This is a genomic window from Burkholderia sp. BCC1993 (assembly GCF_905339865.1).
Classification (GTDB): Bacteria; Pseudomonadota; Gammaproteobacteria; order Burkholderiales; family Burkholderiaceae; genus Burkholderia.
In genome coordinates this window covers 108592-165393 of the sequence record NZ_CAJPGZ010000020.1, presented here as the reverse complement: position 1 = coordinate 165393, position 56802 = coordinate 108592, and the positions used below count along the sequence as shown (strand labels likewise).

Genomic DNA, 56802 nt, shown 5'->3' with positions numbered 1-56802 from the left:
CACCTCGATCCAGTCGTCGCCCATCGATACGTTCGCGCCCATCTGCATCAGCGCATTCGCGAAGCCGACGTCGCCCTGGATGCTCGCGCGCCCCACGCCCTCGACGCGCAGCGGGCCGCCGCCGAGCGCGCCGGCCGCGAGGAAGTACGAGGCCGACGACGCATCGCCCTCGACCATGATGCGCCCCGGCGCACGGTAGCGGACGCCGGCCGGCACGACGAAGCGCTGCCAGCCGTCGCGCTCGATGGTCACGCCGAAGCGCTCCATCAGCCGGATCGTGATGTCGATGTACGGCTTCGAGATCAGTTCGCCGTCGACTTCGACGACGATCCTGCCGTCCTTCGCCTTCACGAGCGGAAGCGTCATCAGCAGCGCCGTGAGGAACTGGCTCGACACGTCGCCGCGCACGCGGATCGGCGCGTCGACCGCGATCGCCGCAGGCTTGATCCGCAGCGGCGGAAAACCGTCGTTCTGCTCGTAGTCGATCTGCGCGCCGATCTGTCGCAGGCCGTCGACGAGGTCGCCGATCGGCCGCTCGTGCATGCGCGGCACGCCATGCACGCGATAGTCGCCGCCATTGACCGCGAGCGCCGCCGTCAACGGTCGCACCGCGGTGCCCGCGTTGCCGAGGAACAGGTCGGCGGTCTTCGCGGTGAACGCGCCGCGCGTGCCGGTGACGACACAGGTGTCGCCCTCGCGCGCGAGCTTCACGCCGAGCTTGCCGAGCGCATCGAGCATCACGCGCGTGTCGTCGGAATCCAGCAGGTTGGTGATCGTCGTATCGCCTTCGGCAAGCGCCGCAAGCAGCAGCACGCGGTTCGAGATGCTCTTCGAGCCGGGCAGGCGCACGGTGCCCGACGCGCTGGAATACGGGCCGAGATCGAGATAGTCCATGGGAATCGTCCTGTTTCCTGTTATTTCTTGACCGGTTCGGCAGCGGGCTGCGCGCCGCGCTCCTGCCATGCCTTGCGGGCCGCGCGCGAGCGCGTGAACACGGCTTCGAGCGCCGCGCCGTCGCCGGCGTCGATCGCCGCGCGCAGCCGGGCGAGCACGCGCGTGTAGCCGTCGAGCTCGTCGAGCAGCGCCGCGCGATTCGCGACACACACGTCGCGCCACATTTCCGGGCTCGACGCCGCGATCCGCGTGAAGTCGCGGAAGCCGCCCGCCGCATACGAGAATTTCAGTTCGGCATCCGTCTCGCCGAGGATCTGCTCGACGAGCGCGAACGACAGCACGTGCGGCAGATGGCTGATCGACGCGAACACGCGATCGTGCTGCGCCGTGCTCATCGTGCGCACGTCGGCGCCGGTCGCCCGCCACATCGCGTCGATCCGCGCGACCGCGTCGGGTGCGTTCTCCGGCAGCGGGCACAGCACGACGTTGCGGCCGACGTACAGATCCGGCAGCGCGGCCTCGACGCCGCTCGACTCGCGCCCGGCGATCGGGTGGCCCGGCACGAATTGCGCGATCCGCGCACCGAGCACGTCGCGTGCCGCCGCGACGACATCGGACTTGGTGCTGCCCGCGTCGGTGACGAGCGTCGCGGCGTCGAGCCACGGGGCAATGCGCGCGAGCAACGGGCCCGTTTGCGCGACGGGCGCGGCCAGCAGCACGAGATCGGCGCCGGCAAGCGCGTCGCGCACTTGCGCATCGTCGTCGAGCGCCGCCGCGCGATCGATCACGCCGAGCGCGAGCGCGCGCTCGACCGACGCACGGGAACGGCCGACGCCGACGACTTCGCCCGCGCCGCCCGGTGCGCGCTCGCGCAGCGCGCGCGCCAGCGATCCGCCGATCAGGCCGACGCCGAAGATGACCAGTTTGTTGAATGCAAAGCCTGACACGACAAGAGCCAAGTGACGCGCGCGGAACGACGCCCCGCGCGCGGAAGTCCAGATTCCGGGCAACGGGCCCGCACCCGGCGCGACCTGCGCCGGATACCGCCCGAGCCCGCCTTGGGCAGCGCCGCCCGGCCTGCCCTGCCCGCTTCGCCGCGCCGCCTGCGCGGTGCAGGCGACGGGCCGCTGCGCGTCAGCGCGCGCGCGGATACGAACCGAGTACCTTCAGGAACGCGGCCTTCTGGCCGAGCTCCGCGAGCGCGGCGGCCACGGCTGGCTCGTCCCGGTGCCCTTCGATGTCGATGTAGAAGTAATACTCCCACGTGCCGACGCGCGCCGGGCGCGACTCGAAGCGGGTCATCGACACCCCGTGCCGCGCGAGCGGTTCGAGCAGCTTGAACACCGCGCCCGGCTCGTTCTTCACCGACACGATCAGCGAGGTCTGGTCGTGACCGCTCGGTCCAGCCGGCTGCTTGCCGATGATCACGAAGCGCGTGCGGTTGTGCGGATCGTCCTGAATCAGCGAAAACGCGATCTGCAGCCCGTAGTGCGCGGCCGCGCGGTCGCCCGCGATCGCCGCGACGCTCGGGTCGGCCGCCGCGAGACGCGCGGCCTCCGCGTTGCTCGACACCGCTTGCCGCTCGAGCTGCGGTGCGTTCGCAGCGAGCCACTGCTGGCATTGCGCGAGTGCCTGCGCATGCGCGCAGACGCGCTTCACGCCGTCGAGCGTGCCGTTCTGCGTGAGCAGGTTGTGATGGATCGGCAGCGCGAGTTCGCCGCTGATCAGCAACTGCGTCTGCAGCAGCAGGTCGAGCGTGCGCGACACCGCGCCTTCGGTCGAATTCTCGACCGGCGCGACGCCGAATGCGGACGCGCCCGCCTCGACCGAGCGGAACACCTCGTCGACCGACGGGCATGGCAGCCCTTCGATCGACTGGCCGAAATACTCGAACATCGCCTGTTCGGTGTACGTGCCGACCGGCCCGAGGAACGCGACGTGGATCGTCTGCTCGAGCGCGCGGCTCGCGGCCATGATCTCGCGCCAGATGGCGCTGATATGCTCGCTCGCGAGCGGCCCCGCGCTCATGTCCTGCAGGCGCGCGATCACCTGCAGCTCGCGTTCCGGCCGGAACACCGGCGCATTGAAGTGCTTCTTGACCTCGCCTACCTCGAGCGCCACCGCGGCGCGCTGGTTGAGGAGCGAGATCAGCTGCGCGTCGATCGCATCGATGCGGTCGCGCAGCGGTTTCAGGCGGGAATTCAGTTCGTCGTCCATGCGTTTTGCCGTACTGTTTGAACAGCGCCGCCGTCAGGCGCCGCGCCGTTCGAAGTCCTTCATGTACTCGACGAGCGCTTTCACGCCCTCGAGCGGCACCGCGTTGTAGATCGACGCCCGCATGCCGCCGACGGACTTGTGGCCCTTCAGCTGCAGCAACCCGCGCGCCTTTGCGCCGGCAAGGAAGTCTTCATTGCGCGTTTCGTCGGCCAGGAAAAAGGGCACGTTCATCCGCGAACGCACCGCCGGCTCGACCTTGTTCAGATAGAAGCTGCTCGCATCGATCGTGTCGTAGAGCAGCTTCGCCTTCTCGATATTGCGGGCCTCGATCGCCTCGAGGCCGCCCTGCCGCTTCAGCCACTGGAACACGAGGCCCGCGACGTAGATCGCATAGGTGGGCGGCGTGTTGTACAGCGAGTTGTTCTCGGCGACGGTTTTCCATTCGAATGCGGACGGGCAGATCGACAGCGCGCGATCGAGCAGATCCTCACGCACGATCACGACCGTCACGCCGGCCATCCCGATGTTCTTCTGCGCGCCGCCGAACAGCACGCCGTACTTCGCGACGTCCATCGGGCGCGACAGGATGTGCGACGAGACATCGGCGACGAGCGGCACGTCGCCGAGGTCGGGAATCTCGAACGTCTCGACGCCGTCGATCGTCTCGTTCGTGCACAGATGCACGTAGGCCGGATCGTCCGACAGCTGCCATTCGGCACGGGCAGGCGCGCGCGTGAAACCGTCGGCCGTCTTGCCGGAGGCGGCCAGATGCGGCGTGCCGTATTTCTTCGCTTCGTTGAACGACTTCTGCGACCACGAGCCCGTCACGACGAAGTCGGCGGTCTTGCGCGAGCCGAGCAGGTTCATCGGCACGACCGCGTTCTCGGCGATGCCGCCGCCCTGCAGGAACAGGATCCGGTGGCTGGCCGGCACGTCGAGCAGCTCGCGCAGGTCGGTCAGCGCCGCCTCGTGGATCGACATGAACTCTTTGCCGCGATGGCTCATCTCCATCACGCTCATGCCGCTGCCGTGCCAGTCGAGCATTTCGTCGGCGGCCTGCCGCAGCACTTCCTCGGGGAGCGCCGCAGGGCCGGCGGAGAAATTAAAGACGCGCATCGTGAAAACCTCGGGAGGGACGCGACCGGCTTGCGACCGACTTGCCGCCGGCAGAAAGAACCGCGCCAGAAAAGAAATGGCCGCTTGCGCTCGCGCGCAAACGGCCATTATCGCACTGTCATCAGGCTCCCGCCAAACCCGGCCGAACGGCCGGGCGGCGTGCCCGGACGGCTTACTTGCCCGGCTTGACTGCCGCGACTTCCTTGTCAGCCTGCGCGCGCGTCGCCTGGATCGCTTGCGGCATGTACTTCTGCATCAGGCCGTTGACCACGTCGCGGCCAACCTGATCCTGAACCTGGATGAACTTGCGGCCCGTCGGGCTCTTGTAGAACGTCGTCAGATCCTTGATCTCCGACGTGCTGTAGTACTTCGCATAGGCGTCGTACTGAGCCGACATCGCGTCGTTCTGGAACTGCTGCGAGCCGAACACCTTGCCCGCGCCGTCAACCAGCTTCGGCACTGCGTTCTTCTGCAGCGTCGGCACGGCGGCCTGCTTCTGCTTGTCGTTCAGCGACTTGTTTTCCGACAGCGCGTCCGACAGGATCGCCGGCACGAGCTGCTTTGCCTGCATCTCGGCGCTGTTGCCGATAGCCGACACGAGCTTCGGCGCGTCGATCGCGTCGAGCAGATCCTTGATCGCCGCCTTCTTGTCGGCGTCGATCGGCGCAGCTGCCGCGGTCGCAGCCGGTGCGGAATTCGACAGCGCTTGCGCCATCGCGAACGTCGGCACCAGTGCAGCCAGCAGAACCAGTTGCTTGAATTGCTTTTGCATCATCACTCCCTTTTGGAAATATGAATGGTTGCTCGCCGACCGCGGCGCTTTTCGCCCGCGGCGGCTCGAGTCTCATCCGTTCTTCAGGCTTCGCCGTCCGACGCCTCGTCGGCCTCGCCATCGCCCTCTTCGGCTTCCGCGATCTGCTGCAGGCCGGAGAGCTTGGTACCCTCATCGAGACTGATGAGTGTAACACCTTGCGTGGCGCGCCCCATTTCGCGAATCTCGGACACACGCGTACGGATCAACACGCCGGCGGTCGTGATCAGCATGATCTGATCCTCGGCGTCGACGAGCGTCGCGGCGACGACCTTGCCGTTGCGCTCGGACGTCTGGATCGCGATCATCCCCTTCGTGCCGCGGCCGTGACGCGTGTACTCGGTGATCGGCGTGCGCTTGCCGTAGCCGTTTTCGGTCGCGGTGAGCACGGTCTGCTCCTCGCTGCCGGCAACCAGCAGCGCGATGACCTGCTGCCCGTCCTCGAGCTGCATGCCCCGCACGCCGCGCGCTTCCCGGCCCATCGGGCGCACGTCGTTCTCGTCGAAGCGCACGGCCTTGCCGGCGTCGGAGAACAGCATCACGTCGTGCGCGCCGTCGGTGATCGACGCGCCGATCAGGTAATCGCCCTCGTCGAGGCCGACCGCGATGATGCCCTTCTTCATCGGGCGACTGAATGCCTCGAGCGGCGTCTTCTTCACGGTGCCGAGCGACGTCGCCATGAACACGAACTTGTCGGCCGAGAATTCCTTGACCGGCAGCACGACGTTGATCTTCTCGCCTTCCTGCAGCGGGAACATGTTGACGATCGGACGGCCGCGCGAGTTGCGCGAGCCCTGCGGCACTTCGTAGACCTTGACCCAGTACACGCGGCCGCGGTTCGAGAAGCACAGGATGTAGTCGTGCGTGTTCGCGATGAACAGCGTCTCGATCCAGTCGTCTTCCTTCATCTGCGTCGCCTGCTTGCCGCGACCGCCGCGCTTCTGCGCGCGATACTCGGACAGCGGCTGCGACTTCACGTAGCCCGCGTGCGACATCGTGACGACCATGTCCTGCGGCGTGATCAGGTCTTCGGTATTCAGCTCGGTCGCGTTCAGCTCGATCTTCGAGCGGCGCGCATCGCCGAATTCGGCCTTCACCGTCGCCAGCTCTTCGCCGATCATCGTCGTGATCCGCTCGGGGCGCGCGAGGATGTCCAGCAGGTCGGCGATCTGCGCCATCACTTCGCGGTACTCGCCGATGATCTTGTCCTGCTCGAGACCGGTCAGGCGCTGCAGACGCATCTGCAGGATTTCCTGGGCCTGCGTGTCAGACAGGCGGTACAGCCCGTCGACCTGCATGCCGAACGCCGGGTTCAGGCCTTCCGGGCGATACGCGGAACGGCCGCCGGCCGCCGCGTTCTCGCTTTCGGCGCGCGTCAGCATCTCGCGCACGAGCGACGAATCCCACGGCTTCGCCATCAACTCCTGCTTCGCGATCGGCGGCGTCGGCGCTGCCTTGATGATCGCGATGAATTCGTCGATGTTCGCGAGCGCGACGGCAAGACCTTCGAGCACGTGGCCGCGCTCGCGGGCCTTGCGCAGTTCGTAGATCGTGCGGCGCGTCAGCACTTCACGTCGATGCGACAGGAAGCACTGCAGGATTTCCTTCAGGTTCAGCAGCTTCGGCTGACCGTCGACCAGCGCGACCATGTTCATGCCGAACGTGTCCTGCAGCTGCGTCGCCTTGTACAGGTTGTTCAGCACCACTTCGGGCACTTCGCCGCGCTTCAGCTCGATCACGACGCGCATGCCGCTCTTGTCGGACTCGTCGCGGATGTCGGAAATGCCCTCGAGCTTCTTCTCGTTGACGAGCTCGGCAATGCGCTCGAGCAGCGAGCGCTTGTTCACCTGGTACGGCAGCTCGTCGACGATGATCGCCATCCGCTGGCCGCGGTCGATCTCCTCGAAGTGCGTGGCCGCGCGCATCACGACGCGGCCGCGCCCGGTGCGGTAGCCGTCGCGTACGCCGGCGACGCCGTAGATGATGCCGGCCGTCGGGAAGTCCGGCGCCGGGATGATCTCGATCAGCTCGTCGATCGTCGCTCCCGGGTTGCCCAGCAGGTGCTGGCACGCGTCGACGACTTCGTTCAGGTTGTGCGGCGGGATGTTGGTCGCCATGCCGACCGCGATGCCCGACGAGCCGTTGATCAGCAGGTTCGGGATGCGCGACGGCAGGACCGACGGCTGCATCTCGTTGCCGTCGTAGTTCGGCTCGAAGTCGACCGTTTCCTTGTCGATGTCGGCGAGCAGCTCGTGACCGATCTTCGCCATGCGAATTTCGGTGTAACGCATCGCCGCGGCGTTGTCGCCGTCGATCGAGCCGAAGTTGCCCTGTCCGTCGATCAGCATGTAGCGCAGCGAGAAGTCCTGCGCCATCCGCACGATCGTGTCGTACACCGCGGTATCGCCGTGAGGGTGATACTTACCGATCACGTCACCGACGATACGCGCCGATTTCTTGTACGCGCGGTTCCAGTCGTTGTTCAGTTCGTGCATCGCGAACAATACGCGCCGGTGCACGGGTTTCAGGCCATCGCGGACATCCGGAAGGGCACGTCCGACGATCACGCTCATCGCGTAATCGAGATACGAACGGCGCATTTCCTCCTCTAGGGAGGTGGGCAGGGTCTCTTTGGCGAATTGATCCATGTATCCGTATCGTTTCGGAGCGAAGACGGCGAACGCCTTTCGCGTGGGCGCTGCATGCGCAACGCAACGCGAGATTCTAACATGCGCCCATCAGCCGCCGATTCGCCACCCCCTCTATATGTAAACAGCAAAAATCGCGACCACGGCAGCGGCACCGCGAACCGGCCGCGATCGCGCCCCTTCAGGTGGCTCGGGGACCGCGCGGGTCCGAGTCACGCACGCGAGTAAACATTTGCGGCCTTTCACGCAATTTCTCGGACCCGCTCTTGACAATCTCTAAAAGTTGCGGCAGGCCGGTGTTGCGCATGCACCACAAAGTTGGAGCGATCTTAGGGTGGGGAGGATTTTTTTTCGTAGGAAGGGAACGATATGGCAAAATGCCAACGCACTGAAAGTTAGACGCTGCTCGAAGTCTACACAGAGCGGTGCCGCGTTTTTTGTGCCGCACCAATGTTATACTTCGAGCAATGTATGACTTGTCACCGTCAACAGGCTCGCAGTAAACCTGCGGTAATCTCAATTTCGAGAGGAGAAATATGAATAAACTTTCAAAGCTCGCGTTCATTGCAGCTACCGCAGTTATGGCTGCATCCGCTTCGGCACAGTCGGTGCCGGCGTCGCGTCAAGCCGTCAACGACAACTGGGTGAACGGCACGGGCGAATGGGTGTGGATGAACGGCACGAACGAGCTCTGCTGGCGTGACGCGTTCTGGACGCCGGCCACCGCCAACGCGAAGTGCGATGGCGCACTGGTCGCCCAGGCACCGGCACCGGCTCCGGTCGCACCGGTTGCTCCGGCAATCACGAGCCAGAAGATCACGTATCAAGCCGACGCACTGTTCGACTTCGACAAGGCAACGCTCAAGCCGCTGGGCAAGCAAAAGCTGGACGAACTGGCTTCGAAGATCCAAGGCATGAACACGGAAGTGGTCGTCGCTACGGGCTACACGGACCGCATCGGTTCGGACAAGTACAACGACCGTCTGTCGCTGCGCCGTGCGCAAGCAGTCAAGTCGTACCTGGTCAGCAAGGGTGTCCCGGCCAACAAGATCTACACGGAAGGCAAGGGCAAGCGCAACCCGGTCACGACCGGCTGCAACCAGAAGAACCGCAAGCAACTGATCGCCTGCCTCGCACCGGACCGCCGCGTGGAAGTCGAAGTGGTCGGTACGCAAGAAGTCCAGAAGACGACCGTTCCGGCACAGTAAGCCGCGGTTTTCGACTGCTTCAAAGCCCCGCTCCGGCGGGGCTTTTTCTTTGACGCCCGCCCAGGCGCTCGCTGGCCTCGTTGTGCGCCCCCTTATATACTCGGGGCTGACGTACCGACGCATCGCCCTCCTTCCGTAGCCCGTTTGCCGACATGACCAACGCCGATCCGCACGAACTCCAGAAATTCAGCGACCTCGCCCATCGGTGGTGGGATCCGAATGCCGAATTCAAGCCCCTGCACGACCTGAACCCGGTCCGGCTCGGCTGGATCGATGCGCATGCGCACCTCGCCGGCAAGCGCGCGCTCGATATCGGCTGCGGCGGCGGCATCCTGTCCGAATCGATGGCCGGACTCGGCGCGCAGGTGAAAGGCATCGACCTGTCGACCGAAGCGCTCGGCGTCGCCGACCTGCACAGCCTCGAAAGCGGCATCACGGTCGATTACGAGGCGATCGCCGCCGAAGCGATTGCCGAACGCGAGCCGGGCACCTATGACGTCGTCACGTGCATGGAAATGCTCGAGCACGTCCCGTCGCCGGCCGGCGTCGTCGCCGCGTGCGCGACGCTCGTGAAGCCGGGCGGCTGGGTGTTCTTCTCCACGCTGAACCGCAACCTGAAGTCCTACCTGTTCGCAGTGATCGGTGCGGAGTACATCGCGCAGATGCTGCCGAAGGGCACCCACGACTACGCGCGCTTCATCCGCCCGTCGGAACTGGCGAGCTTCGTGCGCGGGACCGATCTGCATATCGTGGAGATCAAGGGCATCACCTATCACCCGATCGGCAAGCGATTCGCGCTGTCGAACGACACCGACATCAACTATCTCGTCGCGTGCCGCCGCGGCGCGTGACCTTCCGACCGGCATGACGACTCCCCTTTCGACCGGGCGGCCCGCACTCGACGAGCCGCGCCTGCTGCACTGCGATGCCGTGCTGTTCGACCTCGACGGCACGCTCGCCGACACGGCGCCCGATCTCGCCGCCGCCGTCAACAAGATGCAGCGCGTGCGCGGCCTGCCCGAAACGTCGCTCGACGTGCTGCGGCCGCTGGCATCGGCCGGTGCGCGCGGCCTGCTCGGCGGTGCATTCGGCATCGACACGCAATCGGCCGGCTACGAAGCGATGCGCGACGAGTTCCTGACCAATTACGCGACGGACATCTGCGTGCACACCGTGCTGTTCCCCGGCATCGGCGACGTGCTCGACGAACTCGATGCGCGCGGCGTGCGCTGGGGCATCGTCACGAACAAGGCGATGCGCCTCACCGCGCCGCTCGCCGACCTGCTCGGCCTTGCGCCGCGCGCGGCCTGCATCGTCGGGGGCGACACAACGCCGCACTCGAAACCGCATCCGGCCCCGCTGCTGCACGCGGCCGGACAGATGACGCTCGCGCCCGAGCGCATCGTCTATGTCGGCGACGATCTTCGCGACATCCAGGCCGGCAGCGCGGCAGGGATGGCAACCGTCGCGGCTGCCTATGGCTACTGCGGCGACGGCGCCGCGCCGGCCGACTGGCAGGCGCAGCATCTCGTCGGCTCGACGCAGGAACTGCGCGAACTGCTGCGCGATGTTGGGCTATAATGATTGATCTTATCCGCGGGGGCGACCTGGTTTCGACAGGGGTTGTGAAGCGGCTAGGGCATGTCGAGGACCCGTCACCTCGTTAATCAATGGGAAAATCGTAACTGCAAACGACGATACGTTCGCACTGGCAGCCTAACGGCCGCCGTCCTCTGCCTAGTTCACTGACGGGCTAGTGTCGCAAGACCGGTAGCAATACCGCCAGAGGTCATTTACGTCAGTTAAGCCCTGTCGGCGTCGCGACGCCAGGGTCGAAAACCTAGCGAATCGCCGTAGTGCAGCGTGTTCGTCCGCGTCGCTGCGGTTAAATCAAATGACTGAACTAAACATGTAGAACTAGTCGTGGAGCGCTTCTGGACGCGGGTTCGATTCCCGCCGCCTCCACCAAATTCCGCGCTTGACGCACGAACCCCGCACGACGCAAGTCTGCGGGGTTTTTTGTTGCCGGTGCGCCCGCCTCCCGCGCCTTCCGAAAAAGCGCCCGGCCCCGGGCGGGCCAGGCGGAATGCCGCCGGTACGCCGGCGACAGGAGGTGACGGAGGTTCAGCGCCGTCCGCGCGGCGCTTGAGCGCAGCGGACGGCACCCTGCCCGGCACCGCGACCGGGACGCGACGCCTCGTCGCACCCGCCGCGCGGCCCCGCCGGGCAATGCGCAGCTTAGCTGCCGCGATACAGCGACTTCATTTCTTCCGCGCTGGCCGGACGCACGCCGATCGCACGCGAGCCCGCTGCCGATGCGCCCTGCACCTGCGCGCCGTAGCCGCTGGCGTCGGCGCCTTGCGCCTGGGCCAACGCGCTGCGCTGCTGCTCTGCAACACGCGCCGTGGCGGCCTGGATCGCTTCCGGATAGTGCGGATCTTCGCCGCGGGCGGTGTTGTAACCGGCCTGCTGGAGCTGAACCAGTTCGGCGCGAACCTGTGCGCGCGTGAGTGCCGAGCCGGACTGCGCGAACGAAACGACCGGAGCAACGAGAGCGGCAGCAACGACAACGGCTTGAACGAGCGACTTCATGATGACCTACCTCCAGATTTGTCTGATTTCGCGGTGAACACCCGTTCATCGCTGACAAACCGAAGTTTATGTAGGCGGATGCTTAAGAATAAGGCAGGTTTCAGGAAGACATCCTTCCTGAATTACGGGTTAACCCTAGATCAATAGACGCCCGATCCGGCATCGCGCGATCGCACTGGACCACGACCGGCCATAAAGCAACGAGCCCCGCAAGGCAGCACGCCCTGCGGGGCTCGAAAAGAACCGCGCGGCATCGGCGCAGCGCGGCCGGACAAACGCGTCGACGACGGCCCGGCGCGCCTGCGTTTGTTTATTGAGTGTCCAGCGGGCACTTCAGGTTGCAGCCGTTCGGATCCCCCATATCGCCCTTGCGGCGCAATGCCGACTTCTTGCCGTTCTGGTATTTCTGCGATGGCGTCGACGCCGCGAACGGCATCTGCGGATGCTCGTTCAGGCGGAACTGTTCGCTCAGGATGCCGCCGGGCACGCCCGGGGAATTCTGAGCAAGCGCGAACGGCGAAACAGCGACAAGAAGCCCTGCGGTCAACGCTGCCGCGGAGAAGGGAACGGAAAGTTTCATGGCGGGATGACGCCTGAACGGCGTGCTTGTTGGAACGTTGATCAAGCGGCAAGCGTAGCGCAAATCCCTCACTGCTGCAGCGCGGCTCGCGTGCATTCCCGTTACCGTGCATTGCCGTCCGGCGCACCGGCCGCGGCCGTACCGGCGAAGCCCTCCGCGATACCGGCCAGCGTCCCGCACGCCGCCGGATCGTAGCCGTCGAGATGCGCGACGCGCTCGACGAAACGTGCATCGCGCAGCAAGGCGAGCACGCCGGCGAGCGGCCGCGAGTCGAGCTGCGCGCGTTCGCACGCGAAGTAGTAGTCCTCGTCGACGACCGGGATGAAATCGAGCCCGAAATGACGGGCGGCCGGCTCGACGCCGAAGCCGAGATCGGCCATCCCGCTCGCGACGAACGCGGCGATCGCCGAGTGCGTGAGTTCGGCCGACGCATAGCCGTCGATACGCTCGGGATCGATGCCGATCGCGCGCAACGCGAGATCGAGCAGCATGCGCGTGCCCGACCCCGGCTGCCGATTGACGAAGCGGATGTCGTGGCGGGCGAGATCGGCCAGCCCGCCGACCTGCTTCGGGTTGCCGCGCGGCACGAACAGCCCCTGCTGGCGACGCGTCAGATGAATCAGCACGTGACGCGTGTCGTCGAGCCACGGCCGGTAGATCTGCGCGCACTGCTCGCGGAACGCGCCGCGCGGCAGATGGAAGCCGGCCAGCTCGCATTCGCCGCGCGCGAGCGCCTGCACGGCCTCGACGCTCTCGCGATACTTGATGTCGACGGCTGCCTGCGCATCGACGAGCGCGGAAACGAGCGCCGCAACCGCATAGCCATGCGACGCATGGATGCGCACGGCGCCGTCGCGCTGCGCGAGCCGCCGGTTCAGGTCGCTCGCCACCTCGGCCGCCAGCGCGCGCAGGTTCCCGTCGAGACGGCTGCGCGCGAGCCGCTGAGCGTCGACGACCGCCTGCCCCAGCTCCGACAGCCTCGATCCCTTGCCGCGCGCGGTCTCGATCAACTCGCCGCCGACGCACGCCTCCAGCGCCCGCAGCATGCCCCACGCGTGCCGATACGACAGCCCTTTCGCCTGCGCGGCCTGTGCAATGCTGCCCGTATCGGCCACGAGCTCCAGCAACGGGGCGACATCCGACAGGCTCGCCGTGCGGCCCTCCGTGTCGCGTACGGTCAGATACGCGTCGCATTCGATTCGAATCAATTATGTACTCCGATTTCCTATTGCGACTGCGAAATCTTCCGCTTATCGTTGCTCAAAATCAATCAGGACGAAGTCCCGGCGTGCACTATATGAATCATGGGCACATATGAGACTTTGGAGGAGCACAACCGATGTCCCCGAATTCCCCTGCGCCCGACGCGCTCGTCGAGCGTCATGCGCGCGCCGGCCGCTCGCTCGTCGCGATCCTGCATGCGATCCAGGACGAGGCCGGCTACGTGCCGGCAGGCTGCGTCGCGCCGCTCGCGAAGGCGCTGAACCTGTCGCGCGCCGAAGTGCACGGCGTGCTCACCTACTATCACCACTTCCGCACCGCGCCGCCCGCGCGCGTGACGATCCAGATGTGCCGCGCCGAGGCGTGCCGCAGCATGGGCTGCGAAGCGCTGGCCGCGCACGCGGAAGCGCGCACGGGTTGCCGGTTCGACGCGGCGCACGGCGATGGTGCCGACGCACACGCGCCGGGCGACGTCGTGCTCGAGTCGGTCTACTGCCTCGGGCTGTGCGCACAATCGCCGTCGATGACGGTCAACGGCGTGCTGCACGCAAAGGTCACGCCGGAGAAGTTCGACGCCCTGCTCGCCGACGCGGCCGCCCACACCCCGGAGGCCGCATGACGACCCGCATCTACGTTCCGCGCGATTCGTCCGCGCTGGCGCTCGGCGCCGACGCCCTCGCCGCCGCGATCGTCGCGGAAGCCGAGCGGCGCGGCGTCGCGATCGAACTGATCCGCAACGGTTCACGCGGGCTGCTGTGGCTCGAGCCGCTCGTCGAGGTCGGCACGGCCGCCGGGCGCGTCGGCTACGCGAATCTGTCGGCGGCCGACGTGCCTGCCCTGTTCGACGCAAACTGGCTCGACGGCGGCACGCACCCGAGCGGCGTCGGCCTCGTCGACGCCCTGCCCTATCTCGCGCGCCAGCAGCGCCTCACGTTCGCGCGCATCGGCCTGACCGATCCGCTGTCGATCGACGACTACCTGAAGCATGACGGCCTCGCCGGCCTGAAGAATGCGCTCGCATTCGACGGCGACGCCGCGTGCGAGCAGCTGATCGAATCGGGGCTGCGCGGCCGCGGCGGCGCGGCCTTCCCGGCCGGCATCAAGTGGCGCACGGTCCGACAGGCGCGCGCCGCGCAAAAGTACATCGTCTGCAACGCGGACGAAGGCGATTCGGGCACGTTCTCCGACCGCCTGATCATGGAATGCGACCCGTACTGCCTGATCGAAGGGATGATCATCGCGGGCATCGCGACGGGCGCGACGCTCGGCTACATCTACGTGCGCAGCGAATACCCGCATGCGATCGCGGCACTCGAAACGGCGATTGAGCGTGCCCGCGAAGCCGGCTGGCTCGGCGAACGCGTGCTCGGCTCCGCGCATGCGTTCGACCTGCACGTCGCGAAGGGCGCCGGTTCGTACGTGTGCGGCGAGGAAACGGCGCTGCTCGAATCGCTCGAAGGCAAGCGCGGCGTCGTGCGCGCGAAACCGCCGCTGCCGGCGCTCGCCGGCCTGTTCGGCCAGCCGACCGTGATCAACAACGTGATCACGCTCGCGACCGCGCCGGTGATCTTCGCGCGCGGCGCCGCGTTCTATCGCGACTACGGGATGGGCCGCTCGCGCGGCACACTGCCGTTCCAGCTCGCGGGCAACATCCGACACGGCGGCCTCGTCGAGCTCGCGTTCGGCGTCACGCTGCGCGAGCTGCTGTTCGACTACGGCGGCGGCACGGCCAGCGGCCGGCCCGCACGCGCGGCCCAGGTCGGCGGCCCGCTCGGCACCTACCTGCCCGAACACCAGTGGGACGTGCCGCTCGACTACGAGGCGTACACGGCGATCGGCGCGGTCGTCGGTCACGGCGGCATCGTGCTGCACGACGACACGTCGAATCTCGCCGAACTCGCCGAATACGCGATGAAGTTCTGCGCGATCGAATCGTGCGGCAAATGCACGCCGTGCCGGATCGGCTCGACGCGCGGCGTCGAGACGATCGCGCGGATTCGCGAAGGCGACACGTCGGAGCGTCAGGTCACGCTGCTGCGCGACCTGTGCGACACGATGCTCGCCGGCTCGCTGTGCGCGATGGGCGGGATGACGCCGTATCCGGTGCTGTCCGCGCTCGACCATTTCCCCGAAGATTTCGGGCTCGCCGCCGGCAAGCAAGCCGCGTCGGGTCCGGTCAAGGCTGCGGCCTGACCCAGAAGGAGCCCTGCATGTCCCTCGACACGAACAACGTCCGCCAAGGCGGCTGCGGCTCGGGCCAATGCGCGTGCAAGAGCGCCGCTCAGGCGCGCGCGCGCGATCCGTTCGACGAAACCGACTACGGCACGCCGCAACGGCATGCCGATACCGACGTCACGCTCGAAATCGACGGCCAGCCGGTCACGGTGCCGGCCGGCACGTCGGTGATGCGCGCGGCGATCGAAGCCGGCGTCAACGTGCCCAAGCTCTGCGCGACCGATTCGCTCGAACCGTTCGGCTCGTGCCGTCTGTGCCTGGTCGAAATCGAAGGCCGGCGCGGCTATCCGGCATCGTGCACGACGCCCGCCGAAGCCGGGATGAAGGTGCGTACGCAGTCGGACCGGCTGCAGTCGCTGCGCCGCAACGTGATGGAGCTGTACATCTCCGACCATCCGCTCGACTGCCTCACCTGCCCCGCCAACGGCGACTGCGAGCTGCAGGACATGGCGGGCGTGGTGGGCTTGCGCGAAGTGCGCTACGGCTTCGACGGCGCCAATCACCTGCGCGATCAGAAGGACGAATCGAATCCGTACTTCACGTACGATCCGTCGAAGTGCATCGTCTGCAACCGCTGCGTGCGCGCATGCGAGGAAACGCAGGGCACGTTCGCGCTGACGATCGCCGCGCGCGGTTTCGAATCGCGCGTCGCCGCCGGCGAAAGCGAATCGTTCATGGCATCGGAATGCGTATCGTGCGGCGCCTGCGTCGCCGCGTGCCCGACCGCCACGCTGCAGGAAAAATCCGTCGTCCAGCTCGGCCAGGCCGAGCACTCGGTCGTCACGACCTGCGCGTACTGCGGCGTCGGCTGCTCGTTCAAGGCCGAGATGAAGGGCACGCAGGTCGTGCGCATGACGCCGCACAAGAACGGCCTCGCAAACGAAGGCCACGCGTGCGTGAAGGGCCGCTTCGCGTGGGGCTACGCAACGCACAAGGACCGCATCACGAAGCCGATGATCCGCGAGAAGATCACCGACCCGTGGCGCGAAGTCAGCTGGGAAGAGGCGCTCACCTACGCGGCAACGCAATTCCGCAAGCTGCAGCAGAAGTACGGCCGCGATTCGATCGGCGGCATCACGTCGTCGCGTTGCACGAACGAGGAAACCTACCTCGTGCAGAAGCTCGTGCGCGCCGCGTTCGGCAACAACAACGTCGACACCTGCGCACGCGTGTGCCACTCGCCGACCGGCTATGGCCTCAAGACGACGCTCGGCGAATCGGCCGGCACGCAGACCTTTGCGTCGGTCAGCCAGTCCGACGTGATCGTCGTGATGGGCGCGAACCCGACCGACGGGCACCCGGTGTTCGGCTCGCGCATGAAGCGGCGCATCCGCGAAGGCGCGAAGCTGATCGTGATCGACCCGCGCCGCATCGACGTGGTCGACGGCCCGCACGTGAAGGCCACGCACCACCTGCAGCTGCGCCCCGGCACCAACGTCGCGATGGTCAACGCGCTCGCGCACGTGATCGTCACCGAAGGGCTCGTCGCCGACGCATTCGTCGCCGAGCGCTGCGACACGCGCGCGTTCGAGCAATGGCGCGACTTCGTATCGCGCGCCGAGAACTCGCCCGAAGCGACCGCCGACGTAACGGGCGTGCCGGCCCAGCAGGTGCGCGAAGCCGCGCGCCTCTATGCGACGGGCGGCAACGCCGCGATCTACTACGGCCTCGGCGTGACCGAACACGCGCAAGGCTCGACGACGGTGATGGGCATCGCGAACCTCGCGATGGCGACCGGCAACATCGGCCGCGAAGGCGTCGGCGTCAATCCGCTGCGCGGCCAGAACAACGTGCAGGGTTCGTGCGACATGGGCTCGTTCCCGCATGAACTGCCCGGCTACCGGCACATCAGCGACGAAGTCGTACGCACACGGTTCGAACAGGCATGGTCGGCCACGCTGCAGCCGGAACCGGGGCTGCGCATCCCGAACATGTTCGACGCGGCGCTCGACGGCAGCTTCAAGGGGCTCTACTGCCAGGGCGAGGACATCGTCCAGTCGGACCCGAACACGCAGCATGTCGCGGCCGCGCTGTCGTCGATGGAATGCATCGTCGTGCAGGACATCTTCCTGAACGAAACCGCGAAATACGCGCACGTGCTGCTGCCGGGCTCGACGTTCCTCGAGAAGGACGGCACGTTCACGAACGCGGAGCGCCGCATCTCGCGTGTGCGCAAGGTGATGCCGCCGCTCGCGGGCTACGCGGACTGGGAAGTGACGCTGCTGCTGTCGCAGGCGCTCGGCTACGACATGCACTACACGCATCCGTCGGAAATCATGGACGAGATCGCGCGGCTCACACCGACCTTCTCGGGTGTGTCGTACGAAAAGCTCGATGCGCTCGGCAGCATCCAGTGGCCGTGCAACGAACAGGCGCCGGACGGCACGCCGACGATGCACATCGACGCGTTCGTGCGCGGCAAGGGCCGGTTCGTGATCACGCAGTTCATTCCGACGCCGGAAAAGGTCACGCAGCGCTATCCGCTGATCCTGACCACGGGCCGCATCCTGTCGCAATACAACGTCGGCGCGCAGACGCGCCGGACCGAGAACGTGCAGTGGCACGAAGAGGACCGTCTCGAGATCCATCCGCACGACGCGGAGGATCGCGGAATCCGGACCGGCGACTGGGTCGGCATCGAATCGCGGGCGGGCCAGACCGTGTTGCGCGCGCTCGTGTCCGACCGCATGCAGCCGGGTGTCGTGTACACGACGTTCCACTTCCCCGAATCGGGCGCGAACGTGATCACGACGGACAGTTCCGACTGGGCGACGAACTGCCCGGAATACAAGGTGACGGCCGTGCAGGTGATGCCGGTTGCGCAGCCGTCGGACTGGCAGCGCGCGTATGCGCGCTTCAACTCGGAGCAGCTCGACCTGCTCGAGCGCCGCGCCGCCACGCCGGCCGCCGTGACGACGGGCAAGTGAGGACGCGATGGACAACGGACACCTGATCGACATGGCCAACCAAATCGGCGCATTCTTCGAATCGATGCCCGATCGCGAAGAAGCGCTGACTGGGATCGCCGAGCATATCCGGCGCTTCTGGGAACCGCGGATGCGTCGTGCATTGCTCGCCGCGCTCGACGATCCGTCGAGCGAGGCCGGACAACGCGCGGCGCCGATCGTGCGCGACGCGATCGCCGCGCACCGCGCATCGCTCGTGCCGGCCGCGGCCTGCGCCTGAGCACCCCGCTACGCGGGCACCGACATGCCCGCGAACCAGCTTTCGCAGTGGCGCAGCAGCGCGTTCGCGTCGGTGGCGGTACGGCCGCGCACCGCGATGTAGCCATCGGGCCGCAGCAGGTAGAACGACGGCCTCGAGCGGCCGTATACCTGCGCAAGCCCGTCCGCGCCGTCGCTTTCGGCATCGGCGACGCGCCACGTTCGCACGGCGCCCGGCATGATCCGCTCCAGCCCCAGCGCAAGCGCCTGCGCATCCTCGGGTATCGGCGGCACGGCGCCCGTATCGCCAGCGTCGGCACCTGCCGGTTCCTCGAGCAGCAGCAGCGTAAAGCTCGCCGGGTCGTGCAGGTCGTATAGCCGCGCGGTTCCGGGCGCCCGCCCGAGCGGCCCGTCGACCACGTGCACAAGCGCATCGGGCGCGCGCTCGCCTGCGCGCGGCCCGCCGTCGAGCACGCGTTCGAGCGTGAGCGGGCTTTTCCGGTATTGCACGCCGAGCTCGCTGACGGTGCGGCGCACCGCGTCGCGCACCGGCCCGAACGACGCCAGCAGCGGCACGACGTGATCGCGCAGCAGCTTCATCGCGCCGTGGTCGGCTTCGACGATCTGCGTGACGAGGCCGGTCTGCCGCAATACGTCACGCTCGATCGGGTGGCGCTCGGCGTGATACGTGTCGAGCAGGCGCTCCGGCGTGCCCGCGCCGAGCACGCGCGCGAGCTTCCAGCCGAGATTGAACGCTTCCTGGATGCCCGTGTTCATGCCCTGCGCGCCCGCCGGGCTGTGAACGTGCGCGGCGTCGCCTGCGAAGAACACACGCCCGTGACGCAGTCGCTCGACCATCCGGCTATGCAGGCGGAAATACGCCGACCACGCGAGATCGCTCAGCGCAATCGACGCACCGACGCGCGCGCGCACGATCGCCTCGCATTCGTCGAGCGACGGGGTCGAGGGCGTGAGTCCGTCGGGCGATGCGTCGCTGCCGGGCGGCCGGTCGGCAACGAGCCGGTAGCGGCCGCCGCCCATCGGAAACAGCCCCGCGATGCCGTCGGGCGTCGTGAACAGATGGATCTCCTCGTCCGGCCAGTCGGGTATCGCCGCGAAATCGGCGAGCAGGAAAGTCTGCTCGAACGCATGCCCGGCGAAGCCCAGGCCAAGCAGGTGGCGCACCGTGCTGTGCGCGCCGTCGGCGGCGATCAGGTACGAGGGCGCGAACGCCTGTTCACGACCGTCGGCATCGCGGATCGTCACGTCGAGCGACGGTCCGCCCGCATCGCATGCGGTGAGCGTGACGCCGCGTTCGACGGTCACGCCGAACCCGGCCAGGTGCTCGGCGAGCAGCCGCTCGGTGATGCTCTGGTCGAGAAACAGCAGATACGGATAGCGCGTTTGAAGCGGATCGAAATCGAGCCGCGCGATCACCCGGCCGTCCGCATGCAGCGCGGCCGCATGGGCGCGATGACCCAGCGCGAGAAACGGTTCGACCGCGCGATGCTGCTCCAGCAGTTCGAGCGTGCGTGCCTGGATGCCGATCGCGCGCGAATACGGCGCGGGCACGGCGAGCCGGTCGATGATGCGCACCGGCACGCGGGCACGCGCGAGACTCATCGCTGCGGCAAGGCCGGTGGGGCCGGCGCCGACGATCAGCACGGGCGGGATATCGAGCAGTGTGTCAGCCATGAGAACCTCGATGACACGCGATTGTGCAAGTCTACGCCGCTCCGCGTGACGGGGCCATATGCCAACCGGCCGATCTGGGGCGAGCGCGCGCAGTGTGGGAAAATACGCGCTTTCCGTCAGTTTTCGCGTCATGGAATCCGCATTCGACCGAGCGTATGCCGCGCACCGCGCGGGCCGCCTCGCCGAGGCCGAGCACGGCTATCGCGCCGCACTCGCCACCCATCCCGCCGACGCCGACGCGCTGCATCTGTTCGGCGTGCTGCGGCATCAGCAGGGCCAGCATGCCGAAGCGGCCGATCTCGTCGGGCGTGCGGTCGAGTTGCGCCCGAACGACGCCGCGCTGCAGCTCAATCTCGGCAACGCGCTGAAGGCGCTCGGCCGGCTCGACGAAGCGATCGACCGCTTTCGCAACGCGCTGACGCTCGCGCCCGAATTTCCGCTCGCGCACTACAACCTCGGCAACGCCTATGCGGCACTGCAGCGCCACGAAGATGCCGTCGACGCGTTTGCCCGCGCCCTCCGGCTCACACCGGACGACGCATCGATCCACAACAACCTCGGCAACGCGCTGAATGCGCTCGGCCGTCACGACGATGCGCTCGCCGCGTTCCATCGCGCGCTCGAGCTGCGGCCCGGGCATGCCGGCGCGCACAACAATCTCGCGATGGCGCTGAACGCGATGGGCCGGGCCGACGACGCGATCGCACACTTCCAGGCAGCGATCGCCGCGCAGCCACGCTTCGTCGCCGCGCATTTCAATCTCGGCAACACGTTCGAGGCGCTCGGCCGTCATGGCGAAGCCGCCGCCGCATTCGAAGCCGCGCTCGCGCTGCACCCGCCGTTTCCGCTCGCCCTCTTCGGGCTCGCGAACGCGCTGTGCGCGCAGGCACGCCAGCGCGAAGCGCTGCCCTACTACGAACGCGCGGTCGGTCTCGATCCGTCGTTCAGTCTCGCGTGGTTGAACCTCGGCAACGCGCATCACGCACTCGGCGCACACGAGATGGCGCTGCGCGCGTTCGACCAGGCGCTGCGCGTCGCCCCCGACCTGAAACTCGCGCAGCTGCACCGAGCCGTCACGCTGCTGACGCTGGGCGACTTCGCCCGCGGCCTGCCCGCGTACGAAACGCGCCACGACACGCCGGGCGCGACGCCGCTCGGCACGCTGTCGCGCTGGCAAGGCGAGCCGATCGCGGCGCGCACGCTGCTGATCCGCGCGGAACAGGGCTTCGGCGACACGCTGCAGTTCGTCCGCTTCGTGCCGCTCGCCCGTGCACGCTGCGCGCGCGTCGTGCTCGAAGTGCAGCCGGAACTCGTCGCGCTGCTCACACCGGCCGCGGCACGCTGGCGCGTGACGCTCGTCGCGCAGGGCACCACGAAGCCGCCGGCGGAGGACCTCGCGTGCACGCTGATGAGCCTGCCGTTCCTGCTCGGCCTGCAGCCGGCCGACATCGTCGCGGGCACACGCTACCTCGACGTGCCGGACAGCACGCAGCGGCGCTTTCGCGGCTCGCTGGGCGGCCAGTCGAAGCGCAAGTTCGGCCTTGCCTGGACAGGACGCCGGCAGGCACAGGAAAACCGCTCGATGCCGTTCGACGCGCTCGCGCCGCTGCTCGCGCTGCCGGACATCGACTGGATCGTGTTGCAGCCGGCACTCGACGACGACGAACGGGCACGCGTCGACGCGCATCCCCGCATGCATCGCCTCGACGGGCGGCTGAACGACTTCGCCGACACCGCAGCGCTGATCGAACGGCTCGACGGCGTCGTCACGATCGATACGGCGGTCGCGCACCTCGCGGGCGCGCTCGGCAAGCCGCTGTGGATCATGTTGCCGTTCGCACCCGACTGGCGCTGGTTCACCGGCGACGACTGTCCGTGGTATCCGCGAGCGAGGCTCGCCCGCCAGTCCGCACCGGGACAATGGCTCGACGTGGCGGCGGCGATCGCCGCCGCGCTGCGCGACGCCTGAATGCCCGAGCGCAGACAAAAAAAGGGAGCGCTGCGCGTTCCCTTTTCTCAGTCGACGTGATGCGACGCAGGCGGCGTCAGGCCGCCTTGTACTGGTTGCGCGCTTCGGGCGTGCGATACAACACGAGCGTCGCGATCAATCCGCAGATCGCGGCGACACTCAGCCACAGCCCCGGTGCCGCCTTGTTGCCGGTCTGGTGGATCAGCAACGTCGCGATCGCCGGCGTGAACCCGCCGATCGTCGTCGCGAGGCTGTACGCGAGCGAGAAGCCGGCCGTGCGCACATCGGCCGGCATCACTTCGGTCAGCGCGACGACCATCGCGCCGTTGTACGAGCCGTACAGGAACGACAGCCACAGCTCGACCGCGAGCAGCCGCAGGAACGACGGATCCGCCACGAGCCACAGCACGGCCGGATAGGCCGACAGCAGCGTGAGCACCGTGAACGCGATCAGCACCGGGCGGCGGCCGATGCGATCCGACAGCGCGCCGGACAGCGGCAGCCAGATGAGATTGGACAGGCCGACGCAGACGGTCACGACGAGTGCGTCGAGCGACGACAGGTGCAGCACTTCCTTGCCGAACGTCGGCGTGTATGCGGTGATCATGTAGAACGACACCGTCGTCATGATCACCATCCCCATGCCGGCGATCACGACGCCCCAGTTTTCGAGCATCGAACGCATGATCTCGCCCATCGTCGGACGGTGACGCTTCGCGAGGAATTCGTCGGTTTCCTTCAGCGAACGACGGATCAGGAACAGGAACGGAACGATCAGGCAGCCGATCAGGAACGGAATGCGCCAGCCCCACGCGGTCATGTCCTCGGCCGGCAACGCGCGGTTCAGCAGCACGCCGACGAACGCGGCGAACACGACCGCCACCTGCTGGCTGCCGGATTGCCACGACGTATAGAACCCCTTGTGGCCCTTCGTCGCGATCTCCGACAGGTAGACGGACACGCCGCCGAGCTCGACGCCCGCGGAAAAGCCCTGCAGCAGCCGGCCGAGCAGCACGAGCACCGGCGCGAGCACGCCGATCGTCGCGTAACCCGGTATCGCGGCCACCGTGAGCGTGCCGAGCGCCATCAGCCCGAGGGTCAGGATCAGCCCTTTGCGGCGGCCGTGATGGTCGATGTACGCGCCGAGCACGATCGCGCCGACCGGGCGCATCAGGAAGCCCGCGCCGAACACCGACAGCGACAGCATCAGCGACGCGAACGCGTTGCCGCTCGGAAAGTACGTTTTCGCGATGGCCGACGCGTAATACCCGTAGACCATGAAGTCGTACATTTCCAGGAAATTGCCGCTGACGACCCGGAACACGGTACGGAATTTTGATTCCTGCGCGACGGCGTGTATGGCTGTGGACATGTCGTTCTCTCGGCTCGGAAGGCGCGACCCGCGCGCCGTGGGGATCCAACGATGCGTGTCTCGCCCGGGCCGGCGTGCACTGGCATCGCTGCCAGCTGGCGGCGCCGCGCGCAACGATGCGCATGCCGGCATGGTTCGCGGATGATGCCACGCGAAGCCGACAATTGCCTTGTACCGGGCCGGCGTTGCGGACGCCGCGTCCGGCTCGTACGAATCGCGTCGAAAGGCGCATCAAAATCAGATTGATCCGATCGACCGATCGCGATCGCCTGACCACAATGTCACGATTTGCGACGCACTCCGCGCCGCGGCCGGCCACGCGGCCCGCGTCGCACCGCGTACCGCCCTCATGATTCCATCGCCCCTCGTTTCCGTCGAAGGCTCAATCGCCCGCCCTCGCGTCGCGCCGCTCGACGGCGTGCCGCCGTTCGGCCGCGAATGGCGGTTCGGCGCCGCGTCCGGCAGCCGCTCCGACATGCGCTGCGTGGCAACGTTGACGACTTCATGCATCGACGTCGACGCGCCACATCGCACCTGCCGCTGGCAGCCGCTGGCCGCCGTACAGCCGTCGTCAGCGGGCGTATCAGCCGTTGCGGCCGGCGCCACCGGTCAGCATCAGCACATCGCACGTGCCGTCGGTCGAGCACACGACCGGCGGGCACGGCATGCCGCCTGCTGGAGCATCGGCGCACTCGCGATCATCGGCGGGCTGATCGTCGTCCACGAACCGTTCCCGAATGTCGCTCGTTCGCCGGTGATTCGAAATGCCGGCGCCGTGCCGGAGCACGCGACGGAATTCACGGGTCGAGTGCGGATCGCCGGGGCCGAGCCCGCCACGCCGGCCATCACGCCGGCACCGCACCGCGCGGCGCGGGCCGTTGCCAATACACCTATCACATCGTCGCAGCCCGCACGCGACGCTGCGCTCGAGCCCTCGCCGCGACTCGCCGACGCAGCGCCGGACGTACGACGCGCCGCCACCGCGGCGGCACCGTCGCCGAATCGACCGAACGGCACGCACACGGCAGCCCCGCAAGTCCACCCGCCTTCCGCGCCGCGGTTCGCCGGCCGCCCGTCGATCACGCACGTCGCATCGCGCATGCCAACACCCGGTCGCGCCGGTTCACTGCCGGTTCCGGACACCCGGCACGACCAGCACGCATCGCTCGACGATCCGCTCACACTGATCGCGATGGCGAACGCGCTGCACGCCGATCGCCCGGCATGGGCGGCCGACGCGCCCGCCGCAGACTTCGACTGGACGACGCACCTGTCCCACCATCGCCTGACCGACGCACCGACCACGCTCACCCGCTGACGCGCGGGCAATAAAAAACCCGGCGAAGCAAGCCGCGCCGGGGTTTCGTTCGTCGACCGATCCGTCGGGCCGGCCGCTCGTCACTTGCGCGCGGGCAACCCCGTTTCGGTCTGCCGCTCGAGTTGCCGTACCTGCTCCTGCAGTTCGCGCAACTGCAGCTGCGCCGCCCGCTTCTCGACCTGCAGCGCCTGCGTCTGCTCCTGCGCCGATTTCTGCCGCTGCACGACCTCGGCCTGCTGGCTCCGCGCGACGCTCAGGTCTGCTTGCAATTGCTGGGCACGATTCGCCTGCAGCGCGATCACGCGTTCGAGGAACGCCTTCTGCGCCTGCAGTTCGGTGCGCCGGATTTCGACGTCCGCGAGTTGCGTCGTCTGCTGGACGAAGTTCGCGTACACCATTTCCGCGCGGGTCTTCTCCTGCGACTTGACCACGCGCCACAGATGCTTGTCCTGGAACAGCGCGACGTAATACGTCATCTCGCGCGGATCGAACATCAGGCTCGCGCCGTAGCTGCCGTTATAGGTGGTGCGCATCTCGACGATTCGCCCGTCGTGCAGCATCTGCGTGAGCTCGGCGACGTTGCCTTGCGCGGTGGCGTCCGTGGCGGATGCCGACGCCGCAGTCGCCGCATCGCCGCGCAGGCTCGTCACCGCGGGGCGCGAGCCCGCGACCGGCGCAGTCGCGTCGACGGACCACGCCGCGCCCGCGTGCACGCAGGCGGCCAGCGCAACGATCCACGTTGCGCATCGTGCAGGGGAAAAATCTCGGAAGGCCAACGTCAGACTCCGGCGAACGAATCGGGAGTCGCGATTATCGTTCAAAACGAAACGGCCGCATCTCGAATTTAACGGGATGCGGCCGGCCTTCCAGGGAGGCAATGCAAACGCCGGCTACAAGCGGGTTTCGCGTGCCGCGCGCAGGAATGCATCGAGCAGCGGCGTGCAGTCGAGCAGTTCGGCGCCGCCCGCGCGATGAAACTCCGGGTGCCATTGCACGCCGACGACGAACGGCGCGCGCCGGTAGCGAATGCCTTCGATGATCCCGTCGCCGGCCGACACGGCCTCGATGTTCAGATCGCGGCCGAGATCGCGGATCGCCTGATGGTGGATCGAATTGACGATCGCTTCGCTGCGTCCGGGAAACATGCTCGCGAGCGTCGACGAGTCGGGGAAGCGGATTGCGTGGCGATGCTGGTCGTAATGCTCGCTCACGTGTGCATTCGCGGTCGGTACGTCGGTCGCGATGTCCTGGTACAGCGAGCCGCCGAACGCGACGTTGATCAACTGGCAGCCGCGGCACACGCCGAGCACCGGCTTGCCGGACTCGACGAACTCGTGAAACAGCTCGAGCTCGTACATGTCGCGCACGCGGTCGCCCGGCCATTCGGGACGCGCGTCCGACGCCGCGTAAGTTTGCGGCGACACGTCGGCGCCGCCTTGCAGCAGCAGGCCGTCGAGATGCTTCGCGTAGTCGCGCAGGCGGATGTTGCTCGGGTGCAGCATGCCCTGGTGACCGACGGTCGGGATCATGAACACGAGCACGTCGCGCGACATCACCCAGTGCGCGATCGATTCCTCGAGGTACTGCAGCGTCTTGCCGCGCAGCCCCTTCGCGCCCGGCTCCGGATGGAAGATCCGCGCCGACACGCCGATGCGCAGCGTGCGCTGCGTGATCCGCTGGCCGGCGCGATCGAACATCCGGCGGGCGCGCGCCGCGATGATGCGGCCGAATACCGACCACGGCGTATCGCTTTGCTTCAGGTAAGCCGGCGGCACGTTCTGCGCGCTCGCGGGCGGCGGACGCGGCGTGTCGAAATCGGGCTGCGCGCCGAAACCGGGCGGCGCTGCACCGGGTTTCGGCGGCGCTGCACTGCCTTCGGCAGCGGCACCCGTCGTGCCCGCGGCGCCCGGCTCGGACGCCGCCGTGACCGGCGCTGCGCCATTCGCCGCGACGACCTGCGCAGCGGCAGCCTGCGTGGCAGGCGCCTGCGGCGTGGGCGCCGGACCGGAACGGGGGGAATCGGTGGAAGCGGAAGAAGTGCCGGGCAGACCGGCCGGGGAAGGCGTGTTTTCGCTCATGACGATGGTCTGGTACGTCGCTCGCGCGTATTGGATTGACGAGGATTCATTATGCTTCAGTGCACGATCGCGCGGTAAACCTGCAACATCCTGTCGAAATTGTTGCAAGTCGTCGCATCCCCGGCCGGACGTGCCACCGGACTCCATTCGGCGGTATCGAAGGTCGTCCGGGCGAACTGGACAGCTGTGATATATCACAATAATATTCACGGATCGTCCACGTTACCCGATCGCCCGCGCCATGACCGCGCCCTGTCCTGCCACCGCGCCCCCGCCTGCATGAACGCCCTGACCGACGCCCTCCACGACCGGCCCGCCGCATCGGCGGTCAGCCTCGCCGACCGCGCGTACGCGCTGATCCAGCGCGACATCATCACGATGCGCCTGAAGCCGGGCGCCGCGATCAACGAAGCCGACCTCGTGGCCCGCACCGGCATCGGCCGCACACCCGTCCATCAGGCCGTCCACCGGCTGGTGCTCGAAGGGCTGCTGTCCGTGATGCCGCGCAAGGGGCTGATGGTGCAACCGCTGTCGCTCGACGACATCGTCGCGGTGATCGACGTGCGCCGCATCAACGAAGCGCATTGCGTCGAACTCGCCGCCCGCCACGCAACGCCCGACGATCTCGCGCGCATGGCCGCGCTGCTCGACGACGGCCAGGCCTGCGTCGACTCGCACGACGTCGAGGGCATGATGGAGCTCGACCGCGCGTTTCATCAGGCGATCGCCGCGGCGGCACGCAACACGGTGCTCGCGGAAATCCTGCGCGCGCTGCACGAACGCTCGCTGCGCTTCTGGTTCGTCACGCTGTCCGAGCCGCATCACCTGTCCGACGTCCAGCACGAACACCGCGAACTGTTCGAGCGGCTGTCCGCGCGCGACGCCGCCGGCGCGCGCACGGCCGTCGAACGCCATATCGATTCGTTTCGCGCCACCCTTGTCCAACACCTTCGCCCCTGAGCCGCCCATGACCACCTTCACGCCCTTCCCTCCGCTCGCCCAGCTCGCCGCCGACCTCGCCGCCGGCCGGACCACGAGCCGCGCGCTCGTCGACGTCGCGCTCGACCGGATCGCCGATCCGGCCGGCCAGGGTGCCGCCGTCTTCACCGAAGTCGACGCCGACAACGCGCGCGCGGCTGCCGACGCGCACGACCGCCTGCGTGCCGCGGGCACCGTGCTGTCGCCGCTCGCGGGCATCCCCGTATCGGTGAAGGATCTGTTCGACGTCGCGGGCCAGGTGACGCGCGCCGGTTCGCGCGTGCTCGACGGGGCGCCGCCCGCCAAGGCCGACGCGGTCGCCGTCGCGCGGCTCAAGCGCGCGGGCGCGGTGCTGGTCGGCCGCACCAACATGAGCGAGTTCGCGTTCTCGGGGCTCGGGCTGAATCCGCACTTCGGCAATCCGCGCTCGCCGTACCACCGCGACGTCCCGGGCGATGCACGGATCTCCGGCGGCTCGTCGTCGGGCGCGGCCGCGTCCGTCGCCGACGGGATGGCCGCCGTCGCGCTCGGCACCGACACCGGCGGCTCGATCCGCATTCCGGCCGCCCTGTGCGGGCTGACGGGCTTCAAGCCGACCGCGAGCCGGATCCCGACGCAAGGCGGCGTGCCGCTGTCGACCACGCTCGACTCGTTCGGCCCGATCGGCCTGACGGTTGCCTGCTGCGCACTCGTCGACCGGATGCTCGCGGGCCTCGAACCGCACGTGCCGGCCGCGCGGCCGCTCGAAGGCGTGCGGCTCGGCGTGCTGACCAATTATGTGACCGACGGCGTCGACGCCGACGTGGCCGCCGCGCTCGACGCATCGCTGAAGCACCTCGAAGCCGCGGGCGCGATCGTCACGGAAGTGCGCTTTGCCGCGCTCGACCGGCTGCCGGACATCAACCGCTTCGGCTTCTCGCCGATCGAGGCGTACGCGTGGCATCGCCCGCTGCTCGCGCAGCACCGCGACCACTACGACCCGCGCGTGCTGTCGCGCATCCTGAAGGGCGAGCCGGCGAGCGCGGCCGACTATCTCGACCTGCTCGCCGCCCGTCACGCGATGCTGGATGAAGCGGCACACACCGTCTGGGCGCGCTTCGACGCGCTCGTCGCGCCGACGGTGCCGGTCGTGCCGCCGCGCATCGCCGAACTCGAAGCGGACGACGCCGCGTTCACGCGCACCAATGCGCTGATCCTGCGCAATCCGAGCGCCTTCAACTTCCTCGACGCATGCGCGCTGTCGCTGCCGTGCCATCCGCGCGACGCGGCGCCGGTCGGCCTGATGCTCGCGGCCGCGCCGCATCGCGACGACGCGCTGCTCGCGATCGGCCAGGCGGTCGAGGCCGTGCTGAACACGATCCGGTGACCGCCCGCGTGGCATGACGGCGGGGTACGGACCGGACGAAGCGGCTGCGGCCGGGTGCCGCACGCGCGCTGTCAGTTTCGTGCCAGATCGTTCGCGCTAAAATCGCGCGATTGTTTATCGGACCGACCAACGACAGGAATCCCGCCGACATGAACGACTCCACGCTCGCACTCCGCCGTGAACGCCGCCTGCTGATGCTGCTCGGCTGTGTGTGCATTGCCCTGCTGGCCGGCGCGCTGTATCTGCAGTACGTGAAGAACGAAGATCCGTGCCCGCTGTGCATCATCCAGCGCTACTTCTTCGCGGCGATCGGGATCTTCGCGTTCCTGGCCGCGGGGATGCGCAACTGGCGCGGCATCTGGGTGCTCGAGCTGCTGATCGCGATCGCCGCGGCCGGCGGCGTCGGCACCGCCGCGCGGCACCTGTCGATCCAGATGAATCCGGGCTTCAGCTGCGGCTTCGACACGCTGCAGCCGATCGTCGACAGCCTGCCGCCCGCCCAGTGGTTCCCCGGCATGTTCAAGGTTGCCGGCCTGTGCGAGACGGTCTACCCGCCGATCTTCGGGATCCTGCTGCCCGGCTGGGCACTGATCGGCTTCGCCGTGATCCTGATTGCCGTCGCCGCGAGCCTCTGGCGCCATCGCCGCAAGCTGGCGGGCTGACCGCCGCGCCGCGCGATCCGGCCGACCGGTCGAGGCCGCGTGGCCGCGTGGCCGCTTCGTCCGGCTCGGCCGACGACACCGGCGCAGCCCCGATGCGGCCACACCCTGCCGGCCGCGCGTAAACACCTATCCCCGCCGCCGCCCCGATTCCCGGGCGAACGCGCGTCGCGCGACATCCGCGCGCACGCCCCGCCACGCATGCGTTTCGGCCCGACGCCCGCGCATCGGCGCCCCGATCCCGCGCGGCGGGCCTATGATCGACATGATCGCTGTCTGATAGCCCGGATCACCGCCCGGCCATGTTCCCGCCGCCTTGCGGTGCTATCTTCGCGACTGGATGGCGATCTACGTGCGCGAGGCCAGGCGGTCTCACCTCCTGCGTAACGCGCGCCCGATCCGCAATGTCGACTGGATTCAACATGACAACGCAAACCATCCGCATCCGTCACCCTCATGGCGTCCGCACGTTCCGCGGCGTCGTTCGCGCGCGCCTTCGGCGCACGGCCACCGCACTGAACCCGTCGTGCGGCCGGCCCGCCTCGCTCCCGTCCGTCCTCGTTGCCGCCGCGCCCGCCAGCCCGCGCCGCGCGTCGTGCCGAATCGTCCCGAACGGAGCGTGCTGATGGAAGCCTGGCTCGGCGATCTGCAGCAACTGCTTGCACACGGCGAAGCGGCCGTGCTCGTGACGGTCGCGCATACCGACGGCTCCGCGCCGCGCGAGGCCGGCACCAAGATGCTCGTCACGCGCGACACGGCCCGCCATACGATCGGCGGCGGTCATCTGGAATGGAAGGCGATCGAGATCGCGCGGCACCTGCTGAAGGACGGCGCGCACGTGCCCCACGCGCGCCGGCTCGAACGGCTCGCGCTCGGCCCGAGCCTCGGCCAGTGCTGCGGCGGCGCGGTCGTGCTCGCGTTCGAGCGGCTCGACGTCGGCGACCTCGGCTGGATCATGTCGCTCGCGAAGCGCGTCGCGGCGGGCGCCGCGACCGTGCGTAGCGTATCATTCGGCCCCTCGCCGGGCACGCCGCTGCTGAGCGAGCCCGAATCGCCGGCCGCGCGTGCCGATTGCCTGCTGTGGGAAACCGGCGGTGTATCGTTGATGACCGAAACGATCGCGCCGTATGCGTTCCCCGTCGTGCTGTTCGGCGCCGGGCACATCGGCACCGCGCTCGTGAAGGTGCTGGCGACGCTGCCGTGCCACGTGCGCTGGATCGACGGCCCCGATGCGGTGTTCCCGCCGGCCGAGGCACTCGCCGGGATCGGCAATCTCGCGATCGACGCGCTTGCCAGCCCGGCCGATGCCGTCGACACGGCGCCGCCGCACGCGTACTTCGTCGTGATGACGCACGACCACGCACTCGATTTCATGCTGGCCGAGCGCATCCTGCGGCGCGGCGACTATGCGTACTTCGGGATGACCGGCTCGCACACCAAGCGCGTGCAGTTCGATCATCGGCTGGCGGCGATCGGCATCGACCCGGCCCAGGTCGCGCGGATGCACTGCCCGATCGGCGTCGAAGGCATCATCGACAAGGCACCCGAAGTGATCGCGATCTCGGTGGCCGCGCAGTTGCTGCAGGCCGTCGAGGCGAACGCACCCGTGCAGGCTTCCCCCACATTCTGACCGACCAAGAACAACGCCATGACCCCGACATTCAAGGACAAGATCGCCCGCGCTCCGAAAGCGGAGCTGCACATCCATATCGAAGGCTCGCTCGAGCCCGAACTGATTTTCGCGCTCGCGCAGCGCAACGGCGTGAAGCTCGCGTACGAATCGATCGACGCACTGCGCGCCGCATACGCGTTCACCGACCTGCAGTCGTTCCTCGACATCTATTACGCCGGCGCGAGCGTGCTGCTGACCGAGCAGGACTTCTACGACATGACGGCCGCGTACTGCGAACGCGCACTCGCCGACAACGTCGTCCACACCGAGCTGTTCTTCGACCCGCAGACGCACACCGAACGCGGCGTGCCGATCGAGACGGTGGTGGCCGGCATCGACCGCGCGCTCGCCGATGCCGAGCAGCGCGGGCTGTCGAGCAAGCTGATCCTGTGTTTCCTGCGCCACCTGTCGGAAGAAGATGCGCTCGCGACGTTCGACGCCGCGCTGCCGCTGTTCGAACGCTATCGCCATCGGCTGATCGGCGTCGGGCTCGACTCGTCCGAACTCGGCCATCCGCCGACGAAGTTCGCGCGCGTGTTCGAGAAGGCGCGCGCGCTCGGGCTGAAGCTCGTCGCGCATGCGGGCGAGGAAGGCCCGCCCGCCTATATCTACGAAGCGCTCGACGTGCTGAAGGTCGACCGGATCGACCACGGCGTGCGCAGCATCGAGGATGCGGCGCTCGTCGAACGCCTCGCGCGTACGCGCACGGCGCTGACCGTGTGCCCGCTGTCGAACCTGAAGCTGTGCGTGTTCGACGACATGGCGAAGCACACGCTGAAGGCGCTGCTCGATCGCGGCGTCGCGGTGACGATCAACTCCGACGATCCGGCCTATTTCGGCGGCTACGTCAACGACAACTACTTCGCGACGGTCGACGGGCTGCAGCTGACGGACGCCGAAGTGCACGCGGTGATTCGCAACGGCTTCGAGGCGTCGTTCGTCGACGCCGCGCAGCGCGATGCGCTGATCGCGCGTCTCGATTCGTACTGGCAGGGCGCGTGACGGCCGGCATCGAGGTTCGCTAGACAGATGAAACACCGCAACGACATCCGCTTCGCGACGACCGGTTCGGCGTTGTGCCGCACCGGCCGCCTGCGTGCGCCGGGCACGCAGGCCAGCATCGCGTCCGTCGTACGCGTGGCGACGGCGTTGTGCGTCGTCGCGCGCCGAAGCCTGTCGCTGCGCGTCGTGCAACGACTGTTGCGGCTCGCGATGCCGGTCGCCGCCGAGCCGGTCGCCGTGATCGCGATCGCCATCGCGATGGCGGCGCTGTCCGCTGGTACGTCGGCAAGCGCGGCCACGGCCGCCGCGCTTGCGTGCGCGATCGCAGTGCGCGGCGCCGCCGCCTGCGCGGCTCGCCGCATCGCGCATGCCCGGGCCGCCCCCGCCGCGCCGCCGCCCGCGCGGCGCCGACCGTTTTCTTCTGTTCGCCTTACCTTGATGCAGGACCATTCGTCATGACGCAAACCGCTTTCCGTTCCCAGCTGCTGACCTTCAACGGCGACCCGGCGCAGTCGAGCCAGGCCGCGAACTACGAGACCGACGGCCTCCTGATCGTCGACGACGGCAAGGTCGTCGCAGCCGGCCCGCATGCGCGGCTGGCCGCGACGCTCGCGCGCGACGCGGTCGTCCACGACCTGCGCGACAAGCTGATCGTGCCCGGCTTCATCGATACGCACATCCACTATCCGCAGACGGACATGATCGCGTCGCCGGCCCCCGGCCTGCTGCCGTGGCTCGACAAGTACACGTTCCCGACCGAGCGCCAGTTCGGCGATCCGGAACATGCGCGTGAAGTCGCCGACTTCTTCGTCGACGAATTGCTCGCGTGCGGCACGACGAGCGCGCTCGTCTACTGCACCGTGCACAAGCAGTCGGCCGATGCGCTGTTCGCGGCGAGCGATGCGCGCGACCTGCGGATGATCGCGGGCAAGGTGCTGATGGACCGCAACTGCCCCGAGTTCCTGCGCGACACCGCGCAATCTGGCTACGACGACAGCGCCGAGCTGATCGGCCGCTGGCACGGCAAGGGCCGTCAGATGTACGCGCTCACGCCGCGCTTCGCGCCGACCTCCACCGAGGCGCAGCTCGAGGCGTGCAGCGAACTCGCGCGCCGCCATCCGGACGTGTTCGTGCAGAGCCACGTCGCGGAAAACGTCGACGAAGTGAAATGGGCGGCCGAGCTGTTCCCGGGCCACCGCAGCTATCTCGACATCTACGATCGTTACGGGCTGCTGCGCCCGCGCGCGGTGTACGGCCACTGCATCCATCTCGACGACGAGGACCGTCGCCGGATGGCCGAGACGCGCACCGTCGTCGCGCACTGCCCGACGTCGAACTTCTTCCTCGGCAGCGGGCTGTTCGACTTCGACAAGGCCGGCGAATACGACGTGCCCGTCACGCTCGCCACCGACGTCGGCGGCGGCACGTCGTTCTCGATGCTGCAGACGATGAACGAGGCGCACAAGGTTGCGCGGCTGTCGGGCCACCACCTGAGCGCGACGCGGATGTTCTGGCTCGCGACGGCCGGCGCCGCGCAGGCGCTCGATCTCGCCGACACGGTCGGCACGCTCGCGCCGCGCACCGAAGCCGACTTCGTCGTGCTCGACCCGCAGGCCACGCCGCTGCTCGCACGCCGCACGAAGCGCGCGGAGTCGCTCGAGGAACTGCTGTTCGCATTCGCGCTGCTCGGCGACGACCGCGCCGTGTACCGCACGTACGCGGCCGGCCGGCTCGTACACGAGCGCGGTGCCGCACGCCGCGCCGCCGCGTAACCGGCGCACCTGAGCCCCACCCTGCTCCGGCATGCGCTGCAGCGCATGCCGGCGCCGTCGAATTCGCCGCGAGCGGCACGCGCCGTGCTAGAATTCGCCGCTCATTGGGGAGTAGCCGCTCCGCTCGATGTCCCGCGCCCCCGGCGCGCATCGTGACGGAGGCGTCCGTCAACAGACTTGGCCGTTCGGCCATGGCGGGCGCAGCCACCAAGGCCTGGCGAGACCGATGGTTCACTGCGCGCCGCATCAGGGCCCGGCGCGCGGCGGATCGTCGCTCGCACGCACAACATCGGCCCGTGGAACCCCATACGTGTCCCAAGCATTCCTGATCTCCACCGGCGCCGTCGCCCTCGCTGAAATCGGCGACAAGACCCAACTGCTGTCCCTCGTGCTGGCCGCGCGCTATCGCAAGCCCGTGCCGATCATTCTCGGCGTGCTGGTTGCGACGGTCGTGAACCACGGCTTCGCCGGTGCGCTCGGCGAATGGCTCGGCATTCTCGTCACGCCGTCGATCATGCGCTGGGCGCTCGCATTCTCGTTCATCGCGATGGGCTTGTGGATCCTCGTGCCGGACAAGCTCGATGCGGACGAAGCCAATGCGAACCGCTCGCGGCTCGGCGTGTTCGGCGCGACGCTCGTCGCGTTCTTCCTCGCGGAAATGGGCGACAAGACGCAGATCGCAACCGTCGCGCTCGCCGCGCGCTTCCAGGATTACATCGGCGTGGTGGCCGGCACGACCTTCGGGATGATGCTCGCGAACGTGCCCGCGATCCTGCTGGGCGACCGTTTCGCGCACCGCCTGCCGACGAAGCTGGTGCACGGCATCGCGGCCGTGCTGTTCGTCGTGCTGGGCGCGCTGGCGCTGCTGGGCGTCGGAGTCTGACGCACGCAGGCAAGTGGCGCGGCCGGGCGGCCGCGCCGGTGTCGATACCGCGTTACTTCGCGACCGCCGCACCCGATGCCGGCGCCGCCGGCACCGCGCGCTCGTTGGCGGCCGGCGCGGCCGGCCCGCCGCGCTTGTCGACCGGCAGCCGCACCGTGCGGATCGCCCCGTTCGACAACGGGAAATCGGCGAGCGCGCTGCGCGCGAGAAACGGCATTGCATACAGCAGCGCGCCGTTGTCGCCCGTAGTGCGCGCGGTCACGTTATAGACCTCCTTGCCGGTCACGCGCTCGGTGATCCGGATGCCGAGCGTGTAGTCGAACACCTGATAGGTCTGCGCGACGTAGCCGGCCGGCGTCGGCCCCCAGGGCCCCCACGGGCCCCACGGCCCGCCTCGCCAGTACGGCCCCGGCCCCATGAACCACGGGTCGTAGTAGACCGGCTGCGGCACCGTCACCAGATCGCTGCCGACCCCGTAGGCCAGCCCGACCAGATAGCGTGCCTGCGCGGCCGGTACCTGCCGGAACGCATACGCCGACAGCTCGTTCGCGACGATCGGCTCGTAGGTCGACTGCTCGATGCTGTGCTTCTGCGCGTCGGTGCGCGTGAAGGCGTAAGTGCGCGTCGCGTCGCTGCCGCTCCAGTCGGAGAAAGCCGTAACCTGTGTCGTCACGTAGCTGGTGCAGCCCGTCAGCAGCGCCACGCACAGCACCGCCGCCCAGCCCGCACCGCGTTGAATCCATTCACGTTTCATGTCGATCCTCGTCGATCCGTCACCCGTTCGTCGCACCGCGCGAACCGCACGGGATGCCGATAATACGCGGACTGCCGGAACCGGTAAAAAGTTCGCGCGGCACGCGGCCGCAAGCCTTTGTACAATGGCCCGGTTCAGCCGGCCCGCGCTGCGGGCCCGATCCCCACTCCACCGATCTCGACGACCATGTCCGACAACGCCTCCTCCACCGTGATCCGCCGCGCCGACTACACGCCGCCGGCCTTCCTCATCGATTCCGTCGCACTCGAATTCGATCTCGCGCCGGCCCGCACGATCGTCAGGAACACGATGCGCGTGCGCCGCAATCCGGACGCGGCGCCCACCCCGCATCTGGAGCTGATGGGCGAAGCGCTCGAATTCCTCGGCGCACGGCTCGACGGCGCGCCGTATGGTCCGGTGCGCGCGCACGACCACGGGCTGACCGTCGAAAACGTGCCCGATGCGTTCGAGCTCACGCTCGACAGCGCGTGCGCGCCGGACCAGAACACGACGCTGTCCGGGCTGTACGTATCGAGCGGCAACTTCTTCACGCAGTGCGAGGCGGAGGGCTTTCGCCGCATCACCTACTTCCTCGACCGCCCCGACGTGATGGCGTCGTACACCGTCACGCTGCGCGCCGACAAAACCGCGTACCCGGTGCTGCTGTCGAACGGCAATCTCGTCGACTCGGGCGAGCTGGCCGACGGCCGCCACTTCGCGAAATGGGAGGACCCGTTCCGCAAGCCGAGCTACCTGTTCGCGCTGGTCGCGGGCAAGCTCGTCGCGATCGAGGAGAAGATCACGTCCGGCTCCGGCAAGGAAAAGCTGCTGCAGGTGTGGGTCGAACCGGCCGATCTCGACAAGACCCGTCACGCGATGGATTCGCTGATCCATTCGATCCGCTGGGATGAAAAGCGCTTCGGCCTCGAGCTCGATCTCGACCGCTTCATGATCGTCGCGGTCGGCGACTTCAACATGGGCGCGATGGAGAACAAGGGGCTCAACATCTTCAACACGAAGTACGTGCTGGCGAACCCCGAGACCGCGACCGACACCGACTTCGCGAACATCGAATCGGTGGTCGGCCACGAGTACTTCCACAACTGGACCGGCAACCGCGTGACCTGCCGCGACTGGTTCCAGCTGAGCCTGAAGGAAGGGCTGACCGTGTTCCGCGACCAGGAGTTCTCGGCCGACATGGCCGCGGGCGACGACGTCGAATCCGCGGCCCGCGCGGTCAAGCGCATCGAGGACGTGCGCGTGCTGCGCCAGCTGCAGTTCGCCGAGGATGCGGGCCCGATGGCGCATCCGGTGCGTCCGGAAAGCTACGTCGAGATCAACAACTTCTACACGATGACCGTCTACGAGAAAGGCTCGGAAGTCGTGCGGATGTACCAGACGCTGTTCGGCCGCGACGGCTTCCGCAAGGGGATGGACCTGTACTTCCAGCGCCACGATGGTCACGCGGTGACGTGCGACGACTTCCGTCACGCGATGGCCGACGCGAACGGGCGCGACCTCGCGCAATTCGAGCGCTGGTACAGCCAGGCCGGCACGCCGCGCGTGTCGGTGCGCACCGCGTACGACGCGGCTGCGCGTCGCTACACGGTCACGCTCGCGCAGGGCTACGGCGACGCGTCGCCGGCCGCGCGCGAGACGCAGCAGGGGCCGCTGCTGATTCCGTTCGCGATCGGCCTGATCGGCCGCGACGGCCGCGACCTGCCGTTGCGCCTCGACGGCGAAGCCGCCGCATCGGGCACGACGCGCGTGCTCGACTTCACCGACACCGAGCAGACCTTCACGTTCGTCGACGTGCCGGAGGAGCCGCTGCCGTCGCTGCTGCGCAATTTCTCGGCGCCGGTGATCGTCGAATACGACTACAGCGACGACGACCTCGCGTTCCTGCTCGCGCACGACAGCGACCCGTTCAACCGCTGGGAAGCCGGCCAGCGCCTCGCGACACGCGCGCTGCTGACGCTCGCCGCGCGCGCCGCCGCGAACGAACCGCTCACGCTCGGCGCGAACTTCGTCGCCGCGTTCCGCCGCGTGCTGACCGATGAAAACCTGTCGCCCGCGTTCCGCGAGCTCGCACTGACGCTGCCGTCGGAAACCTATCTGGCCGACCAGATGGCGGAAGCCGATCCCGCTGCCGTGCATCGCGCGCGCCAGTTCGTGCGCCGCCAGCTCGCGACCGCGCTGCGCGCCGAGTGGCTCGCCGCGTACGAGCAGCACCAGACGCCGGGCGCGTACGCGCCGACTCCTGAAGCCTCCGGCCGCCGCGCGCTGAAGAACCTCGCGCTCGCGTATCTCGCCGAACTCGAGGATCCGGCCGACGCCGTGCGCATCGCGACCGCACAGTACGACGCGGCGAACAACATGACCGATCGCGCCGCCGCGCTCGGCGCGCTGCTGTCCGCCGCGGCGGCCGGTGCGAACGACGCGGCCGCGCGCGCGCTCGACGACTTCTACCGTCGCTTCGAAAAGGAAGCGCTCGTGATCGACAAGTGGTTCGCGATGCAGGCCGCGCAGCGCGGCACGCCGGCCCAGCCGACGCTCGCGAAGGTCCGCACGCTGATGGCCCACCCCGCGTTCAACCTGAAGAACCCGAACCGCGCGCGCTCGCTGATCTTCAGCTTCTGCGCGGCGAACCCGGCGCAATTCCACGCGGCGGACGGCTCGGGCTACGCGTTCTGGGCCGAACAGGTGCTCGCGCTCGACGCGATCAACCCGCAGGTCGCCGCGCGCCTCGCACGCTCGCTCGAACTGTGGCGCCGCTTTACGCCGGCGCTGCGCGACCGGATGCGCGAAGCGCTCGAGCAGGTCGCGGCCGGTGCCAAATCGCGCGATGTGCGCGAGATCGTCGAGAAGGCGCTCGCGTAACGTCACGCACGCGACTCGCCGCGCGCGCCAGCGCGACGAAGCCGGCGCCGCCCCGTTGCGGCGCCGGCTTTTTTGTCATCTGACGGTTGGCGGGATCGGCGCCGGACCACGCGTTCGGCCCCCGGTTTTACCGCCGCTGCCGGGCCGATCCGCCGCGCCATGCACGCCGGAACCCGGCCGAACCGGCCGACCGACCATGTAACCGGACGAAAAAAGGCGGCGGCTCGGGAGGCGCGCCGGGTAAAATTGCGGCAATTCAAGGATTCTTTGGCCTCTCGGAGTCTGTCATGTCCATTGCCCGCCGCACCACGCTGTCCAAGTTCCTGATCGAGCAGCAGCGTGAGACCAACAACCTCCCCGCCGACCTCCGCCTGCTGATCGAAGTCGTCGCCCGCGCGTGCAAGGCGATCAGCTACAACGTGTCGAAGGGCGCGCTCGGCGAGGCACTCGGCACCGCCGGCAGCGAGAACGTCCAGGGCGAAGTGCAGAAGAAGCTCGACATCCTGTCGAACGAGATCCTGCTCGACGCGAACGAATGGGGCGGCAACCTCGCCGCGATGGCATCGGAGGAAATGGAAACGTTCTTCCCGATCCCCGCGAACTACCCGCGCGGCGAATACCTGCTCGTGTTCGACCCGCTCGACGGCTCGTCGAACATCGACGTGAACGTGTCGATCGGCACGATCTTCTCGGTACTGCGCTGCCCGGACGGCAAGCTGGCCACCGAGGAATCGTTCCTGCAGCCGGGCACGGAGCAGGTCGCGGCCGGCTACGCGGTGTACGGCCCGCAAACCGTGTTCGTGCTGACGACCGGCAACGGCGTGAACTGCTTCACGCTCGACCGCGAAGTCGGCTCGTGGGTGCTCACGCAAAGCAACATGCAGATCCCGGCCGATACGCGCGAATACGCGATCAACGCATCGAACGCACGCCACTGGTACGAACCGGTCCAGCGCTACGTCAACGAACTGAACGCCGGCAAGGAAGGCCCGCGCGGCGACAACTTCAACATGCGCTGGATCGCGTCGATGGTGGCCGACGTGCACCGGATCCTGAACCGCGGCGGCATCTTCATGTACCCGGCCGACAAGCGCACGCCCGATCGTCCGGGCAAGCTGCGCCTGATGTACGAAGCGAACCCGATGTCGTTCATCGTCGAACAGGCGGGCGGCGCCGCGACGACGGGCACGCAGCGCATCATGGAAGTGCAGCCGACCGGCCTGCACCAGCGCGTGCCGGTGTTCCTCGGTTCGAAGAACGAAGTCGAGCGCGTGACCGGCTATCACAACGAAGGCGAAGGCAAATAAATTTGCACTGCAGCACTAGACGGAGGTGCGGGACGTCAGTACAATCGCGCCTTCGCGATGTGGCCCTGACAGGCTGCATCGCAGTGAAGTGAAAGCGGGAAGTCCGCCGGATCGAGGGTTTCGCGAAGCAGCAGCAGCAAGCTGAAAAAATTTCGCAAAACCTATTGCCAAGATCTCGGATTTCACCATATAATTTCATTTCTCTGCTGCCGGTGTAGCTCAGTTGGTAGAGCAGCGCATTCGTAATGCGAAGGTCGTAGGTTCGACTCCTATCTCCGGCACCAAGATATAAAGGCCTGATAAGCATCGCTTGTCAGGCCTTTTCTCTTTTCTGGCCGCAATTCCGGCCACGATTTCCGATACGCGAAGTCGTGCGCCACCCTCACCGCCATTTCCGCTTGCGGGCATCCCCCGACTCCCGCACCGCGCGCCGCCGATTACAATTGCCGGACCACCCGCCCCTCCCCAGCATCATGCGCACCTGGCGTCTCGAGCGACCGAACCTCAGCGGACAACTGGACGTGTCCCGTGCGACCGGTCTCGTCGCCGCGATCGGCGGCAGCGAGCCGAACGCGTTCGCCGCGGAAATCCTGAAGCTGTTCGACGATGCGCTGGCCGTCACGCAATGCACGATCTTCGCGTACGAGTTCGGCAACCGGCCGCGCACCGTCTCGGTCGCCGATCATCGCGGCGGCCGCTACCTGCGCGACGTTGCCGACACCTATGCGCGCCATTTCTATGCGCTCGACGGCAACCAGCAGATCGTCTCGACCGCCGGTCGCCGCACGCAGCGCCGCGACGTGCTGCTGCATCAGCAGGCCGGCGACGAGATCGGCCACGACGCGTATCGCACGGCCTGCTACCGCGGCCCCGACGTATCCGATCGCCTCGCGTTGCTGATGCAGCCGAACGACTCGACCTGGCTGTCGATCAATCTGTATCGCGCGCACCGCAGCGGCACGTTCCAGCCGCGCGAGATCGCGGCCATCGAAACGCTCGCACCGCTGATCGCGCAGGCCGCACAGCATCACTACGCGCTCGCGGGCTCGGCGCAGATCGGCATCCCGCAACAGATGCTCGCGCGGCTGCGCGGCGCATGCCCGACACTGTCCAAGCGCGAGCTCGACGTGCTGCGCGGCGTGCTCGAAGGCCAGACCGCGCAGGAGATCGGCGAGACGATCGGCGTGAAGGCTTCGAGTGTCGTCACCTATCAGAAGCGCGCGTACCGGCGCCTCGGCATCTCGAGCCAGCGCCAGCTGTTCGCGCTGTGCCTGCAACCCTGAACGTCGCCTGCCGATCCTGAACGCGTCGGGGTAAATCCCGGCCCGCCGCCAGCCGTTCGCCGTACCCGGAATGGGGACAGCGGTGTCCGGCGCGGCTTCCATACTGCATCCAACCTGCCGCACGCATCGCGTCGTCGAGCGTGCGCGTTCGATCAGCGCAACCTGGAAGCCAACGATGGGCATCGAATTCAAACCCTACCCGTTCGTCGCCGTGCGTCATCCCCCGCACCTGCCGACCTGCAGCGCCGGTGTCGATACGCAGCGGCACCGCGTCGCGATCGTCGGCGGCGGCCCGGTGGGCCTCGCCGTCGCACTCGGCCTCGCCAATCACGGCATCCGCAGCGTGCTGCTCGAAGCCGATGATTCGGTCTGTCACGGCAGCCGCGCGATCTGCATCTCGCGACGCAGCCTCGAGATCATCGAGCGGCTCGGCGCGCTCGACAGCTTCATGCGCGTCGGACTGCCGTGGAGCGGCGGACGCAGCTTCCATCGTCACGACGAAGTGCTGCATTTCACGATGCCGCAGGACGAGAACCAGAAGCTGCCGCCGATGGTGAACCTCGCGCAGTATCACATCGAGCAGTTCCTGCTCGATGCCGCGCTGCGCCGCCCCGAGCTCATCGAGATCCGCTGGCAGACGAAAGTCGCGGGCGTCACGCAGCACCCGGCCGGCGCGCGCCTCGACGTCGATACGCCGCTCGGCCGCTATGCACTCGATGCCGACTGGGTCGTCGCGAGCGACGGCGGGCGCAGCACGATACGCGATGCGCTCGGGCTGTCGCTGCAGGGCACAAGCTATGAAGGCCGCTACGTGATCGTCGACATCGCGCTCGACAGCGACCGGCCGACCGAGCGGCTCGCGTACTTCGACCCGGCGTCGAACCCCGGCTCGACGGTACTCGTCCACAAGCAGCCGGACAACGTATGGCGGATCGACTATCAGCTGCGCGACGATGAGGATCCCGAAGCAGCCGTGAAACCCGAGAACGTGATCCCGCGCGTGCAGAGCCTGCTCGACATGATGGGCGAGCGCGGTGACTGGTCGCCGATCTGGATCACGATCTACAAGGCGAACGCGCTGACGCTCGAACGCTATCGGCACGGCCGCGTGCTGTTCTGCGGCGACGCCGCGCACCTCGTGCCGATCTTCGGCGTGCGCGGCGCGAACTCGGGCATCGACGACGCCGACAATGTCGCGTGGAAACTCGCGTACGTGATTCGCGGCCTCGCGTCGGACGCGCTGCTCGACAGCTATTCGGACGAGCGCGTGTTCGCGACGCACGAGAACCTGCGCTACGGCACCAAGAGCACCGAGTTCATGGCGCCGCCGTCGTTCGCGTTCGACCTGATGCGCAAGGCCGTGCTGACGCTCGCGGTCCGGCATCCGGCGTTGCGTTCGCTGATCAATCCGCGCCAGACGTCGGCCATCGCCTACACGGCGTCACCGCTCAATGCGGACGAGCGCGATGCGTTTTCGGCAGGGCCGTCGCCCGGCATGGTACTCGCGGAATGTCCGCTGATGCTGCACGCGTCGGGCAACATCGGCACCGACGAAGGCGCGCGTCGCGGCCACCTGACGGATCTCGTCGGCCCGCGTTTCACCGCGTTCCGCTTCATGCGCGACGGTACACCCGATCCGTCGTTCGCCGATCTCGGACAACACCTGCACGACGCCGGCATACCGTTCGCGCTGGTCACGCTCGCACGGCACGCGGCACCGCAACAGCCGGGATGCGGCGGCTACGATGCCGACGGCCGGCTGTTCGACCTGTACGGCGCGCGCGACGGCACCGTCTATCTCGTACGTCCGGACGGACACGTGCTCGGCCGCTGGCACGATGCACGCGCCGCCGACCTGACCGCCGCACTCGAGCGCGCGCTGCACCCGCGCACGTCATCCGATAGTCAGGAGAACGCATGATGACCGACACCGAACGCGACATCCTCTACACCGACCTGTGCCGCACGATGACCGGCATCGGCGAAACCGATGCGGCGCTCTTTCTCGCCCGCTTCGCGTTGCTGGCGATCGAGGCGATCGACGATGCGGCGACCGCCGCCCGCCTGATTGCCGACGCCGGCGCCGGCCTGCCCGACACGGGCACACCGGCGCCGACGCACGGACGATGACGCATTGACGCATGACGCACCATCGTGCGGCTCCCTCCTTACAGATTCATTTCGAATGACAGACGAATCCTCTGGAAAAACCCGTTAAGGGTGCATAACATTACTTAACGATTCCGACCCGTCTATCGCGTTACATTGCGTGGGCGGCGCGGCGGGTCGCATGCCGCCTTCATGCAGGTTGCGGCGAAACAGCCGACGTCCGGTCATTTCGACTCAACACAAGGAGAAGATCACCATGACTCATGGCTTGATTATGTGGCTCATCATCGGCGCGATCGCCGGCTGGCTGGCGGGCCTGCTCGTCAAGGGCGGCGGGTTCGGCCTGATCGTCGACATCATCGTCGGTATCGTCGGCGCGGTGATCGGCGGCTGGCTGGCCGGGCTGCTCGGCATCACCCTCGGCAGCGGCTTCATCGGCTCGGTGATCGTCGCGGTCATCGGCGCCGTGATCCTGCTGTTCGTGATCCGGCTGTTCAGGCGCGCGGCCTGACGATCTTCTCGCGCGCCTTCGGGCGCGCGTTCGGTTGTTGCATCGAAGCGGCGCGCGGGGCCCCCCCCGCGCGCCGCCGTCCGTTTCAGCGGCGCTTGCCGCGCTGCAACCAGCCGTCGAGCACGTCGGTCGTCAGCAAGCCGCTGCGCGCGTCGCGTGCGCCATCGCGACCGATCCACACGGTACGCGGCATTTCTCCCCGCCATCCCGCATCGAGCGCCGCCCGCAGACGCTCGGGCATCGGCTCGGCGTTCGCATACTGCGCGACCTGCGGCGGCAGGTTCATTTGCGCGAGCGCCTGTGCAATTGCCGCACCGTTGTCGTCGTACGCGTCCATCGAGACCATCGCGAGTTGCACGTCCGGATGCCGGCGCTGCCACGCGACCAGATGCGCGGCGTTCTCGCGGCAGTAGCCACAATCGAGCGACCAGATCTCGACTGCGAGCGGCCGTTCGTGCGCCGTCGCGTACACCTTCGCGACCTCGGTCGCGCGCAGCGGCTGCAGTTCGCCGGCCCATCCCGGCAGGCTTGCGAGCATGGCGCCGATCAACACGATCAGCCGTTTCATTGCACCCCCTCCACGGGAATCAGCCGGTAGCCGTCGTTACGGGTACGCCACGACAGGTAGATGCGGCCCGCATCGTCGAGCAATTGCGGGTTGTCGCTCGCACCCGACGTCGACGCGATCACGCGCGGCGCCGACCAGTGCTCGCCGCGATCGTCCGAGCGGCGCAGCTTGATCTGCATCGTGTCGCCGTCGAACGCCTTCCATGCGAGCCAGACGACCTCGCCGCGCGCGACGAGCGCCGCATGCGATGCCTGCTCGGCCGGCACCGCCGGATTCGCGCCGAACGCCCAGGGCGTGCCGCTCGGCCGGCCATCGGCGCCGATGCGCGAATAGAACACGTCGGCGCGGCCGTCGACGACGCCAAACCACGCAAGATGGCGCGTGCCGTCCGGCGTGATCGCGAGCGCCGGCCCGTGCTCGGGGCAAGCCTCGACATGCCAGTTCGAGAACGTCGCACGCACCGGCACGACGGGCTCCGACGCCGACACGGGCAACACCGCGAGCGCATGGTCGCGGATCTGCCCCGGGAACACGTTGCGCCAGACGGCTTCGATGTGCCCGGCCGGATCGATCGCCATCGCGATGCGGCAGCATTCGCACGTGTGATCCGTCACCTTGCGCTCGGGCTCGAACGACGCGCCGCCGTCGCGCGACACCGCGTAGTAGACGGCCGCCCCTTCGTACGCCTGCCCCGCCGCCTTCGCCGCGACGAGATCGCGCTTGTCGATCCACGCGATCGCGATGTTGCCGGCCGGATCGACCGCCATCATGTCGAAGCGGTGCGTGATCGCCTGCCGGTCGCGATGCACGGTGACCGGCACGCTCCAGGTCGCGCCGCCGTCGAGCGAACGCGCGAAGCGCACCATGCCGGTGTACGGCGCATCCAGCGGCATCGACCACGATACGTACACCGCGCGACCGTCCGGGCTCGTCGCAATCTTCGGGCGATTCTCCGCGCTCGTGTAGATCGGCTCAGGCATCGCGTTGACGGTCACGGGCGCGGACAGCGTGCGGCCCGCATCGTCCGAGTGCGCGACGACGACGTGCGCGCCTTCGACCCATGCAACCCACAGCCGGTGCCGCACGTCGAACGCGGCGCCGGTCGCGAGCGGCTGCTTCTGTTGCGCCGGTGCGGCCTGCATGCTCATGTGCGCCGCATGCGGATCGGCGGCTTTCGGTGCGTCGTGCGCGCCGGCAAGCGACAGCGCCGCGAGCCACAGCGCGCAGCCTGCCACGAGCGATTTCACAGCGACCATTTCAGTTCTCCAAAGAGCGTGCGGCCCGGATACGGATGGAACACGTAGTAGCGGCGGTCCGTCAGGTTGTCGATGCCGACCGACGCGGTCCAGTGACGATCGAACCGGTAACGCGCCTTCAGGTCGACTACCGTGAAGGTGCTCGTGCCGCCGTACACGTCCGGATTCACGTCGCTGTTGTCGAGCGTGTTGAACTGGCGGCCCGAGTAGCGGACGCCGACGCTCGCGAGCCAGTGCTCGTCGAAGCGGTACGACGCGAGCAGGTTCGCGCGCATGCGCGGAATGCGCGGAAAGCGCGAGCCGACGTACGCGGGATTCGCGGTGTCGGCCAGGATCTGCGCGTTGCTCGCTGACACGTTCGCGTCGATGTCGAGCCCGCGCAGCCCGACGTTCTGGCCGCTGAATGCGAGCTCGACGCCGCGCACGCGCACGCGATCGACGTTCGAGATGTTGGTGACGGTCGACGCGCCCGACACCGTCGTCTGGCTGTAGATCGAATCGCGCAGGTCGCTCTGGAACACGCTCGCGCGCACGACGCCGACGCCCACGTCGCGCTCGGCCGTGAAGTCCCAGTCGATCGCCTTTTCCGGCCGCAGGTTCGGGTTGTTGTTGACGATCGCGTTGTTCGAGATCGTGCCCTGGAACAGCTCGCCGACCGTCGGGAAGCGGGTGCCGGTCGCGAACGACAGCCGGAAACGCCAGACGTCCGTCGCGTCCCATTGCAGCGCGACTTTCGGCGACAGCGCATTCGCGCCGCGGTCCGCGTAGCCGAACGTGCCGTTCGCGTTGCCGAGCGCGCCGCCGTACGCATCCCAGCGCTCGTAGCGCAGGCCGAGGGTCGCGAGCCAGCCGGGCGCGAAACGCCACGCGTCCTGCGCGAACAGCGCCTGCGTGCGCGTGTCGCCCCGGTAGACGCTCGCGAGCGACGTAGTCGGCCCGGCCAGCCAGTCGGCCGTGTTGTACGTGACGTTGCGCAGGAAATAGTTGTCGTAGTGATAGCCGAACGTGAGCGTGTGCCCCTTCACTTCCGGCGCATCGGCCTTCAGGTCGAGCGTGCGCCAGCCCGTGCCGTCGCCCTGGAACAGCGTGCCCGCCCCGCCCTGCACGGTCGACGCCGCGCGCAGCACGTCGCGCGACACGTCGTATGCGGATACCACGCCCGACAGCCGCCAGCCCGAATCGAGCCGGCCGTTCAGCCCGAACGCGTACAGCCAGTTCTCCTGGTCGCCGCGCTGCGGCGCGAACGCGCTCGGCGCGACGGTCACGTTCCGGCCGCCGAGCGACACGTTGCCGCCGTACACGGGATTGCCGGCCGCGTCGCGCAGGAAGGTTTCGCCGTGCTGCCGAAAATGGTTCTCCCAGTGCCCGAGCGTCAGCGTCGCGTCGACGCGGTCCGTGAACGCATAGCCCATCCGGACCGTCTCGTTGAGCTGCTCGGTCCGCTCGATGTTCTGCGCACCGACGATCGTGCGCGGCTTGCCGTTGGGTCCGATGTCGGTGGCCGCGCCCGTCACCGGCACCGCGGCACCCAGCCGCGGGTTGTAGGTGGCGTTGGGGCTCGCATATTGCATCGGCTGGCCGTCGTTCTCCAGCCGGTCGAGCGACAGCGAGAACCAGAACTTGCCGACGCGGTTCGCGATCCGCGCGGTCTGGTGATTACCGCCGAAGCTGTCCGCGAACCCGTAGCCGTCGTGATAGCGCTGCGTGAAGAACTGCGTCGACAGGGACGCCTCGAGCTTGTCGGGTCGCCGCGTCGTCAGCAGCACGGTCGAGCCGATCGCGTTGCCGGGATACAGCGCGGAAAAGGGGCCATACAGCACGTCGACGCGCGCGATATCGTCGGGCGCGATCAGCGACCAGCGCGGCGGGTACGCATAGCTCGAGCCGAGCAGGTTCGACAGCAGCAGGCCGTCGGCGTACACGAGCCCGCGCGCGCTCTGCAGTTCGTTGAAGTCGCGGCCGGCGAACACGCTGTTGCGGTCGCCGATGTAGCGCCTGCGAACCATCAGGTTGGGCGCGTACTTCAGCGCGTCTTCGGTGGTGACGTTGGTGTGCGCGTCGATCTGCTCGCGCGTGATCGACTCGACGACGGCCGGCGTGTCCGGATCGACGGGTTGCCGCCGGGCGGTGACGCTGACGGCGGTCAGCGTGTCGCCCGCAGAGGCGACCGCGGCGACCGGTGCGGCACGGCCGGCCGGGTTGCCGGCGCCGGCGGGCACCGGGTCGGCGGATGCGCCATCGATCGAGGCCGCCTGCGCGGCCGGCCAGGCAAAAGCGGCCGCGCAGGCGAGCGCGAGCCGGCCGCGCGACGGCCGCGCGGCGAAGGTGAACGACATGGATGAATTCCTGAAAAACGTGACCGGACGCCGCCGGACGCGAGCCAACGCGCCGCGCGCAGACGGCACGGCGCGCGGACCGGGCCGCGGGCGGCACGCGCGCCACCGGGGCGCGCGAACGATATCAATCAGATCGGGACGTTTTCAGGCGGACCGCGCGGCTGCGCGAGACGGATGCCCGTGCGGGGAACATCGGGAACGGCCGGGGCGGCCGCCCGGTACGCGAACGCGCGTACGAAACCCGGCAACGCGGGCAGGCTCGTGCCGAGCGCGACGTTCGCCGCGAAGCCGGGACAGTACACGCAGTGCGGCGCGCCGGCATGATCGAACGACGACGCGCCGCGGTCGTCGCCGGACTGCGCGAGGACGACCTGGCGAGCGCCTGCCGCACTGCACAACTCGAGCGTGAGCCCGCCGGAACCGCTCGATGCGAGACGCGCGTAGCCGACGACGGGCGACAGTACGTTCAGTACCAGCGCCAGCCATACGAGGCCGATCCATCGCGTCGTTCGTTTCATCGCGGTCCAGGAAAAAGTGCGCGCAAGTATAGCAAGCGGCCCGATTGTTGCCGACCGCGCAGGGTGTGATAGTCGGCATCGCACGGCGCGCAGCAGCGCATGTGCCGTTAATACAACAGAGACAAAATCTAACGATTCGCTGCTGGCATAAATCCAAGCGCGAGGTTGATAATTATTGAACCCGCTGGAGAAACGACCATGGACGAAAGACCAACCCGCATGCCCCCGCCCGAGCAAGTGATGAGCCCGGATCCGGAACCCGTCGGCGTGGAATTCCTCGCCGAATTGCCCGAGCACGTCCGGGCATTCTTCGACGAGCAGCACAAGCTGTACTCGCCGAAGTGAACCTATATTCCGTTCTGTAACCGCCACGTGTCGATCGATATCGTGCGGTTCATCGCTGCGTTTTCGGCGCAGATCGCTTCGCACCCGGGCTGCAACGGCCTGACGGTGCCGGATCAGCGCGTCCGCTGATTCTTCTGTCGCGTCGCTCCGCCGCGCGACTGTCTTCGTCTATCCTTCTGGTTTTCCACCTCCGGCCCGTCCGGCTCTCCCCTCTCCCGATCGTTCCGATGAAACAAGCCATTCGTGCCAGCGTCGCTGTCGCCGCGCTCGGCGTCGCCCTTTTTTCGTCACCACATATCGCGCGCGCGGACGGCGACGACACGGCGCTCACCAATCTCGTCGCGCTCGCATCGCAGCGGCTCGCGCTTGCCGAACCCGTCGCACGATGGAAATGGGCGAACCACCAGGCGATCGAGGATCGGCCGCGCGAAGCGGCACTGCTCGCATCGGTGGAGAAGCGCGCCGCACAGTCCGGCGTGGATCCGGCGTTCGCGCGCACGTTTTTCGAGGATCAGATCGCCGCGAGCAAGGACGTGCAGAACGCGCTCTTTGCAAAGTGGCGCGCGACGCAGCCGCCGGAAGGCACGCCGCCCGACCTCGCAACCAGCACGCGCCCGGCGCTCGACCAGCTCACGCAAAAGATGCTGACGGGCCTCGCGCAAGTCGCACCGCTGCGCGACGCACCCGACTGCCAGGCGCGGCTCGCACGCAGCATCGCGAACTGGAAGACGCTCACCCGCTACGACTCCACCCAGACGCAGGCGCTCGGCACCGCGCTGTCGCACGTCTGCGCCGCCGGCGGCGCCAGCGCGATCGGCTGACGGCCGACGGCCATGGCGTCGCGCGCCACAGCCCGCGCTGCTCAGTCGCAGGCGTCAGTGCGATCGGCTGACGGCTGACGGCTGAGAGCCATGGCGTTGCGCACCGCAGCCGGCGCTGCTCAGTCGGCAGGCGTAAGTGCCGCGAGCGGAATGAGTTGCAGGCCGCGTGCGAGATGCGTCTGCAGCAGACGATGGGTATGGGGTTCGAACGCGCCGTCCGCGCCGTCGGCCACGAGCCGCACGGCCGCGTCGAGCGATTCGGCCGTACCGAGGTAGCGCCAGCCGTCGATCACGTGAAACAGGCGGCGCTCGCCACTCGCTTCGAAAGCGACCGCACCGTCGAACGGCCAGGGTGCATTGCCCGCACGGGCGTGATCGGCTGCGGGACGCCGGTTGTATGACGGACGCAGGCGGGCGATCCACTGCGCTTCGGCGAGCATCGCGCCCAGTTCGTTGCCGGTCTCCCGCCACTCGACCCGCCGTACCTGCTGCGCAATCCGCATTTCCTTCGACGAGCGCCGCTCGCCGGTCAGCAGCGCGCGCAAGCGCTGTCGCACGCGCACGCTGCGGCCGATATACAGCGCTTGGCCGTCCTCCCCGAACAGCGCGTACGCGCCGCATCCGGCCGGCGCGGTATCGAGCCACGCTTCGGTCATGCCGCCCGCGAGACGGAAGTGGCGCGTCGTGCGCGCAATCTGGTCGCGCAGACGCTCGAGCGGCACGATCTCGTGCAATTGCCGCCAGAACTGCCAAAGGAGATCGGCATCCGCGAGCGCCCGGTGGCGGGCGGCCGGAACGAGGCCATGCCGCTCGATCAGCGCATCGAGTCCGTGCCGCGCCTCGCGCGGAAACAGCGCGCGCGACAGGCGCACCGTGCACAGCACGTCCGGATTGAACGCGATGCCGGCGCGCTCGAATTCGGCGCGCAGGAAGCCACGGTCGAAGCTCGCGTTGTGCGCGACGAACAGCTTGCCGTCGAGCCGCTCGAACAGCGCGGGCGCGAGCGACGCAAACGACGGCGCGTCGCGCACCATCTCGTCGGAAATGCCCGTCAGCTGCTGGATGAACGGCGGAATCGACTGTCCCGGATTGACCAGCGTGGTCCAGGTCGATACGCCGAGCGGACCGATTTCGACCACGCCGATTTCAGTGATGCGGTGCTCGGCGGACGAGCCACCGGTGGTTTCGAGGTCGACGAAGACGAGTGGCTGGTCGCAGGCGGGATCGGACGGACGGGAATCGGACATGAAAAGACGGGGGAAACGATGCTTTCGTGAGTATGCACCGGCAGGTGTGTTCGCGACCAGTCCGAACCCGAATCGATTCGCCGGCCGCTGGCTTTCGTGCCCCCAGAAAGCAAAAAGCCCCCGCGATGCGGGGGCCGGACGTGATCGGCAAGGCGTGGCGCGTCAGACCGCCTGGATATTCGCTGCCTGCTTGCCTTTCGGCCCGACTTTCACGTCAAAGGAAACGCGCTGGTTTTCCTTCAGCGTTTTGAAGCCGTCCATCCGGATTTCGGAAAAGTGCGCAAACAAATCTTCGCCGTCATTGTCGGACGTAATAAAACCAAAACCTTTAGCATCGTTAAACCATTTTACGATACCGGTATCCATACCTTCGTTCCCCACTCGTTTAGATCAAAAAAGCTATTGTTTATAGCCGCTTCCCGAAATCCCGCAACGGCGCGCCGACACTCCCCCCAGCGCTCCGCCCGGGGACGGAGTGCTGACTTTATAAATTGGACAATCCGGGCGCGTCAAGGGAATTTTGTAGGCTTTCTTTATCAAAAAAACGCCAATACCACTGGAATCGGTACACGATCGTCTTTTATTAATTGATCCGCATCAAGGACCTGTCAATATTACCGGGATCGGATCATCAATAATCGAAATCATGAAAAACATACCGGGGACGAATCGCTTCGGTAAATTCCTCGGGTTTTTTCCGGGTTGCGGTAAACCGGGGACGTTGCGATGCTGGTGCAAAGGCAATGGAAGGAGAAGGCCATGTGGCTGGACGGATTCAAGCGCTTCGCGAGCCGGCTTGCACGCGTACGCCGCAAGTCCCGCGCGCTGGCCGAGTCCCGTGAAGCGCCGTGCGACACCGAGTTCGACCCGACCTGGCACGGTGATCATTGGCAGAACCTGCTGGCGTCACCGCTGGACGCCCGTCACTACGTGATGGAAGACTGGACGTACACGCCGCCGCAGGCCGAAGCCGACGACACGCAGCCGACCGGCAAGCGCAAGCGCAAACGGCGCTCGTACGCGCAGTAGGGATCGGAACGACAGGGCGAAAAAAAAGCGCGACTGGGAAGTCGCGCCGACAAAGGTTTGGAGATCTTTTCCGTCAACGAAAAAGTCTGCTTCGGAAAGCAGAGATCGCAGTATAGCGAGAGAACAACCTTTCATTATCCATGCTCCACACAAACCTCTATTGCCGATGTGTCAATAATCGCGCTAGGCCCACTCTCGCCCGTCATTGATCGCCTGTCGCGATCGCGCAACGCCCGCGACACCCGATACGCAGTCCTGATTGCTTTTTTCTCGTGCTGCATTGCCGCAAAGTCTTGATGGCCGGGGCTCTCGGCGCATATGCTGATTCTTGCCGGATTCAAAATACAGTATTGCGGGAAGCAATTTTCGTTTACGCCCGGACCGATCCGTACACTGCAAATGGATATCCGACGAGGGTACCGCGCCCAATGCGCACGGCGTCGCCAACCTGCGACGCCGCCGATGCCCGCAGCAGGTTCGATCGACATCATCCTGTTTGGAGACAGATCATGAAAAAGACCCTGATCGTCGCGGCATTGGCGGGCGCGTATGCCACCGGCGCCCATGCGCAAAGCGCCGTCACGCTGTACGGCCTGATCGACGCCGGCATCACCTACACGAACAACCAGGGTGGTCACAGCGCGTGGCAGGAGACGAGCGGCTCGATCAACGGCAGCCGCTGGGGCCTGCGCGGCACCGAGGATCTCGGCGGCGGGCTGAAGGCGATCTTCACGCTGGAAAACGGCTTCGGCATCAATAACGGTTCACTCAAGCAGAACGGCCGCGAATTCGGCCGCCAGGCGTTCGTCGGGCTCGCGCACGATAGCTACGGCTCGCTCACGCTCGGCCGCCAGTACGACAGCGTCGTCGATTTCCTCGGCCCGCTGTCGCTGACCGGCACCCAGTACGGCGGCACGCAGTTCGCGCACCCGTTCGACAACGACAACCTGAACAACTCGTTCCGGATCAACAACTCGGTCAAGTATCAGAGCGCGAACTACGGCGGCCTGAAATTCGGCGCGCTGTACGGCTTCTCGAATTCCAGCAATTTCTCGAACAACCGCGCGTACAGCGTCGGCGCGTCGTACAGCTACATGGGCTTCAACGTCGCGGCCGCGTACATGCAGCTGAACAACAACGTCAACGCGCTGGCGCTCGCGGCCAGCGACCCCGGCGCGGTAGCCGGCGACTGGACCTTCGGGGCGAGCCGTCAGCGCACCTGGGGCGCGGGCCTCAACTACACGTTCGGGCCCGCGACGGCCGGCTTCGTGTTCACACAGACACGCCTGACCGATTCGGCCAGAATCAGCGCCGGGCAGTCCGGCGTGTCGGGCGGCATCCCGCTCACCGGCGGCACGCGCTTCAACAATTACGAAGTAAACGGCCGCTACGCGCTGACGCCGGCGTTCTCGCTCGCCGGCTCGTACACCTACACCGACAGCCGTCTCGACGGCCAGACGCCGAGCTGGCACCAGTTCAACCTGCAGGCCGACTATGCGCTGTCGAAGCGCACCGACCTGTACCTGCAGGGCGAATACCAGCGGGTCAATGCGGACGGCCTGGCGATCGGCGCGAACATCAACGGCCTCGGCACCGCGTCGTCCACCAACAAGCAGATCGCCGTCACGGCCGGCATGCGCCATCGCTTCTGAGCAATGCGCGTGACTCCGGCCGTTCGGCCAGGACCGTCATGACGAAGCGCCCCACCCGGGGCGCTCGTTCGTTTCAGCGCTGCGCCGCGCGCATGCGCCGCGCCATGCTCACGCGCTGCCCGATGCCGGATAGCGAACGTCGAGCACGTCGATCGGCTGAGGACCGGCCGGCGTCATCAGCGTGACGGTATCGCCGATCTTCGCCTTGATGAGCGCCCGCGCGACCGGCGAGATCCAGCTGACGCAACCGCGATCGAGATCGACCTCGTCGATCCCGACGATGGTAACGGTGTGATCCTCGCCGTCCGGCGTCGCGTAATCGACGGTCGCGCCGAAAAACACCTGGTCGACGTTCTCCTGGCGGCTCGCGTCGACGACTTCGGCGAGATCGAGCCGCTTCGTCAGGAAGCGGATCCGGCGGTCGATCTCGCGCAACCGCCGCTTGCCGTAGATGTAGTCGCCGTTCTCCGACCGGTCGCCGTTCGACGCGGCCCACGACACCAGCCGCACGACTTCGGGACGCTCGACGTCGATCAGGTTCAGGAGCTCGTCCCTGAGCCGCTTGTGGCCGGCCGGGGTGATGTAATTCTTCGTGCCCGCCGGAATCGCGGGCTGACCCGGATCGAGATCGTCGTCGTCGCCGTCCGACTCTTTGACAAACGCCTTGTTCATGGTGCAGATTCAACACATGGATGACTGATGCTTCAAGGGTACACGAAGGCGGCCCTCCCAAGATCAGGCGACATTTTTTGCGAATAAGGCTTCCCTTTTTATGCAACCCTGCTATACTTCCGCTTCTGCGTGCGGCTGTAGCTCAGTTGGATAGAGTACTTGGCTACGAACCAAGGGGTCGTGGGTTCGAATCCTGCCAGCCGCGCCACCTTTTTCGAGGGCCTTCCCAACCGAAGGCCCTTTCAGTTCGATGTTGTAGCGTTTTGTTGTTGCGTGCGGCTGTAGCTCAGTTGGATAGAGTACTTGGCTACGAACCAAGGGGTCGTGGGTTCGAATCCTGCCAGCCGCGCCACCTTTTTGGGAACCTTCCCACCGTAGAAGGTTCCGACAGTTGAAGTAGTACCGCTTTGCGTGCGGCTGTAGCTCAGTTGGATAGAGTACTTGGCTACGAACCAAGGGGTCGTGGGTTCGAATCCTGCCAGCCGCGCCACCTCAGAAGGGCCTTCCTCCGGGAAGGCCCTTTTTTCTTTTCCGCCCCCTCTTCTCTTTGGCCATCGCCCCGCTCGACTCGAGCCGGGTTGCCACTGCACAACACCGCCTGGCCCGCAGCACGAACGAAAACGGCGGCCCGTGGCCGCCGTCACATCCCGCCGCGAACCCGCGCGCAGCGTCAGTAATCCTGCCGCTCGCGCTCGATGCGCATGCCGCCGTCATGACGCGCATGCACGCTGTCGTCGGTCGAGCGCTCGCGCATGATCCGCATCACGTCCGGATTGGTCCGCACGCGCCGCATCACGTTCGCGAGATGCACGCGGTCGCTTACCTGGATCACGAAGCGCAGCACCGTCGATTCGTGCGTCAGATCCTCGTCCATCGCGATGTGGACGATGTTCGCGTCCGCCGACGTGATGTCCGCCGCGACGCGCGCGAAGATGCCCTTCGTGTTCTTCACGAGCGCCTTCACCGCGACGTCGAACAGACGACCCGGCTGCGGCGCCCATTCGACGTCGATCCAGCGGCCCGGATCGCGGCGATGGATGCGCTGCGCGACCCGGCAATCCGTCGTATGAATCGCCATCCCGAGGCCGATGCCGATATAGCCCATGATCGCGTCGCCCGGAATCGGCCGGCAGCATGCAGACAGCTGCACGGACATCCCTTCGGTGCCGGTGATGACGACCGGCGGCGCATTGTGCACGGGATGCCGCTCGGACTTCGGCAGATCGTCGTCCGCATCGCGGCCGCTCATCAGCACCTCGATGCGCTTGGCCATCACCGCGGCGACGCGGCGGCCGAGGCCGATGTCCGCGAAGATTTCCTGGCGGCTCTTGTTGCCCGTCCACTGGACGAGCTTCTCCCACACTTCCGGTCCGACATCGGCCAGCGCGAGCCCGTAACCCTTGAGGCTCTGGTCGACGAGCCGCTCGCCGAGCTGCACCGACTCGTTCAGGCGCATCGTCTTCAGGTAGTGACGGATCGCCGAGCGCGCCTTGCCGGTGCGCACGAAGCCGAGCCATGCGGGGTTCGGCTTCGAATACGGCGCGGTGATCACCTCGACGATGTCGCCGCTCTTCAGCTCGGTACGCAGCGGCAGCAACTCGTTGTTGATCTTCACGGCCACGCACTGGTTGCCGAGATCGCTGTGGATCGAATACGCGAAATCGAGCGCCGTCGCGCCGCGCGGCAGCGCCATGATCTTCGACTTCGGCGTGAACACGTAGACCGCATCCGGGAACAGGTCGATCTTCACGTGCTCGAGGAACTCGCTCGAATCGCCGGCTTCGCTCTGGATGTCGAGCAGCGACTTCAGCCACTGGTGCGCGCGCTTCTGCACGTCGTTCAGGTCCGCGCCGCCGTTCTTGTACAGCCAGTGCGCGGCCACGCCGGCCTCGGCGATCTCGTGCATCTTGCGCGTGCGCACCTGGAACTCGATCGGCGCGCCGAACGGGCCGACCAGCGTCGTGTGCAGCGACTGATAGCCGTTGATCTTCGGGATCGCGATGTAGTCCTTGAACTTGCCGGGCACGGGCTTGTACAGCGCGTGCAGCGCGCCGATGCACGTGT

Annotated in this window: 49 protein-coding genes, 4 tRNA genes, 1 other RNA gene and 1 riboswitch (2 of these 55 cut by a window edge); of the genes, 32 read left to right on the top strand and 22 right to left on the bottom strand. The window is 67.4% G+C overall.

Annotated elements, in window-relative coordinates; all coding sequences use genetic code 11:
- The 6 genes from aroA to gyrA all read right to left on the bottom strand — a co-directional run.
- Positions 1-894, bottom strand: partial view of a 3-phosphoshikimate 1-carboxyvinyltransferase gene (gene aroA, locus U4Y91_RS30190; protein WP_321808127.1) — the 5' portion only. It extends 411 nt beyond the left edge of the window; the window shows 894 of its 1305 coding nt (coding positions 1-894); the start codon lies at positions 892-894; the stop codon falls past the left edge of the window.
- Between the two features lie 20 nt (positions 895-914).
- Positions 915-1841 (bottom strand): prephenate dehydrogenase/arogenate dehydrogenase family protein, encoded by a 927-nt coding sequence (locus U4Y91_RS30185; RefSeq protein ID WP_321808126.1) that lies wholly within the window; start codon positions 1839-1841, stop codon positions 915-917.
- Between the two features lie 187 nt (positions 1842-2028).
- Entirely contained in the window at positions 2029-3111 is a 1083-nt protein-coding gene (gene pheA, locus U4Y91_RS30180) for a prephenate dehydratase (protein WP_321808125.1), read from the bottom strand.
- A gap of 33 nt (positions 3112-3144) precedes the next feature.
- On the bottom strand, positions 3145-4227 hold the full coding sequence (gene serC, locus U4Y91_RS30175) for a 3-phosphoserine/phosphohydroxythreonine transaminase (protein WP_321808124.1): 1083 nt from the start codon (positions 4225-4227) through the stop codon (positions 3145-3147).
- 172 nt (positions 4228-4399) lie between these two features.
- Positions 4400-4999 (bottom strand): DUF2059 domain-containing protein, encoded by a 600-nt coding sequence (locus U4Y91_RS30170; protein ID WP_044844860.1) that lies wholly within the window; start codon positions 4997-4999, stop codon positions 4400-4402.
- A gap of 83 nt (positions 5000-5082) precedes the next feature.
- Positions 5083-7686 carry a DNA gyrase subunit A gene (gyrA, locus tag U4Y91_RS30165; RefSeq protein ID WP_321808123.1) on the bottom strand — a complete coding sequence of 868 codons (2604 nt, stop codon included), beginning with the start codon at positions 7684-7686 and terminating at the stop codon, positions 5083-5085.
- 536 nt (positions 7687-8222) lie between these two features.
- Here gyrA and ompA point away from each other — a divergent pair.
- From ompA to ssrA, 4 genes are all read left to right on the top strand, one after another.
- Positions 8223-8894: an outer membrane protein OmpA gene (ompA, locus tag U4Y91_RS30160; RefSeq protein WP_044844842.1), complete on the top strand. Its 672-nt coding sequence runs from the start codon at positions 8223-8225 to the stop codon at positions 8892-8894.
- Between the two features lie 152 nt (positions 8895-9046).
- Positions 9047-9745 carry a bifunctional 2-polyprenyl-6-hydroxyphenol methylase/3-demethylubiquinol 3-O-methyltransferase UbiG gene (gene ubiG, locus U4Y91_RS30155; protein WP_321808122.1) on the top strand — a complete coding sequence of 233 codons (699 nt, stop codon included), beginning with the start codon at positions 9047-9049 and terminating at the stop codon, positions 9743-9745.
- A gap of 13 nt (positions 9746-9758) precedes the next feature.
- Positions 9759-10475: a phosphoglycolate phosphatase gene (gph, locus tag U4Y91_RS30150; protein WP_321808121.1), complete on the top strand. Its 717-nt coding sequence runs from the start codon at positions 9759-9761 to the stop codon at positions 10473-10475.
- 17 nt (positions 10476-10492) lie between these two features.
- Positions 10493-10862, top strand: a transfer-messenger RNA (tmRNA) gene (gene ssrA / locus U4Y91_RS30145).
- A 270-nt stretch (positions 10863-11132) separates the two neighbouring features.
- On the opposite strand, the gene U4Y91_RS30140 is transcribed toward ssrA, so the two are convergent.
- The 3 genes from U4Y91_RS30140 to U4Y91_RS30130 all read right to left on the bottom strand — a co-directional run bounded on the left by U4Y91_RS30140 (position 11133) and on the right by U4Y91_RS30130 (position 13274).
- Positions 11133-11486 (bottom strand): DUF4148 domain-containing protein, encoded by a 354-nt coding sequence (locus U4Y91_RS30140; RefSeq protein WP_059599002.1) that lies wholly within the window; start codon positions 11484-11486, stop codon positions 11133-11135.
- Positions 11487-11796: 310 nt separating this feature from the next.
- Entirely contained in the window at positions 11797-12066 is a 270-nt protein-coding gene (locus tag U4Y91_RS30135) for a hypothetical protein (RefSeq protein ID WP_321808120.1), read from the bottom strand.
- A gap of 101 nt (positions 12067-12167) precedes the next feature.
- Positions 12168-13274 carry a substrate-binding domain-containing protein gene (locus U4Y91_RS30130; protein WP_321808119.1) on the bottom strand — a complete coding sequence of 369 codons (1107 nt, stop codon included), beginning with the start codon at positions 13272-13274 and terminating at the stop codon, positions 12168-12170.
- Between the two features lie 131 nt (positions 13275-13405).
- Here U4Y91_RS30130 and U4Y91_RS30125 point away from each other — a divergent pair, with 131 nt between their 5' ends.
- Genes U4Y91_RS30125 through U4Y91_RS30110 form a run of 4 tightly spaced genes read left to right on the top strand, consistent with a single transcriptional unit; the run spans position 13406 to position 18708 of the window.
- A complete protein-coding gene (locus tag U4Y91_RS30125) occupies positions 13406-13906 on the top strand; it encodes an NAD(P)H-dependent oxidoreductase subunit E (protein WP_321808118.1) in 501 nt (166 codons plus the stop codon).
- On the top strand, positions 13903-15480 hold the full coding sequence (locus tag U4Y91_RS30120) for a formate dehydrogenase beta subunit (protein WP_321808117.1): 1578 nt from the start codon (positions 13903-13905) through the stop codon (positions 15478-15480). The genes U4Y91_RS30125 and U4Y91_RS30120 overlap by 4 nt, the downstream gene beginning before the upstream one ends.
- Positions 15481-15497: 17 nt before the next feature.
- Positions 15498-18449 (top strand): formate dehydrogenase subunit alpha, encoded by a 2952-nt coding sequence (fdhF, locus tag U4Y91_RS30115; protein ID WP_321808116.1) that lies wholly within the window; start codon positions 15498-15500, stop codon positions 18447-18449.
- 7 nt (positions 18450-18456) lie between these two features.
- Positions 18457-18708 carry a formate dehydrogenase subunit delta gene (locus tag U4Y91_RS30110; RefSeq protein ID WP_321808115.1) on the top strand — a complete coding sequence of 84 codons (252 nt, stop codon included), beginning with the start codon at positions 18457-18459 and terminating at the stop codon, positions 18706-18708.
- Positions 18709-18716: 8 nt separating this feature from the next.
- On the opposite strand, the gene U4Y91_RS30105 is transcribed toward U4Y91_RS30110, so the two are convergent.
- Positions 18717-20381: an FAD-dependent monooxygenase gene (locus tag U4Y91_RS30105; protein ID WP_321808114.1), complete on the bottom strand. Its 1665-nt coding sequence runs from the start codon at positions 20379-20381 to the stop codon at positions 18717-18719.
- 130 nt (positions 20382-20511) lie between these two features.
- On the opposite strand from U4Y91_RS30105, the gene U4Y91_RS30100 reads away from it, so the two are divergent.
- Positions 20512-22350: a tetratricopeptide repeat protein gene (locus U4Y91_RS30100; RefSeq protein WP_415750513.1), complete on the top strand. Its 1839-nt coding sequence runs from the start codon at positions 20512-20514 to the stop codon at positions 22348-22350.
- A 76-nt stretch (positions 22351-22426) separates the two neighbouring features.
- On the opposite strand, the gene U4Y91_RS30095 is transcribed toward U4Y91_RS30100, so the two are convergent.
- Positions 22427-23722 carry an MFS transporter gene (locus U4Y91_RS30095; RefSeq protein WP_321808112.1) on the bottom strand — a complete coding sequence of 432 codons (1296 nt, stop codon included), beginning with the start codon at positions 23720-23722 and terminating at the stop codon, positions 22427-22429.
- Between the two features lie 169 nt (positions 23723-23891).
- On the opposite strand from U4Y91_RS30095, the gene U4Y91_RS30090 reads away from it, so the two are divergent.
- Positions 23892-25040, top strand: coding sequence for a hypothetical protein (locus tag U4Y91_RS30090; protein WP_321808111.1), 1149 nt, complete (start codon positions 23892-23894; stop codon positions 25038-25040).
- A gap of 80 nt (positions 25041-25120) precedes the next feature.
- Here U4Y91_RS30090 and U4Y91_RS30085 read toward each other — a convergent pair whose 3' ends face one another.
- Together U4Y91_RS30085 and U4Y91_RS30080 are read right to left on the bottom strand one after the other, a co-directional pair.
- A complete protein-coding gene (locus U4Y91_RS30085) occupies positions 25121-25816 on the bottom strand; it encodes a DUF2968 domain-containing protein (RefSeq protein ID WP_321808110.1) in 696 nt (231 codons plus the stop codon).
- A gap of 114 nt (positions 25817-25930) precedes the next feature.
- Positions 25931-27118: a type 1 glutamine amidotransferase gene (locus U4Y91_RS30080; protein ID WP_321808109.1), complete on the bottom strand. Its 1188-nt coding sequence runs from the start codon at positions 27116-27118 to the stop codon at positions 25931-25933.
- 279 nt (positions 27119-27397) lie between these two features.
- On the opposite strand from U4Y91_RS30080, the gene U4Y91_RS30075 reads away from it, so the two are divergent.
- The 8 genes from U4Y91_RS30075 (at position 27398) to U4Y91_RS30040 (ending at position 35450) form a co-directional block, all read left to right on the top strand.
- Complete coding sequence (locus tag U4Y91_RS30075) at positions 27398-28078, top strand: GntR family transcriptional regulator (RefSeq protein ID WP_321808108.1); 681 nt, start codon at positions 27398-27400, stop codon at positions 28076-28078.
- Between the two features lie 7 nt (positions 28079-28085).
- Positions 28086-29462: an amidase gene (locus tag U4Y91_RS30070; protein ID WP_321808107.1), complete on the top strand. Its 1377-nt coding sequence runs from the start codon at positions 28086-28088 to the stop codon at positions 29460-29462.
- Between the two features lie 149 nt (positions 29463-29611).
- Positions 29612-30124: a disulfide bond formation protein B gene (locus U4Y91_RS30065; RefSeq protein ID WP_321808106.1), complete on the top strand. Its 513-nt coding sequence runs from the start codon at positions 29612-29614 to the stop codon at positions 30122-30124.
- A 622-nt stretch (positions 30125-30746) separates the two neighbouring features.
- A complete protein-coding gene (gene xdhC, locus U4Y91_RS30060) occupies positions 30747-31751 on the top strand; it encodes a xanthine dehydrogenase accessory protein XdhC (RefSeq protein ID WP_321808105.1) in 1005 nt (334 codons plus the stop codon).
- A gap of 18 nt (positions 31752-31769) precedes the next feature.
- A complete protein-coding gene (locus U4Y91_RS30055; RefSeq protein ID WP_321808104.1) occupies positions 31770-32795 on the top strand; it encodes an adenosine deaminase in 1026 nt (341 codons plus the stop codon).
- Positions 32796-32822: 27 nt separating this feature from the next.
- Positions 32823-33254: a hypothetical protein gene (locus tag U4Y91_RS30050; protein ID WP_321808103.1), complete on the top strand. Its 432-nt coding sequence runs from the start codon at positions 32823-32825 to the stop codon at positions 33252-33254.
- Positions 33251-34567, top strand: a complete 1317-nt coding sequence (gene guaD, locus U4Y91_RS30045) for a guanine deaminase (RefSeq protein ID WP_321808102.1) — start codon at positions 33251-33253, stop codon at positions 34565-34567. The genes U4Y91_RS30050 and guaD overlap by 4 nt, the downstream gene beginning before the upstream one ends.
- 94 nt (positions 34568-34661) lie before the next feature.
- Positions 34662-34799: riboswitch (yybP-ykoY riboswitch) on the top strand.
- A gap of 78 nt (positions 34800-34877) precedes the next feature.
- Entirely contained in the window at positions 34878-35450 is a 573-nt protein-coding gene (locus tag U4Y91_RS30040) for a TMEM165/GDT1 family protein (RefSeq protein WP_044848551.1), read from the top strand.
- Between the two features lie 52 nt (positions 35451-35502).
- Here the strand turns inward: U4Y91_RS30040 and U4Y91_RS30035 are convergent, their stop codons facing one another.
- Positions 35503-36204, bottom strand: a complete 702-nt coding sequence (locus tag U4Y91_RS30035) for a DUF4136 domain-containing protein (protein ID WP_321808101.1) — start codon at positions 36202-36204, stop codon at positions 35503-35505.
- A 186-nt stretch (positions 36205-36390) separates the two neighbouring features.
- Here U4Y91_RS30035 and pepN point away from each other — a divergent pair, with 186 nt between their 5' ends.
- From pepN to U4Y91_RS30000, 7 genes are all read left to right on the top strand, one after another.
- Positions 36391-39084, top strand: coding sequence for an aminopeptidase N (gene pepN / locus U4Y91_RS30030; protein ID WP_321808100.1), 2694 nt, complete (start codon positions 36391-36393; stop codon positions 39082-39084).
- 287 nt (positions 39085-39371) lie between these two features.
- Entirely contained in the window at positions 39372-40391 is a 1020-nt protein-coding gene (locus tag U4Y91_RS30025; protein ID WP_321808099.1) for a class 1 fructose-bisphosphatase, read from the top strand.
- Between the two features lie 208 nt (positions 40392-40599).
- Positions 40600-40675, top strand: a tRNA-Thr gene (locus tag U4Y91_RS30020).
- Positions 40676-40864: 189 nt separating this feature from the next.
- Positions 40865-41674, top strand: coding sequence for a helix-turn-helix transcriptional regulator (locus U4Y91_RS30015; RefSeq protein WP_321808098.1), 810 nt, complete (start codon positions 40865-40867; stop codon positions 41672-41674).
- Positions 41675-41849: 175 nt separating this feature from the next.
- The gene (locus tag U4Y91_RS30010; RefSeq protein WP_321808097.1) at positions 41850-43595 is read left to right on the top strand and encodes an FAD-dependent oxidoreductase; all 1746 of its coding nucleotides are present in this window, start codon (positions 41850-41852) and stop codon (positions 43593-43595) included.
- On the top strand, positions 43592-43804 hold the full coding sequence (locus tag U4Y91_RS30005) for a hypothetical protein (protein WP_321808096.1): 213 nt from the start codon (positions 43592-43594) through the stop codon (positions 43802-43804). The genes U4Y91_RS30010 and U4Y91_RS30005 overlap by 4 nt, the downstream gene beginning before the upstream one ends.
- 235 nt (positions 43805-44039) lie before the next feature.
- Complete coding sequence (locus U4Y91_RS30000) at positions 44040-44294, top strand: GlsB/YeaQ/YmgE family stress response membrane protein (RefSeq protein WP_321808095.1); 255 nt, start codon at positions 44040-44042, stop codon at positions 44292-44294.
- A gap of 85 nt (positions 44295-44379) precedes the next feature.
- Here the strand turns inward: U4Y91_RS30000 and U4Y91_RS29995 are convergent, their stop codons facing one another.
- From U4Y91_RS29995 to U4Y91_RS29980, 4 genes are all read right to left on the bottom strand, one after another.
- Positions 44380-44862 carry a TlpA disulfide reductase family protein gene (locus U4Y91_RS29995; RefSeq protein ID WP_321808094.1) on the bottom strand — a complete coding sequence of 161 codons (483 nt, stop codon included), beginning with the start codon at positions 44860-44862 and terminating at the stop codon, positions 44380-44382.
- Positions 44859-46118: a sialidase family protein gene (locus tag U4Y91_RS29990; RefSeq protein ID WP_321808093.1), complete on the bottom strand. Its 1260-nt coding sequence runs from the start codon at positions 46116-46118 to the stop codon at positions 44859-44861. Before U4Y91_RS29990 ends, U4Y91_RS29995 begins: the two co-directional genes overlap by 4 nt.
- Entirely contained in the window at positions 46106-48454 is a 2349-nt protein-coding gene (locus U4Y91_RS29985) for a TonB-dependent receptor (protein ID WP_321808092.1), read from the bottom strand. Before U4Y91_RS29985 ends, U4Y91_RS29990 begins: the two co-directional genes overlap by 13 nt.
- Positions 48455-48582: 128 nt before the next feature.
- Positions 48583-48972 carry a DUF2946 domain-containing protein gene (locus tag U4Y91_RS29980; RefSeq protein ID WP_321808091.1) on the bottom strand — a complete coding sequence of 130 codons (390 nt, stop codon included), beginning with the start codon at positions 48970-48972 and terminating at the stop codon, positions 48583-48585.
- 198 nt (positions 48973-49170) lie between these two features.
- Here U4Y91_RS29980 and U4Y91_RS29975 point away from each other — a divergent pair, with 198 nt between their 5' ends.
- Complete coding sequence (locus tag U4Y91_RS29975) at positions 49171-49317, top strand: hypothetical protein (RefSeq protein ID WP_009690993.1); 147 nt, start codon at positions 49171-49173, stop codon at positions 49315-49317.
- A 227-nt stretch (positions 49318-49544) separates the two neighbouring features.
- Positions 49545-50138, top strand: a complete 594-nt coding sequence (locus U4Y91_RS29970; RefSeq protein WP_124521672.1) for a chorismate mutase — start codon at positions 49545-49547, stop codon at positions 50136-50138.
- 119 nt (positions 50139-50257) lie between these two features.
- Here the strand turns inward: U4Y91_RS29970 and U4Y91_RS29965 are convergent, their stop codons facing one another.
- Positions 50258-51385, bottom strand: coding sequence for an exonuclease domain-containing protein (locus U4Y91_RS29965; protein ID WP_321808090.1), 1128 nt, complete (start codon positions 51383-51385; stop codon positions 50258-50260).
- Positions 51386-51547: 162 nt separating this feature from the next.
- On the bottom strand, positions 51548-51751 hold the full coding sequence (locus tag U4Y91_RS29960) for a cold-shock protein (protein ID WP_321808089.1): 204 nt from the start codon (positions 51749-51751) through the stop codon (positions 51548-51550).
- Positions 51752-52144: 393 nt separating this feature from the next.
- On the opposite strand from U4Y91_RS29960, the gene U4Y91_RS29955 reads away from it, so the two are divergent.
- Positions 52145-52414 (top strand): hypothetical protein, encoded by a 270-nt coding sequence (locus U4Y91_RS29955; RefSeq protein WP_321808088.1) that lies wholly within the window; start codon positions 52145-52147, stop codon positions 52412-52414.
- Positions 52415-52923: 509 nt separating this feature from the next.
- Positions 52924-54066: a porin gene (locus U4Y91_RS29950; protein WP_321808087.1), complete on the top strand. Its 1143-nt coding sequence runs from the start codon at positions 52924-52926 to the stop codon at positions 54064-54066.
- A 108-nt stretch (positions 54067-54174) separates the two neighbouring features.
- On the opposite strand, the gene greB is transcribed toward U4Y91_RS29950, so the two are convergent.
- A complete protein-coding gene (greB, locus tag U4Y91_RS29945) occupies positions 54175-54738 on the bottom strand; it encodes a transcription elongation factor GreB (protein ID WP_124496799.1) in 564 nt (187 codons plus the stop codon).
- A gap of 131 nt (positions 54739-54869) precedes the next feature.
- Here greB and U4Y91_RS29940 point away from each other — a divergent pair.
- The 3 genes from U4Y91_RS29940 to U4Y91_RS29930 all read left to right on the top strand — a co-directional run bounded on the left by U4Y91_RS29940 (position 54870) and on the right by U4Y91_RS29930 (position 55228).
- Positions 54870-54946 (top strand) — tRNA-Arg (locus U4Y91_RS29940).
- Positions 54947-55013: 67 nt separating this feature from the next.
- Positions 55014-55090: transfer RNA gene (locus U4Y91_RS29935), tRNA-Arg, on the top strand.
- A gap of 61 nt (positions 55091-55151) precedes the next feature.
- Positions 55152-55228, top strand: a tRNA-Arg gene (locus U4Y91_RS29930).
- Positions 55229-55408: 180 nt separating this feature from the next.
- On the opposite strand, the gene U4Y91_RS29925 is transcribed toward U4Y91_RS29930, so the two are convergent.
- Positions 55409-56802: the 3' portion of a bifunctional (p)ppGpp synthetase/guanosine-3',5'-bis(diphosphate) 3'-pyrophosphohydrolase gene (locus U4Y91_RS29925; RefSeq protein WP_321808086.1), read on the bottom strand. 973 nt of this gene lie beyond the right edge of the window; 1394 of the gene's 2367 nt are visible here — the last part of the coding sequence; the start codon falls outside the window, past its right edge; it ends in the stop codon at positions 55409-55411.

Excerpts from the sequence above, each read along its gene's own strand:
- pheA (WP_321808125.1), bottom strand. The coding sequence starts at position 3,111 with ATGGACGACGAACTGAATTCCCGCCTGAAACCGCTGCGCGACCGCATC.
- serC (WP_321808124.1), bottom strand. The coding sequence starts at position 4,227 with ATGCGCGTCTTTAATTTCTCCGCCGGCCCTGCGGCGCTCCCCGAGGAA.
- U4Y91_RS30170 (WP_044844860.1), bottom strand. The coding sequence starts at position 4,999 with ATGCAAAAGCAATTCAAGCAACTGGTTCTGCTGGCTGCACTGGTGCCG.
- gyrA (WP_321808123.1), bottom strand. The coding sequence starts at position 7,686 with ATGGATCAATTCGCCAAAGAGACCCTGCCCACCTCCCTAGAGGAGGAA.
- ompA (WP_044844842.1), top strand. The coding sequence starts at position 8,223 with ATGAATAAACTTTCAAAGCTCGCGTTCATTGCAGCTACCGCAGTTATG.
- ubiG (WP_321808122.1), top strand. The coding sequence starts at position 9,047 with ATGACCAACGCCGATCCGCACGAACTCCAGAAATTCAGCGACCTCGCC.
- gph (WP_321808121.1), top strand. The coding sequence starts at position 9,759 with ATGACGACTCCCCTTTCGACCGGGCGGCCCGCACTCGACGAGCCGCGC.
- U4Y91_RS30140 (WP_059599002.1), bottom strand. The coding sequence starts at position 11,486 with ATGAAGTCGCTCGTTCAAGCCGTTGTCGTTGCTGCCGCTCTCGTTGCT.
- U4Y91_RS30135 (WP_321808120.1), bottom strand. The coding sequence starts at position 12,066 with ATGAAACTTTCCGTTCCCTTCTCCGCGGCAGCGTTGACCGCAGGGCTT.
- U4Y91_RS30125 (WP_321808118.1), top strand. The coding sequence starts at position 13,406 with ATGTCCCCGAATTCCCCTGCGCCCGACGCGCTCGTCGAGCGTCATGCG.
- U4Y91_RS30120 (WP_321808117.1), top strand. The coding sequence starts at position 13,903 with ATGACGACCCGCATCTACGTTCCGCGCGATTCGTCCGCGCTGGCGCTC.
- fdhF (WP_321808116.1), top strand. The coding sequence starts at position 15,498 with ATGTCCCTCGACACGAACAACGTCCGCCAAGGCGGCTGCGGCTCGGGC.
- U4Y91_RS30110 (WP_321808115.1), top strand. The coding sequence starts at position 18,457 with ATGGACAACGGACACCTGATCGACATGGCCAACCAAATCGGCGCATTC.
- U4Y91_RS30105 (WP_321808114.1), bottom strand. The coding sequence starts at position 20,381 with ATGGCTGACACACTGCTCGATATCCCGCCCGTGCTGATCGTCGGCGCC.
- U4Y91_RS30100 (WP_415750513.1), top strand. The coding sequence starts at position 20,512 with ATGGAATCCGCATTCGACCGAGCGTATGCCGCGCACCGCGCGGGCCGC.
- U4Y91_RS30095 (WP_321808112.1), bottom strand. The coding sequence starts at position 23,722 with ATGTCCACAGCCATACACGCCGTCGCGCAGGAATCAAAATTCCGTACC.
- U4Y91_RS30080 (WP_321808109.1), bottom strand. The coding sequence starts at position 27,118 with ATGAGCGAAAACACGCCTTCCCCGGCCGGTCTGCCCGGCACTTCTTCC.
- U4Y91_RS30075 (WP_321808108.1), top strand. The coding sequence starts at position 27,398 with ATGAACGCCCTGACCGACGCCCTCCACGACCGGCCCGCCGCATCGGCG.
- U4Y91_RS30070 (WP_321808107.1), top strand. The coding sequence starts at position 28,086 with ATGACCACCTTCACGCCCTTCCCTCCGCTCGCCCAGCTCGCCGCCGAC.
- U4Y91_RS30065 (WP_321808106.1), top strand. The coding sequence starts at position 29,612 with ATGAACGACTCCACGCTCGCACTCCGCCGTGAACGCCGCCTGCTGATG.
- xdhC (WP_321808105.1), top strand. The coding sequence starts at position 30,747 with ATGGAAGCCTGGCTCGGCGATCTGCAGCAACTGCTTGCACACGGCGAA.
- U4Y91_RS30055 (WP_321808104.1), top strand. The coding sequence starts at position 31,770 with ATGACCCCGACATTCAAGGACAAGATCGCCCGCGCTCCGAAAGCGGAG.
- U4Y91_RS30050 (WP_321808103.1), top strand. The coding sequence starts at position 32,823 with ATGAAACACCGCAACGACATCCGCTTCGCGACGACCGGTTCGGCGTTG.
- guaD (WP_321808102.1), top strand. The coding sequence starts at position 33,251 with ATGACGCAAACCGCTTTCCGTTCCCAGCTGCTGACCTTCAACGGCGAC.
- U4Y91_RS30035 (WP_321808101.1), bottom strand. The coding sequence starts at position 36,204 with ATGAAACGTGAATGGATTCAACGCGGTGCGGGCTGGGCGGCGGTGCTG.
- pepN (WP_321808100.1), top strand. The coding sequence starts at position 36,391 with ATGTCCGACAACGCCTCCTCCACCGTGATCCGCCGCGCCGACTACACG.
- U4Y91_RS30025 (WP_321808099.1), top strand. The coding sequence starts at position 39,372 with ATGTCCATTGCCCGCCGCACCACGCTGTCCAAGTTCCTGATCGAGCAG.
- U4Y91_RS30015 (WP_321808098.1), top strand. The coding sequence starts at position 40,865 with ATGCGCACCTGGCGTCTCGAGCGACCGAACCTCAGCGGACAACTGGAC.
- U4Y91_RS30010 (WP_321808097.1), top strand. The coding sequence starts at position 41,850 with ATGGGCATCGAATTCAAACCCTACCCGTTCGTCGCCGTGCGTCATCCC.
- U4Y91_RS30005 (WP_321808096.1), top strand. The coding sequence starts at position 43,592 with ATGATGACCGACACCGAACGCGACATCCTCTACACCGACCTGTGCCGC.
- U4Y91_RS30000 (WP_321808095.1), top strand. The coding sequence starts at position 44,040 with ATGACTCATGGCTTGATTATGTGGCTCATCATCGGCGCGATCGCCGGC.
- U4Y91_RS29995 (WP_321808094.1), bottom strand. The coding sequence starts at position 44,862 with ATGAAACGGCTGATCGTGTTGATCGGCGCCATGCTCGCAAGCCTGCCG.
- U4Y91_RS29990 (WP_321808093.1), bottom strand. The coding sequence starts at position 46,118 with ATGGTCGCTGTGAAATCGCTCGTGGCAGGCTGCGCGCTGTGGCTCGCG.
- U4Y91_RS29985 (WP_321808092.1), bottom strand. The coding sequence starts at position 48,454 with ATGTCGTTCACCTTCGCCGCGCGGCCGTCGCGCGGCCGGCTCGCGCTC.
- U4Y91_RS29980 (WP_321808091.1), bottom strand. The coding sequence starts at position 48,972 with ATGAAACGAACGACGCGATGGATCGGCCTCGTATGGCTGGCGCTGGTA.
- U4Y91_RS29975 (WP_009690993.1), top strand. The coding sequence starts at position 49,171 with ATGGACGAAAGACCAACCCGCATGCCCCCGCCCGAGCAAGTGATGAGC.
- U4Y91_RS29970 (WP_124521672.1), top strand. The coding sequence starts at position 49,545 with ATGAAACAAGCCATTCGTGCCAGCGTCGCTGTCGCCGCGCTCGGCGTC.
- U4Y91_RS29965 (WP_321808090.1), bottom strand. The coding sequence starts at position 51,385 with ATGTCCGATTCCCGTCCGTCCGATCCCGCCTGCGACCAGCCACTCGTC.
- U4Y91_RS29960 (WP_321808089.1), bottom strand. The coding sequence starts at position 51,751 with ATGGATACCGGTATCGTAAAATGGTTTAACGATGCTAAAGGTTTTGGT.
- U4Y91_RS29955 (WP_321808088.1), top strand. The coding sequence starts at position 52,145 with ATGTGGCTGGACGGATTCAAGCGCTTCGCGAGCCGGCTTGCACGCGTA.
- U4Y91_RS29950 (WP_321808087.1), top strand. The coding sequence starts at position 52,924 with ATGAAAAAGACCCTGATCGTCGCGGCATTGGCGGGCGCGTATGCCACC.
- greB (WP_124496799.1), bottom strand. The coding sequence starts at position 54,738 with ATGAACAAGGCGTTTGTCAAAGAGTCGGACGGCGACGACGACGATCTC.